Annotated in this window: 50 protein-coding genes, 7 tRNA genes and 1 pseudogene (2 of these 58 running past the window's edge); 19 read left to right on the top strand and 39 right to left on the bottom strand. The window is 71.0% G+C overall.

Annotated elements, in window-relative coordinates; translation table 11 throughout:
* Positions 1-582, top strand: partial view of a 3'-5' exonuclease gene (locus OG622_RS40220; protein WP_371581582.1) — the 3' portion only. Its footprint begins 144 nt before the window's first position; the window shows 582 of its 726 coding nt (coding positions 145-726); its start codon lies beyond the left edge, outside the window; it ends in the stop codon at positions 580-582.
* A gap of 39 nt (positions 583-621) precedes the next feature.
* Here OG622_RS40220 and OG622_RS40215 read toward each other — a convergent pair.
* Both OG622_RS40215 and OG622_RS40210 read right to left on the bottom strand, forming a co-directional pair.
* Positions 622-693, bottom strand: a tRNA-Val gene (locus OG622_RS40215).
* A gap of 39 nt (positions 694-732) precedes the next feature.
* Positions 733-1,191 (bottom strand): SRPBCC family protein, encoded by a 459-nt coding sequence (locus tag OG622_RS40210; protein ID WP_371581580.1) that lies wholly within the window; start codon positions 1,189-1,191, stop codon positions 733-735.
* Positions 1,192-1,258: 67 nt separating this feature from the next.
* Between OG622_RS40210 and OG622_RS40205 the strand changes: the two genes are divergently transcribed.
* A complete protein-coding gene (locus OG622_RS40205; RefSeq protein ID WP_371581579.1) occupies positions 1,259-3,736 on the top strand; it encodes an SCO7613 C-terminal domain-containing membrane protein in 2,478 nt (825 codons plus the stop codon).
* 106 nt (positions 3,737-3,842) lie between these two features.
* On the opposite strand, the gene OG622_RS40200 is transcribed toward OG622_RS40205, so the two are convergent.
* The 7 genes from OG622_RS40200 to OG622_RS40170 all read right to left on the bottom strand — a co-directional run bounded on the left by OG622_RS40200 (position 3,843) and on the right by OG622_RS40170 (position 11,670).
* Positions 3,843-6,587 carry a Tat pathway signal sequence domain protein gene (locus OG622_RS40200; RefSeq protein ID WP_371581578.1) on the bottom strand — a complete coding sequence of 915 codons (2,745 nt, stop codon included), beginning with the start codon at positions 6,585-6,587 and terminating at the stop codon, positions 3,843-3,845.
* Positions 6,588-6,699: 112 nt separating this feature from the next.
* Positions 6,700-7,308: a hypothetical protein gene (locus OG622_RS40195; protein ID WP_371581576.1), complete on the bottom strand. Its 609-nt coding sequence runs from the start codon at positions 7,306-7,308 to the stop codon at positions 6,700-6,702.
* Positions 7,309-7,320: 12 nt separating this feature from the next.
* Positions 7,321-8,220, bottom strand: a complete 900-nt coding sequence (locus OG622_RS40190) for a carbohydrate ABC transporter permease (RefSeq protein WP_371581575.1) — start codon at positions 8,218-8,220, stop codon at positions 7,321-7,323.
* Positions 8,217-9,218 (bottom strand): carbohydrate ABC transporter permease, encoded by a 1,002-nt coding sequence (locus OG622_RS40185; RefSeq protein WP_371581573.1) that lies wholly within the window; start codon positions 9,216-9,218, stop codon positions 8,217-8,219. The genes OG622_RS40190 and OG622_RS40185 overlap by 4 nt, the downstream gene beginning before the upstream one ends.
* On the bottom strand, positions 9,218-10,507 hold the full coding sequence (locus OG622_RS40180; RefSeq protein ID WP_371581571.1) for an ABC transporter substrate-binding protein: 1,290 nt from the start codon (positions 10,505-10,507) through the stop codon (positions 9,218-9,220). Before OG622_RS40180 ends, OG622_RS40185 begins: the two co-directional genes overlap by 1 nt.
* 533 nt (positions 10,508-11,040) lie before the next feature.
* Positions 11,041-11,112, bottom strand: a tRNA-Val gene (locus OG622_RS40175).
* Positions 11,113-11,190: 78 nt separating this feature from the next.
* The gene (locus tag OG622_RS40170) at positions 11,191-11,670 is read right to left on the bottom strand and encodes a TIGR02611 family protein (RefSeq protein ID WP_371581570.1); all 480 of its coding nucleotides are present in this window, start codon (positions 11,668-11,670) and stop codon (positions 11,191-11,193) included.
* 191 nt (positions 11,671-11,861) lie between these two features.
* Here OG622_RS40170 and OG622_RS40165 point away from each other — a divergent pair, with 191 nt between their 5' ends.
* Together OG622_RS40165 and OG622_RS40160 are read left to right on the top strand one after the other, a co-directional pair.
* Positions 11,862-12,275: an SsgA family sporulation/cell division regulator gene (locus tag OG622_RS40165; protein WP_004002642.1), complete on the top strand. Its 414-nt coding sequence runs from the start codon at positions 11,862-11,864 to the stop codon at positions 12,273-12,275.
* A gap of 298 nt (positions 12,276-12,573) precedes the next feature.
* Positions 12,574-13,134, top strand: a complete 561-nt coding sequence (locus OG622_RS40160; protein WP_371581569.1) for a CGNR zinc finger domain-containing protein — start codon at positions 12,574-12,576, stop codon at positions 13,132-13,134.
* A gap of 122 nt (positions 13,135-13,256) precedes the next feature.
* On the opposite strand, the gene OG622_RS40155 is transcribed toward OG622_RS40160, so the two are convergent.
* Positions 13,257-13,409: a hypothetical protein gene (locus tag OG622_RS40155; RefSeq protein ID WP_013004980.1), complete on the bottom strand. Its 153-nt coding sequence runs from the start codon at positions 13,407-13,409 to the stop codon at positions 13,257-13,259.
* Between the two features lie 179 nt (positions 13,410-13,588).
* The gene (locus tag OG622_RS40150; protein WP_371581567.1) at positions 13,589-14,044 is read right to left on the bottom strand and encodes a hypothetical protein; all 456 of its coding nucleotides are present in this window, start codon (positions 14,042-14,044) and stop codon (positions 13,589-13,591) included.
* 159 nt (positions 14,045-14,203) lie between these two features.
* Between OG622_RS40150 and OG622_RS40145 the strand changes: the two genes are divergently transcribed.
* The gene (locus OG622_RS40145; RefSeq protein WP_371581566.1) at positions 14,204-14,722 is read left to right on the top strand and encodes a DsbA family protein; all 519 of its coding nucleotides are present in this window, start codon (positions 14,204-14,206) and stop codon (positions 14,720-14,722) included.
* A gap of 50 nt (positions 14,723-14,772) precedes the next feature.
* On the opposite strand, the gene OG622_RS40140 is transcribed toward OG622_RS40145, so the two are convergent.
* The 3 genes from OG622_RS40140 to OG622_RS40130 all read right to left on the bottom strand — a co-directional run bounded on the left by OG622_RS40140 (position 14,773) and on the right by OG622_RS40130 (position 17,522).
* On the bottom strand, positions 14,773-15,597 hold the full coding sequence (locus OG622_RS40140) for a GNAT family N-acetyltransferase (RefSeq protein WP_371581564.1): 825 nt from the start codon (positions 15,595-15,597) through the stop codon (positions 14,773-14,775).
* Positions 15,598-15,660: 63 nt separating this feature from the next.
* Positions 15,661-16,482 (bottom strand): aminotransferase class IV, encoded by an 822-nt coding sequence (locus OG622_RS40135; protein ID WP_371581562.1) that lies wholly within the window; start codon positions 16,480-16,482, stop codon positions 15,661-15,663.
* Entirely contained in the window at positions 16,479-17,522 is a 1,044-nt protein-coding gene (locus OG622_RS40130; protein ID WP_371581560.1) for a chorismate-binding protein, read from the bottom strand. The genes OG622_RS40135 and OG622_RS40130 overlap by 4 nt, the downstream gene beginning before the upstream one ends.
* 157 nt (positions 17,523-17,679) lie before the next feature.
* Here OG622_RS40130 and OG622_RS40125 point away from each other — a divergent pair.
* The 5 genes from OG622_RS40125 (at position 17,680) to OG622_RS40105 (ending at position 18,158) form a co-directional block, all read left to right on the top strand.
* A tRNA-Gly gene (locus OG622_RS40125) sits at positions 17,680-17,752 on the top strand.
* A gap of 40 nt (positions 17,753-17,792) precedes the next feature.
* Positions 17,793-17,866, top strand: a tRNA-Cys gene (locus OG622_RS40120).
* 1 nt (position 17,867) lies between these two features.
* Positions 17,868-17,939 (top strand) — tRNA-Val (locus OG622_RS40115).
* Positions 17,940-17,980: 41 nt separating this feature from the next.
* Positions 17,981-18,052 (top strand) — tRNA-Val (locus tag OG622_RS40110).
* 34 nt (positions 18,053-18,086) lie between these two features.
* Positions 18,087-18,158, top strand: a tRNA-Val gene (locus OG622_RS40105).
* Positions 18,159-18,235: 77 nt separating this feature from the next.
* Here OG622_RS40105 and OG622_RS40100 read toward each other — a convergent pair.
* From OG622_RS40100 to OG622_RS40085, 4 genes are all read right to left on the bottom strand, one after another.
* Positions 18,236-18,541, bottom strand: a complete 306-nt coding sequence (locus OG622_RS40100) for a zf-TFIIB domain-containing protein (protein WP_371584369.1) — start codon at positions 18,539-18,541, stop codon at positions 18,236-18,238.
* A gap of 87 nt (positions 18,542-18,628) precedes the next feature.
* The gene (locus OG622_RS40095) at positions 18,629-19,576 is read right to left on the bottom strand and encodes a phosphotransferase family protein (RefSeq protein ID WP_371581559.1); all 948 of its coding nucleotides are present in this window, start codon (positions 19,574-19,576) and stop codon (positions 18,629-18,631) included.
* 351 nt (positions 19,577-19,927) lie between these two features.
* Entirely contained in the window at positions 19,928-20,128 is a 201-nt protein-coding gene (locus OG622_RS40090; protein WP_020114444.1) for a hypothetical protein, read from the bottom strand.
* Between the two features lie 254 nt (positions 20,129-20,382).
* The gene (locus tag OG622_RS40085; RefSeq protein WP_028796681.1) at positions 20,383-20,622 is read right to left on the bottom strand and encodes a hypothetical protein; all 240 of its coding nucleotides are present in this window, start codon (positions 20,620-20,622) and stop codon (positions 20,383-20,385) included.
* A gap of 196 nt (positions 20,623-20,818) precedes the next feature.
* Here OG622_RS40085 and OG622_RS40080 point away from each other — a divergent pair, with 196 nt between their 5' ends.
* Positions 20,819-22,138, top strand: coding sequence for a serine/threonine-protein kinase (locus OG622_RS40080; protein WP_371584368.1), 1,320 nt, complete (start codon positions 20,819-20,821; stop codon positions 22,136-22,138).
* 128 nt (positions 22,139-22,266) lie between these two features.
* On the opposite strand, the gene OG622_RS40075 is transcribed toward OG622_RS40080, so the two are convergent.
* The 8 genes from OG622_RS40075 to OG622_RS40040 form a co-directional block, all read right to left on the bottom strand.
* Entirely contained in the window at positions 22,267-23,088 is an 822-nt protein-coding gene (locus tag OG622_RS40075) for a TrmH family RNA methyltransferase (protein WP_371581556.1), read from the bottom strand.
* Between the two features lie 108 nt (positions 23,089-23,196).
* Positions 23,197-24,429 (bottom strand): uroporphyrinogen-III C-methyltransferase, encoded by a 1,233-nt coding sequence (gene cobA / locus OG622_RS40070; protein WP_371581555.1) that lies wholly within the window; start codon positions 24,427-24,429, stop codon positions 23,197-23,199.
* 289 nt (positions 24,430-24,718) lie between these two features.
* Entirely contained in the window at positions 24,719-29,116 is a 4,398-nt protein-coding gene (gene cobT, locus OG622_RS40065) for a nicotinate-nucleotide--dimethylbenzimidazole phosphoribosyltransferase (RefSeq protein ID WP_371581553.1), read from the bottom strand.
* Between the two features lie 347 nt (positions 29,117-29,463).
* Positions 29,464-30,675: a precorrin-6y C5,15-methyltransferase (decarboxylating) subunit CbiE gene (gene cbiE / locus OG622_RS40060; protein ID WP_371581551.1), complete on the bottom strand. Its 1,212-nt coding sequence runs from the start codon at positions 30,673-30,675 to the stop codon at positions 29,464-29,466.
* A 127-nt stretch (positions 30,676-30,802) separates the two neighbouring features.
* Positions 30,803-31,441 carry a GNAT family N-acetyltransferase gene (locus OG622_RS40055; RefSeq protein WP_371581550.1) on the bottom strand — a complete coding sequence of 213 codons (639 nt, stop codon included), beginning with the start codon at positions 31,439-31,441 and terminating at the stop codon, positions 30,803-30,805.
* A gap of 182 nt (positions 31,442-31,623) precedes the next feature.
* Positions 31,624-32,457 carry a MetQ/NlpA family ABC transporter substrate-binding protein gene (locus OG622_RS40050; RefSeq protein WP_371581548.1) on the bottom strand — a complete coding sequence of 278 codons (834 nt, stop codon included), beginning with the start codon at positions 32,455-32,457 and terminating at the stop codon, positions 31,624-31,626.
* Between the two features lie 78 nt (positions 32,458-32,535).
* On the bottom strand, positions 32,536-33,267 hold the full coding sequence (locus tag OG622_RS40045; protein WP_371581546.1) for a methionine ABC transporter permease: 732 nt from the start codon (positions 33,265-33,267) through the stop codon (positions 32,536-32,538).
* Positions 33,264-34,307, bottom strand: coding sequence for a methionine ABC transporter ATP-binding protein (locus tag OG622_RS40040; RefSeq protein ID WP_371581544.1), 1,044 nt, complete (start codon positions 34,305-34,307; stop codon positions 33,264-33,266). The genes OG622_RS40045 and OG622_RS40040 overlap by 4 nt, the downstream gene beginning before the upstream one ends.
* Positions 34,308-34,755: 448 nt before the next feature.
* Between OG622_RS40040 and OG622_RS40035 the strand changes: the two genes are divergently transcribed.
* Positions 34,756-35,115: a hypothetical protein gene (locus tag OG622_RS40035; RefSeq protein WP_371581543.1), complete on the top strand. Its 360-nt coding sequence runs from the start codon at positions 34,756-34,758 to the stop codon at positions 35,113-35,115.
* 1 nt (position 35,116) lies between these two features.
* Positions 35,117-35,548, top strand: a complete 432-nt coding sequence (locus tag OG622_RS40030) for a hypothetical protein (RefSeq protein WP_371581542.1) — start codon at positions 35,117-35,119, stop codon at positions 35,546-35,548.
* Between the two features lie 109 nt (positions 35,549-35,657).
* Here OG622_RS40030 and OG622_RS40025 read toward each other — a convergent pair whose 3' ends face one another.
* The 3 genes from OG622_RS40025 to OG622_RS40015 all read right to left on the bottom strand — a co-directional run bounded on the left by OG622_RS40025 (position 35,658) and on the right by OG622_RS40015 (position 37,998).
* Positions 35,658-36,155, bottom strand: coding sequence for a GNAT family N-acetyltransferase (locus OG622_RS40025; protein ID WP_371581541.1), 498 nt, complete (start codon positions 36,153-36,155; stop codon positions 35,658-35,660).
* 45 nt (positions 36,156-36,200) lie between these two features.
* Positions 36,201-36,707, bottom strand: coding sequence for an RNA polymerase sigma factor (locus tag OG622_RS40020; protein WP_371581539.1), 507 nt, complete (start codon positions 36,705-36,707; stop codon positions 36,201-36,203).
* A gap of 100 nt (positions 36,708-36,807) precedes the next feature.
* Positions 36,808-37,998, bottom strand: a complete 1,191-nt coding sequence (locus OG622_RS40015) for a glycerophosphodiester phosphodiesterase (protein WP_371581538.1) — start codon at positions 37,996-37,998, stop codon at positions 36,808-36,810.
* A gap of 331 nt (positions 37,999-38,329) precedes the next feature.
* On the opposite strand from OG622_RS40015, the gene OG622_RS40010 reads away from it, so the two are divergent.
* Positions 38,330-39,004 carry a lysophospholipid acyltransferase family protein gene (locus OG622_RS40010; protein ID WP_371581536.1) on the top strand — a complete coding sequence of 225 codons (675 nt, stop codon included), beginning with the start codon at positions 38,330-38,332 and terminating at the stop codon, positions 39,002-39,004.
* 92 nt (positions 39,005-39,096) lie between these two features.
* Here the strand turns inward: OG622_RS40010 and OG622_RS40005 are convergent, their stop codons facing one another.
* The 4 genes from OG622_RS40005 to argH form a co-directional block, all read right to left on the bottom strand.
* A complete protein-coding gene (locus OG622_RS40005) occupies positions 39,097-40,620 on the bottom strand; it encodes an MFS transporter (protein ID WP_371581535.1) in 1,524 nt (507 codons plus the stop codon).
* Positions 40,617-41,201 (bottom strand): TetR/AcrR family transcriptional regulator, encoded by a 585-nt coding sequence (locus OG622_RS40000; protein WP_371581534.1) that lies wholly within the window; start codon positions 41,199-41,201, stop codon positions 40,617-40,619. Before OG622_RS40000 ends, OG622_RS40005 begins: the two co-directional genes overlap by 4 nt.
* A gap of 125 nt (positions 41,202-41,326) precedes the next feature.
* Complete coding sequence (locus OG622_RS39995) at positions 41,327-42,298, bottom strand: aldo/keto reductase (RefSeq protein ID WP_371581532.1); 972 nt, start codon at positions 42,296-42,298, stop codon at positions 41,327-41,329.
* 209 nt (positions 42,299-42,507) lie between these two features.
* Positions 42,508-43,938: an argininosuccinate lyase gene (argH, locus tag OG622_RS39990; RefSeq protein WP_371581530.1), complete on the bottom strand. Its 1,431-nt coding sequence runs from the start codon at positions 43,936-43,938 to the stop codon at positions 42,508-42,510.
* Positions 43,939-44,222: 284 nt separating this feature from the next.
* Between argH and OG622_RS39985 the strand changes: the two are divergent.
* The 5 genes and pseudogenes from OG622_RS39985 to OG622_RS39965 all read left to right on the top strand — a co-directional run.
* Positions 44,223-45,056 (top strand): annotated as a pseudogene (locus OG622_RS39985) (hypothetical protein); the annotation flags it as partial.
* Between the two features lie 692 nt (positions 45,057-45,748).
* Complete coding sequence (locus OG622_RS39980; protein WP_371581528.1) at positions 45,749-46,336, top strand: pyridoxamine 5'-phosphate oxidase family protein; 588 nt, start codon at positions 45,749-45,751, stop codon at positions 46,334-46,336.
* A gap of 215 nt (positions 46,337-46,551) precedes the next feature.
* A complete protein-coding gene (locus OG622_RS39975; protein WP_371584367.1) occupies positions 46,552-47,889 on the top strand; it encodes a ferric reductase-like transmembrane domain-containing protein in 1,338 nt (445 codons plus the stop codon).
* Positions 47,890-48,043: 154 nt separating this feature from the next.
* The gene (locus tag OG622_RS39970) at positions 48,044-49,126 is read left to right on the top strand and encodes an FMN-binding protein (protein ID WP_371581526.1); all 1,083 of its coding nucleotides are present in this window, start codon (positions 48,044-48,046) and stop codon (positions 49,124-49,126) included.
* Positions 49,127-49,130: 4 nt separating this feature from the next.
* On the top strand, positions 49,131-49,925 hold the full coding sequence (locus OG622_RS39965; protein WP_371581524.1) for an FAD:protein FMN transferase: 795 nt from the start codon (positions 49,131-49,133) through the stop codon (positions 49,923-49,925).
* Between the two features lie 61 nt (positions 49,926-49,986).
* On the opposite strand, the gene OG622_RS39960 is transcribed toward OG622_RS39965, so the two are convergent.
* From OG622_RS39960 to OG622_RS39935, 6 genes are all read right to left on the bottom strand, one after another.
* Entirely contained in the window at positions 49,987-50,523 is a 537-nt protein-coding gene (locus OG622_RS39960) for an arginine repressor (protein ID WP_371581522.1), read from the bottom strand.
* Between the two features lie 7 nt (positions 50,524-50,530).
* The gene (locus OG622_RS39955; RefSeq protein WP_371581521.1) at positions 50,531-51,748 is read right to left on the bottom strand and encodes an acetylornithine transaminase; all 1,218 of its coding nucleotides are present in this window, start codon (positions 51,746-51,748) and stop codon (positions 50,531-50,533) included.
* Positions 51,745-52,653, bottom strand: a complete 909-nt coding sequence (gene argB, locus OG622_RS39950) for an acetylglutamate kinase (protein WP_371581519.1) — start codon at positions 52,651-52,653, stop codon at positions 51,745-51,747. Before argB ends, OG622_RS39955 begins: the two co-directional genes overlap by 4 nt.
* Positions 52,650-53,804, bottom strand: a complete 1,155-nt coding sequence (argJ, locus tag OG622_RS39945; protein ID WP_371581518.1) for a bifunctional glutamate N-acetyltransferase/amino-acid acetyltransferase ArgJ — start codon at positions 53,802-53,804, stop codon at positions 52,650-52,652. Before argJ ends, argB begins: the two co-directional genes overlap by 4 nt.
* Positions 53,801-54,829: an N-acetyl-gamma-glutamyl-phosphate reductase gene (argC, locus tag OG622_RS39940; protein WP_371581517.1), complete on the bottom strand. Its 1,029-nt coding sequence runs from the start codon at positions 54,827-54,829 to the stop codon at positions 53,801-53,803. Before argC ends, argJ begins: the two co-directional genes overlap by 4 nt.
* 148 nt (positions 54,830-54,977) lie before the next feature.
* Positions 54,978-55,653, bottom strand: partial view of a hypothetical protein gene (locus OG622_RS39935; protein WP_371581515.1) — the final stretch only. The gene runs 848 nt beyond the window's last position; only the last 676 of its 1,524 coding nucleotides appear in the window; the start codon falls outside the window, past its right edge; its stop codon occupies positions 54,978-54,980.

Genomic DNA, 55,653 nt, shown 5'->3' with positions numbered 1-55,653 from the left:
AACCCGGGCGTGCCGGTGCCCGCCGCGGCGACGGCGGTGCACGGGCTGACGGACGAGCAGTTGCAGCGCGACGGCCGCTGGCCGGCGCCGGTGATGGAGGAGATAGCCAGGGCGCTGGCCGAGCAGGCGGTGCGCGGCCGTCCGCTGGTGGTCATGAACGCGCCGTTCGATCTGACCATGCTCGACCGTGAGTTGCGGCGGCATCGCGCCTCGTCGCTGGACCACTGGTTCGAGGCGACACCCTTGCGGGTCCTCGATCCGCGCGTCCTGGACAAACATCTGGACCGCTACCGCAAGGGCCGGCGCACCCTCACCGATCTGTGCGCGCACTACGAGGTCGCGCTGGACGGCGCGCACGACGCGGGGGCCGACGCGCAGGCGGCGATGGACGTCGTCCGCGCGGTGGGGCGCCGTTTCGCGACCCGGCTGGCCCGCCTCTCCCCCGCCGAACTGCACACGCTGCAGGCCGTGTGGCACGCGGCACAGGCACGCGGTCTGCAGGCCTGGTTCGCGCGCAGCGGCACGGAGGAGGCGGTGGACCCGGCGTGGCCGCTGCGTCCGGAACTGTCGGCGGCGGCATGAAAAAAGCCGGTCCGCGTGTGCGGACCGGCTTTTACCCGGTGGGCGATACTGGGTTCGAACCAGTGACCTCTTCGGTGTGAACGAAGCGCTCTCCCACTGAGCTAATCGCCCGGGAACGGACTGAACAATACAGGTCCCGACGGGTCTGGTTCAAACCGCTTGCCCAGGGGCCGCGAGGTACGCGAGGAGTCCCCGTCGTCCTGCCCGCATCATCAGCGCGTGGTTGGCGCGGAACACGGGCCGTCCCGGTACGGCGAGCCGCCTCAGCAGGGGCTTGGTGACGTCGACTTCCTGGTCGTAGCGGGCCAGGGTGCCGGGCCCGTCAGCGGTGAGCGTCCAGCGGGCCCACCCGTCCAGGTCACCAGCCATCTCGATCTCCAGGATCCCGGCCGTCGCGTCGCGCCGTGTCTCCCGCGCGGTGAAGGCGAGGTCGTACGGCAGGACCGAACGGATCCGGATGGTGCCGGTGGTGTCGTCGATCCGGATCACCTCGCGGACCTGTGGCCACCAGTGCGGATAGTCGTCGGCCCGCTGGAGCACCTCGTACACGGCGGCGGGCGGCGCGGGCAGGATCCAGCGGCTGCGGAAGCGGTAGTGGCACCAGTCCATGGTCGGATTGTGCCTGTACAGGGGCCCTTCACGGGAGATCTGAGTACGTCCTTGAGTATCCGCACTCATGTCGTACGGCGTGACGCGGACCACACTCCGTGGCATGACGCATTTTCCGTCCCCGGCCGAGGAGTTGCGGGTCCTCGACTCCGAACTGCGGCAACTCGACGCCCGCCGCGCCTTCCTGCTGTCGCGCCGCGCCTGGCTGGTGAACATCCTGTCCGCGCCGGCGCCCTCGCTCGCCACACCCTCCGTGCCGCCCGCGCGTCGCCCCGAGACGACGGCGCCGAGTGTCCAGAACGTGCTGCTGGTTCTCGGCGGCGTCCTGCTGACCATCGCGGCGATCGCGTTCACGCTGGTCAGCTGGGGGGACATGGGAATCGCCGGCCGGGCGCTGGTCCTGGCCGCGGTGACCGTGGCCGCGCTGGGCACCCCGGTGCCGCTGCTCCGCCGCGGCCTGCGCTCGACCGCCGAGGCGGTGTCCGGCCTCGGCCTCGCCCTGACGGTCCTCGACGCGTACGCCCTGCATGAGGTCACGTTCACCGGCACGGACGGCATGAGCTACGCGGCGGCCGCGGCGGCGGTGCTGGCGGTGGTGTGGGCGGCGTACGGCCTGGGCCTCGGCGCGTCGGCGGCCTCGGCGCCGAAGGACGCGGAGAGCCGACCGGCGATCTCGCGCGCCCCGCTCCGCCTGTCCTTCCCCCTGGCGCTGGTGGCCGCTCAACTCCCGCTCCTGCTCTGGTCGTTCGCCGTGCAGGCGAGCGTGGAGACGGTCACGGCCGTGCTGCTGGTGACAGCGGCGGCCGACACCACGATCGCGCTCCTGGTGCCCCTCAAGCCGGTACGGATGGTCGCCGTGGTCGGCGCGTTCGGCTGGGGCGCCTGGGGTGTACTGGCGGCCGGGTGGCTCTCGTGGGCCGCCGCCGGCCCGAGCGCCGCCGCCCGTGCGGCGGCGCTCCTCGCCCTCGCCGCGGCGATCGCCCTGACGGCCGCCTGGCTCGTCCCGAAGCCGGCCCTGGCCCTCGGCACCGCACTCACCGGCGGGCTCCTCCTGGTCGTCGGCCTCGGCGGCATCGCCCGCGCGGGCCTGCCCGAGGTGTGGACGGTCCCGGCCCATCTCCTCTGCGGGATCGCCCTGTTGGCAGCCGTACGGACGCGGGCTCCCGAGCCCGTACGCCGGGGCCTCGCCCACGCGTCCGCCGTAGTCCAGGGCCTCGCCCTGGCCACCGCGCTGCCGACCGTGGCCATCGCACTGCTGGGCCCGGTCAGCCGGGTCGCGCGAGTCTGGTCCGGGGCGCCCGTGGACGCCCGCGCGGCGGTGACGCTCGACGCGCCCTGGCCCACGAACACGGCGACGGTGCCCCTGGTACTCGCCGTCGTCGCCGGGGTGCTGGCCGTGGCCGTGCGCACCGCCTCCTGGCGGACCCCGGCCCTGGTCGGCGCCTCCGTCCTCACCTGGGCAACGGCCCTGGTCCTCCCCGCAGTCCTCGAACTGCCGTACACGGCCGGGCTGGTGACGCAGGGCCTCCTGGTCGTGGCCACGCTGGGCCTCGCCGGATTCGTACGGTCCGCCGAGCCCAGGGGTCTGCAGGCACCACTGCCCCTCACCGGCGCCCTCCTGGCCGTCGTCACTTCCCTGAGCCTGGCCCTCCACTCCCTCGCCACCGAAGCGGCGACCCTCACCGTCCTCGCCACCTCGACCGCCCTGTTCGCGGCGGCGGCCCGGCGCGCAGGCCTCGGCCCCCTGACCGCGCCCGCGTCCCTCGCTCACGCCGCCGCCCTGACCTGCGCGATCGGCGCCTCGGCCGGCTGGGAGCCGCAGCACACGGCCCTGCTCGTCCTCATGGTCCCGGCCGCGGCGGCCCTGCTCGCGGCGCGCCTCGGCGGATCCCCCATGACGATCCCGGTCGAGGCGACCGGCGCCGCGGCCGGCCTCCTGGCCATCGCCCTGTCCGCCACGCACCCGCCCCTGCTGGCTCTGACCCTCGCGCTCTGCGGGGTCATCGCCGCGGGCACAGCCGTACGTCCGGACCGCCGGCACATCGGCTACGCCGCGACCGCACTCTTCGTACTGGCCTCCTGGGTACGGCTGGCGGCCTGGGAGGTCGGGTCCGCGGAGGCGTACACCCTGCCGGTGACCGTCCCGGCCCTGGTCGTCGGCCACCTGCGCCGGCGCCGGGACCTGACGGCCTCGTCCTGGACGGCGTACGGCCCGGGCCTCGCCGTCACACTCGTCCCGGGCCTCGTCGCGGCCTGGGGCGACGCACACTGGCTCCGCCCCCTGCTGCTGGGCGCCGCCGCCCTGCTGATCACCCTCCTGGGCGCCCGCCACCGCCTGCAGGCTCCCATCGTCCTCGGCGGCACGGCACTCACCCTGGTCGCCCTGCACGAACTCGCGCCGTACATCGCCCAGGTCGTGGACGCCCTCCCCCGTTGGGCGCCTCCCGCACTCGCGGGACTGGTACTGCTCGCCCTGGGCGCCACGTACGAGCAGCGGTTGCGCGACGCACGGCGTATGCGGGACATGCTCGGAAAGCTCGGCTGAGGCGCCCCTTCAGGGACGCGGGGAACTGCGCGACCAGCCACAACGGCCCCACAGTTCCCCACAACGCCAAGGCGCCCCCAGTCCCCCGGCGAACCTCAGCGGAGCGTCACGGCATCTTGTCGCCCACCAGCGCCAGGTTCTGGATCGCCGCCAACCCGTACAGCGCCGTCGCGTTGGTCGACACCCACGCCGCCTCGCTGCCCGGCACGAGCGCCGTCGGCCCCTCGATCTTCTTCGTGGACCAGTCGGTCGACTCCTTGTAGTCCCAGGTGTCGGCACTGTTGTAGAACTGCCGCCACGCACGGGCCGCCAGCTTGTCGTCGCCCAGCTGGACCGCCGCGTAGGCGTCCTGCCGCGAGTGGCCCTGGAAGAGCAGCAAGCTCCCGAAGTTGGAGCCGTAACGCGCCGCCTGTTCCGCCTTCGTCGCGTTGAAGTAGCGGCAGTAGTCGAGCCAGGCCTCCTTGAACTTGGGCATCTCGATCTGGTCGAGGAGTTCGGCGTTCAGCTCGACCAGGCCGAACATCGCCGACAGGTGCGAGACGCCGACCTTGGCCTCGGTGGCGACGGCGAACTTGCCGGTGTCCAGGTCGTAGAGCGCGTTGCCCTGGACGAAGCCGTTCGGCTGGGCCGCGATCGTCTCCATGGTCGACAGCACGCGGGCCTTGGCCTTCTCCCACTTGGGCCCGCGCCGCTCCCACTCGGTCAGCCACGCCGAGACGAGACCGGACCAGTCGGTGCCGAAGCCGATCGACAGCGCGTTCCGGTCGGGGGTGTAGGGCTCGGTGCGGATCTTGCGGATCGGGTCGAGGACGAGGAACGTCTCGTCGGAGTCGACGTTGGCGTGCATGAGGTCGCCGACGCGTTCGTCGGCGGTGAGGAAGTAGTAGTAGCGGCGGTAGGTGGTGTTGGCGATCCGCTGCTGCTTGGCGCTGTCGGCGTAGTGCTGGACGCCGTGGCGGGTGCCGAGTCCGGCCCATTTGCCGAGGTGGTAGACGTCCACCTCGCCGGTGTGGCGGGTCATGGCCTCGGCGAAGCGGAAGATGTCCGCGCGTCCGGAGCGCATGTACGCGAACCAGAGCCACAGGTCCGGCGAGAGTTCGGAGTTGTCCCAGGCGTAGCCGCCGACGTCGTAGCACCACTGGTGGCGGCTGGGGTCGTAGCTGTGCATGATGTCGCCGTAGTCCCAGAAGCCGTACCACCGGCGCATCTCCACCTGGTCCTTGTAATAGGTGAAGAGGAAGTCGAGGTGGTTCTCGATCTTCGCCTTGGCGGCGGTGGAGCGGTCCGGCTCGGCGAACAGCCGTCCGAAGACGCCCGCCTTGACCAGCTGCTTGGGCGGGGTGGCGAGCTGCGGGGGTGTGCGGACCGCCTCGACCTGCTCGGCCATGGCTTCGGCGCTCGGCGTGGAGTCGTGGGCCCAGAAGAGGAGTTCGCTGGTGCGGGCGATGCCGTAAGGGGTGCCGAACTCGGGCTCGTAGTCCTCGTAGGTGATGTTGAGGCCTTCGAGCTGCTCGGCGAAGGTGTCCTGGCCCATGCCGTCGTGGTAGAAGCGCAGGTCCATGGGCTGCGCCTCGGGTGACCAGAGCCAGAGCGTGACCTCGGCCGTGTCGGTGTTGGCCTCGCGGATGTCGAGCTGGGCGGGGAACTTCTCCCAGAAGTCCCGCAGGCCGAAGGCGAACCCGCCGGACGCGCCACCGACGTACCCGAAGCCGCTGGCCCGCCGGCCGCCACCGGCCGGGATCCAGCCGTGGCCCTTCTTGGTGCGCTTGCGGACCCCGAAGCCGTCGGCGGACAGCTGCGAGAGCGTGTAGTCGCCCCACTCGGGGATGTACTGCAGGCGGGTCGTGACGCGCTGGTCCCAGGTGGAGGGGTCGGGCAGCTTCTTCCCCTCGAACTGGGCGGTGCGCACCGCCGTCCCCGGGTCGCGCCGCAGCCCGGTGATGCCCTTGACCGCCTCGCGCAACAGCCCCGTGCCCTCGCCGCCGATGCGGATGTGGCGGTCGTACGCGGCATCGCGCATCGGCACCTCGAAGCGGACGCCGATGCCGCGAATGAAGTCGCCGCCGGCCTTTCCGGGCTCCTGGGTGCCGTCGAAGGTGATGGTGTGCACCATGCGGAACGACTCGGCGCCCGCGTAGAAGTACAGGCGGATCGAGAAGGGCAGCCAGCTGTGGCTTCCCTTGCGGTGCTTGCCGTCGATGCGGACCACGGCACGCACCGGGCCCTCCTGCTCGACCTTCACCTCGTCGATGGCGCTCTCGTAGCGCTGGGACTTCTCCGTGCCCTGGTCGCCGTTCTCGATCTCGGGCTGGCGCAGCAGCACCAGGCGTCCGGCTTTGGCGATCTCGGTGGAGCCGCGCAGCACGGACTTCACGAGCGTGGAGCCGGACGTGGGGATCTTGGCGGTGATGACACCGGTCGACACGTCGATGGTGGCGCCGCGCCGTTCGACGGTGACCTTCTTCTCCGGCGCGGTCGGCGTGCCCGCGGCGAGGGTGAGCTTGCCGGAGCCGGCGCCCGCGCCCACCGCGTGCGCGGTCCACTTGAGGGAGCCGTCGGGCCAGTAACCGATCGGCCAGGACTGCACGGCCACAGGCTTGCCGTCGGCGTCGGTCAGGGAGAACGACTGTTCTTTCTCGTACGCGCCCTTCGGCCAGGGCACACCCACGGTCGAACCGGGGGCGGCGCCGAGCCCGCCGTCCTCCAGCCAGTCCAGGGTCACCGGGTCCGCCTCCGCCGCGGCTCTGGGCGCGGCGGACGCGTTCGAATTCCCTAGCGCCCAGCTGAACTGCGTGGCGGCTCCTGCGACGGCGGCCGCCTTGAGAAGGGACCTGCGGTCGATGGGGGACATGGCCTTTCCTTTCCGTACGGGAAGTCTTGCGTGCGGGTAGTCAGGGGCATGACAGAGGGTGGTGCGGCGCCTCCGGGGCGCCGACCTGGGTGCGTGGCACCGGCCGCTCAGGTCAGCGGCGGCGCCGGTACCGCTCCTCCACGGCGACGGCGGCAGCCGCGACGGCCCCGAGGACCGGGATCGCCAGCGGCGCGACGAACCAGGCGGAACAGGCCACCACGGCCAGTCCGCCGACGAGCAGGAAGGATCCGGCGGGGTCGAGCACGGTCCGCCGCCCGGCCGTGCCGAGCAGCGCCCGCCAGGCGGCGTCGGGCCGCCAGACCGCCGCCGCGCGCAGTCCGGCGACGACGGCGCCGATCAACGCGAGGACGCCGATCGCGCCGACCAGCGGCCCGCCCGGAATCCCGGCGCGTACGGCCTGGACGTCCACCCACACCGCCGCGAGCGCCGCCCATCCGGCGAGCCCGACGAGCCAGCCGCCGCGCACCGCCGTCCGGAAGTCGGCGACGAACTCCCGCCAGCCGCCGGTCTCATGAGCCGTACGGCGTCTCAGGTGCCGGGAGCCGGCGGCGAACGCGGCGGGATACGTGACCAGCGGCAGTGAGGCCAGCGCGATCCACACCCCGGTGAGCAGACACTCGGCGAACAGCGCGAACCGTTCGGCGAGCACGGACTCCTCGCGCGGTGCGGCGGCTTTCGCACGGGCACGGGCCTGGGCCATGGTCAGCTCACCTCAGCCCTTCAGGCCCGAGGTGGCCATGCCGTCGATCAGATAGCGCTGGAAGGCGAGGAAGAAGGCGAGCACCGGCAGCAGGGCCACCAGCGACATCGCGATCATGCCGCCGTAGTTGGCGACGGCGTCCTGGTCCACGAACATCTTCAGACCGAGCGAGACCGTGTACTTCTCGGGCTCGTTCAGATAGATCAACGGGCCCATGAAGTCGTTCCAGGAGTTGATGAAGGTGAAGATCGCACTGGTGATCAGCGCGGGCCGGCACAGCGGCAGCACGATCGACCAGTAGATCCGGAAGTGCCCGCAGCCGTCGAGCCGCGCCGCCTCGTCGAGCTCCTTGGGCAGGTTCCGCATGAACTGCACCATCAGGAAGACGAAGAACGCCTCCGTGGCCAGGTACTTCGGGAGCAGCAGCGGGGTGTACGTGTTGATCATGTCCATGTTGCGGAACAGCACGTACTGAGGGATCAGCAGTACGTGGTACGGCAGCAGGAGGGTGCCGATCATCAACGTGAAGAGCAGATTGCGGCCCGCGAACCTGATCTTCGAGAAGGCGTACGCCGTCAGCGAGCAGGACACCAGGATCCCGATCACCGAACCGACGGCGAGGAAGAGCGAATTGAAGAAGAACGTGGAGATCGGGATGTCCGCGATGCCGTCGGCGAGGCTCGTGTAGTTCGAGATGATCGGGTCGCCCGGGAAGAGGTCCAGACTGCCGATGACCTCCTCGCTCTTCTTGAACGAGCCACCGATGACCCAGATCACCGGGTAGAGGATCACCGCGAGGATCGCGAGGGACCCGATGTGCCAGGCGAGGGAACCGGGCAGCCTGCGCCGCAGGGCACCCGCCTTCGTGGACGGGGCCGGGGCTGGGGTGATCTCGGTGGCCTGTGCGCTCATCGGGCGCCTTCCTCGTAGTGCACCCAGCGCTTCTGGGACCAGAACAGCACAGCCGTCACCAGGGCGACCGCGACCAGCAGCATCCAGGCCATGGCCGAGGCCAGACCCATCCGGCTGTTCTCGAAGCCCTGGACGTACAGATAACAGGTGTAGACCATCGAACCGTCCGCCGGACCACAGGCGTTGCCGCCGGCGCCGCCGCCCACGATGTAGGCCGAGCTGAAGATCTGGAAGGAGTGGATCGTCTCCAGCAGGACGTTGAAGAAGAGGACCGGGGAGATCATCGGCAGGGTGATGTTCCAGAACCGCCGGAACGTGCCCGCCCCGTCGACCTCGGCCGCTTCGTACAGCTCGCGCGGGACCTGCTTGAGGCCGGCGAGGAAGATGACCATGGGGGCGCCGAACTGCCAGACGGTGAGCGCCACCAGGCTGTAGATGATCATGTCCGGGTCGCCGGTCCAGCCGCCGACGTCGATCCCGAAGATCTTCTGCGTACGGTCCACGATCGCGTCGTCGGAGAAGATCGCCTTCCAGACGATCGCGATGGAGACACTGGCGCCGATCAGCGACGGCGCGTAGAAGGCGGCCCGGTAGAAGGCCTGCCCCCGCCGCTTCTGCGCCAGCAGCAACGCCACCCCGAGGGCCGCGGCCAGCTTGATCGGCGTACCGACGACGACGTACCAGAGCGTCACCCGCACCGAATGCTGCCAGCGCGGATCGGCGAGCATCTCGGAGAAGTTGTCGAGGCCGATCCACTGGGGCGCGTCGAACAGGTTGTAGTCGGTGAAGGCGAAGTAGAGCGAGGCGGCCATCGGGCCCGCTGTCAGCAGCAGGAACCCGGCGATCCACGGGGACATGAAGAGGTAGCCGGCCAGGGTCTCCCGGCGGCCCCGCCGCTTGAGCGCGGCGGGGCGGGGAGCCTTGGCCGGACGGTGCCGCGGCTCGGAGTCCTTGGTCAGGTCCTCCATCACAGGGGCGTGCGTCACGGCGGTTCCCATCAGCTGCCGAGAGCCGTCTTCGACTCGGTGAAGAACTGCTTGACGGCGTCGTCCACCGACCGCTTGCCCATGGCGAGTTCCTCGGCGATGCGCATGAACCCGGCCTCACAGATGTCCGCGCCGTTCGGATGCGGGGTGATGGGCTCCAGGACGCCGGCCGCGACGAGGGACTCCTCGTAGGCGGCGATCGCCTTGTTGACCGGGTCGGTCGGCTGGAACGCGTCGTACTGGGCCTGCGTCGCGGGCACTCCCCGGTCGTAACCCATGATCTTGGCGACCTCGGGCTCGTGCACCATGAAGTCGATGAACTGCGCGACTTCCTTGGGGTGCTGGGTGCGCTTGGACCCGCTGAGCATGAGGGAGCCGAGGTACTGGCCGGTCTTCTTGCCGTCCGTGGTCGGGATGGGCGCCAGGCCGTACTCGCTCTTGCCCTCGGAGGTGTAGCGGACGGTGAAGTTGTCCCAGGTGAACTCACCGGCGGCGAGTTCCGCGGCGACAGCCGACTTGGGCTTGATCTGGGCGACCTTCTTGGGGTCGGCGTAGAAACCCTCCTCGATGCCCTTCTCGGCCTTCGCCCACCATGCCTTCAGGTCCGCCTCGGTGAAGCCGAGCCCGTCCTCCGTGAAGAACGCCTTGCCGTTCTGGCGCAGATAGAGGTCGTAGAGGTACATCACGCCGTACATGCCGCTGTCGCCGGCGCGCCCCGCCTTGTCCCGGATCTTCTTCATCGCGGCGTCGAAGTCGTCCCAGGTCCAGCCCTGCTCCGGCTTCACACCCGACTTGGTGTAGACAGGCTTGTCGATCACCAGGGCCATCGAGTTGGAGCCGACCGGAACGCCGAGCAGCTTTCCGTCGACCTCGCCGAACTTCTCCAGGCCCGCCCTGAAGCCCTCCAGGGAGAGGTTGCCCGCCTCGACCTGCGCGTTGAGATCGAGCAGCACATTCTTCGCATCGTATTTCCGCAGGAATCCGATGGCATTCTGGAACACATCCGGCGGATTTCCACCGGAAGCCTGGGTGTTGAACTTCTTCCAGAAGTCCGGATACACCTGGAAGTCCGTCTTCACCTTGATCTTCGGGTACTTCTTCTCGAAAAGCGCGATGGTCTTCTTGATGCGCTCCGCGCGGTCCTCCGCACCCCACCAGGCGTAACGGATCGTCACCGTCCCGTCCCCCGCGTCACTGCCGCCGCCACAGGCCGTGGCGGTCGCCCCCAGACCCGCGACGGCCAGTGAGGCTCCGGCCACCTTGAGGACCGTTCGCCTCTCAACGTTCCTGTTCTGCTGCATGGTTGAGTCTCCCCGCGACGTTGCGTCCGCGCCATGAATCGTTTCAAGTAAGCGCTTGCTGCCACAAGGTACGGAGACCCTCAGGAGACGTCAATGATTCGGACAGGAATTGATGGAAAGCGGAGCCCTCCCCGCCCCGGCCGTGACCGGCCCGCAGGTGACGGCCGGTCAAGTGAAAGCGCAGGTCCGGAAGTTGTGATCGACGGGCCGAACGCGACGGGGGTCTTCGAGCCGCTAGCAGAAGAGGCTGAAAGGAGTCAGTGGGACGATGCCCCGCACTTGCCTCCGAACCGCCCCCGGAGCACGGCAGACCGACCGGGCGCGAGTCCCGGGCGAGGACGAGGAAGCACCGGATTCGGCCAAATCACGGCAGCCGGAGGCGCCGGCTCGACCATGCCCGACCGCCGGCCGGTCCCCATCGACTGTGGCCGCCCGGGAGTCGCACGACCGGGAGGGCGCCCCGAGGGCCTTGCGCGCCCACGACGAAAAACGACCCGGTCCACGTTTCCGTGGACCGGGTCGCCATCATCCGGTGGGCGATACTGGGTTCGAACCAGTGACCTCTTCGGTGTGAACGAAGCGCTCTCCCACTGAGCTAATCGCCCGGACGCAGGGAGAACATTACCCCATGTCAGGGGCTCCCTCCGACCACGTTCCGCATCCCCGCGCCAGCCCGTCCGGGATCACTGGTTCTTGATGTTCCAGGGCATCTCGAGGCCGAACTTCCAGACGTAGAAACCGACGAGAACGGCCACGATCACCAGGCCGATCGTCGTCAGAATGATGTTGCGGCGGCGGACCCTGGGGTCGAGGGCGCGCTGGGTGGCTTCGGAGACCTTCCGCTTGGTCCAGCGGAGCACCAGCTGGGCCCAGACGAACTCCGTCGCCCAGATCGCCATGCCACCGAAGATCACGAGCCAGCCGGGGCCGGGCAGCGGAAGCATGATCACGCCCGCACCGACCACCGCGAGCCCGATGACGAAGACAGCCACCTGCCAGCTCACGTGCAGCATCCGCCGCGCCTTGACGAATTCCGGCGCACGGGATCCGAGCGGCGCTTCGTTCTTGGCCACATCGGCCTCACTGTTCGCTACGTCCGTGTCACTCTTCGTTTCCTCGGCCGCCACGGCGACCTCCCCCGTCCCGTAACTCCCCGTGTCCATACGGCCAAACCCTACCGGAGAGAAACCAGTCACCGGAATGGTCGTACCCACAGAAGACGGTCTCGGCCGGATGAGCTACCAAAAGCGACGCAAAACTCCCAGAGGGGTTTACAACGGCACCGTAGGTGGCATGTCGATTTCGCCGACGTGCGAATCCCCGAGCGCACACTGAGCGAAAGGCCTTGGCGCTTATGAACACCACGGTCAGCTGCGAGCTGCACCTGCGCCTCGTTGTGTCGAGCGAGTCCTCACTGCCTGTTCCAGCGGGACTGCGGTATGACACGGCCGATCCCTACGCCGTGCACGCCACCTTCCACACCGGAGCAGAGGAAACGGTCGAATGGGTGTTCGCCCGCGACCTCCTCGCCGAGGGCCTGCACCGGCCCACCGGCACCGGCGACGTCCGTGTCTGGCCGTCGCGCAGCCACGGCCAGGGCGTCGTGTGCATCGCCCTGAGCTCCCCGGAGGGCGAAGCCCTCCTCGAAGCCCCGGCACGAGCCCTGGAGTCCTTCCTGAAGCGCACAGACGCCGCCGTGCCACCCGGCACGGAGCACCGGCACTTCGACCTCGACCAGGAACTCTCACACATCCTGGCCGAAAGCTAGGGCGAGACCCCCACAGAGCCGCCCGGCGCCGTCCACTCGGGGAGACGGCTCGGGCTCAGACAACCGAATACGGCTTCGGGCCGACCCAATGACGCCGCCGTCGCGGACCTCCGCGCGGCGGCGTCGCCATGCCGTCACCGAGCGCGACGGGCACGGGGCACCATTCGGGCCCCTGGCCCGTTCCGCTCGTACAGGGCGCTCCGGTCCGGCCAACACCGGTCCACCGCCTCACCGAGCGATTACCATCGGCCAGCATCGGCGGGCGCCCGCCCGACCCGCGCAGGCCAGGGAGCGAAACGTGCTGATCACCCACGACACCCGGTGTTCCCTCGATGCCGTGGTGGATCTGGTGAACACCGCGCCGGACAACGACACGGCGACCGACGGGCTCGCGACTGTCGAGGCGCTCGCCGACTTCGTACGGAACCATGAGGTCAGCGATGTCGGTGTGCTGTCGGAGTTCGACCTCGCGGCCGTGCGCAGGGTCCGCGGCCGGTTCGCGGAGGTCTTCGCGGCCCCCGAGGCTGCCTCGGCCGCCTCGGTCATCAACGATCTGATCGCCGCGGCGGGCACCACGCCCCGGCTCACCGATCACGACGGCTACGACTGGCATGTGCACTACTTCTCGCCGGGCGCGTCGCTCGCCGACCATCTCTCGGCCGACTGTGGCATGGCGCTCGCCTTCTTCGTCGTCGCCGGGGAGCAGGAGCGGCTGCGCCGCTGCGAGGCCCCTGACTGCCGACGCGCCTTCGTCGACCTCTCCCGCAACCGCTCGCGCCGCTACTGCGACAGCCGCACCTGCGGAAACCGCCTGCATGTGGCCGCCTACCGGGCACGTCGCAAGGAGGCGGCGGGCTGAGGCACCGCCAACCCGGCGCAGAGCGTCGAGGCAGAGGGCTGACGCAGAGGGTTGAGGCACAAACTTGAGTACGGGGACTGACGGAGCCCTCGACGGGTGACGTCAGGGGCTCCGTTTACAGCTCAGAGCATCAGCAGATCGTGCAGTGACGCCATGAGCAGCAGGCAGCCGATCACCGCTAGGAAGATCATCAGCGGTGGCTGGGAGAGCGCGAAGAGACAACCTCGCCGCTCCTCCGGTGGGGCGACAGTGTCGCTCTGTGTTGTGTCCAGCATCTCGCCGCGATGATGACGCAGCGGAGACCCTCCGCGCGATCAACCCACCCGGAATGACGGAGAGTTCGCCAATATCCACAACGTACGGAGCGAACCTGATCACTTCGGCGCCGCCGTCCGACCTTCTGTGTCGTTTCAGTCCGAAGCGCTTCGGCGGCCGGATGCCGTGCTCCTCCGGGTCAGATGCCGTGCTTCTTCAGGATCGCCTCGATGTCGCTGAAGTCGTCCGCGGCGGACTTGCCCGAACCGGGGGCCCGTGGTGCCGCCGCCGGGCGGGCCGCCGGCCGTGAACCCTGACCCAGCGAGGGCGCCGAGGCCGCCGGGGATATCGCCCCGGTGCGGGACGCCTTGGCCTCCTTGCGTTCCTTGCCGGGGGCTGTGCGGCGGCGCTCCACGGCGCGGGTGGTCATGAAGAGGAACCAGGCGGCGCCCAGCACTCCGAAGCCGGCCCACGCGGTCGGACTGAACGCGGTGTCGGCCACCCACTCGACGACCCCGGTCAACACCAGACCGAGGGGCACGAGGGAGTAGGCGGCGATACGGGTCGCCCTGAGGAAACGCTTCCGGTACGCCGTGATCGCGGCGATGCCCAGGCCTGCCGCGGAGACGGCGGCGCAGACGGTCTCGGCAATCATCCGGTCCTCCAGGCGGTGCTCGGTCGGTCGGTCTTGTTGCGTCCCTTCCATCCTGCACCGCCACGCGTCCGATATGCCATGGACGAGGGAGACCTCAGGGACATCTCCGGGTCGTCTCGGGGTCGGCCGCACTTCCGGGAAGCTGGGAGACTGATCTCCATGAGCGACTCCTCCCCCGTACCGTCCGCCGTCGTCCTGGACATCTGGTGCGAGCTCCAGTGTCCCGACTGCCGCAGCGCCCTCGACGACGTCCGCGCGCTGCGGGCCCGCTACGGCGACCGGCTCGACGTACGGCTGCGGCACTTCCCGCTGGAGAAGCACAAGCACGCCTTCGCCGCCGCGCAGGCCGCCGAGGAGGCGGCCGAGCAGGGGCAGGCATGGGCGTACGTCGAGGCCGTGCTCGGGCGGGTAGAGGAGCTGGACCGGACCGGAGAGCCGTTCCTGATCGAGGTGGCCCGTGAACTCGGTCTGGACGCCGAGGAGTTCGACACCGCGCTGATCGACGGCCGGCACATCCTGATCGTGGACGCCGACCAGGCCGAGGGCAAGGCGATCGGCGTGACGGGCACCCCCACCTATGTCATCGGCGGCGAGCACCTCGACGGCGGCAAGAGCCAGACGGGGCTGCGCGAGCGGATCGAGGAGATCACCGACCGGCTGCTCGCCGGGGGCGCCTGACCGCCGGGGCACGTCCCGGCAGACCGACAGACCGGCAGCGCGTCAGCCCGTCAGAGCAGCGGCTTGGACAGGTGGTGGGCCGTCGTGCGGTAGCCGAGCGACTCGTAGAGGCATTCGGCCCGGAGGTTGCCCGCGAAGACGTTGAGCGCGATGGTGGTCCTGCCGGCCGCCACCGCCTGCGCCTCGGCCAGCAGCATGAGCGTCCGGCCGTGCCCCCTGCCCCGGTGTGCGGCGTCCGCCTCCACGTCGTACACGAAAGCTGCGTCGTCGGTCAGCGACAGCCACAGCGTGCCGACTCTCGTGCCGTCGTGTTCCAGCACGCTGCACAGGTTGTTCGCGGAGGCCGGGCCCTGTGGCAGACAGCGCACGTAGTCGTCGGCGGCCCTGGCGTACGCCTCCTCCTCGGGCACCCCACGGGTGATCAGGTCCTGTGCGTAGCCCTCCAGCCCGGCCTCCTTCCACGGCCCGTACTCGGCCTCGGTCATGGGCCGGCCCCGGCTGCCCTCGGGCAGTTCGGGCGGGGTGCCGTCGAGAGGCTTGCGCATGCCCCGGTTGCGCAGGACGTAGCCGAGTGCCTGGGTCAGCCGCAGCGCGGGCTCGGCTCCCGCGGGGACGGACGCCTCGATCCGGCGGCAGCCCCAGCCCCGGGCCACCTCCTCGGCGGCGAGCGCGGCCACCGTGGCCCGGCCGCGCCGGCGGTCCGGTTCGTCGATCCGCAGATCCAGGATCCGGGCGGCCGAGGACCCTGGGTCGGGGCGCGTACCGAGGTGTATCGCGCCGGCGGGACGGCTGTTCACGCACACCTGGTAGCGGCGCGAACGGGAGCCGTCGGCGGCGTGCTGAAGCGGCTCGATGGGCCGCAGGGTGGTGGTCATCAGGGGTGTTCTACCCGCTCCGGACCGCCGGGGCAGCCCAATGTCCGAGGCTGTCCGAGGCTTTTACGGATCGAGGTCGTCGCCGGACCGCTCGTCGAAGACCCGCATCGCCTTGGCTGTCACCGGGCCCGGGGTGGCGGAGAGTTCGCGGGCGTCGACGCGGTGCACGGACTGCACGTCGCGCAGGCTCGACGTCAGGAAGACCTCGTCGGCGCGGTCCAGGACGTCCAGCGGCAGGTCGGTCTCGCGGGCGCCGGTCCACTCGACGACGAGGGCGCGGGTGATGCCCGCGAGGCAGCCGGAGGCGACCGGCGGGGTGTGTATCTCGCCGTCGAGGACGACGAAGACGTTGGAGCCCGTGCCCTCGCAGAGCCGGCCCACCGTGTTGGCGAACAGTGCCTCGGTGGCGCCCTGTTCGTGTGCGCGGGCGAGGGCGACGACGTTCTCGGCGTACGAGGTGGTCTTCAGGCCGGTGAGGGCGCCGCGCTCGTTGCGGGTCCACGGGACGGTGATCGCGGCGGTGGAGTCGGCGCGCCGACTGGTCTCGCCGAGGGCGACGACGAGCGTCGGGCCGTGGTCGCCCCGGTCGGAGCCGAGCGGGGAGACACCGCCGGTGTAGGTGATGCGGAGCCGGCCGAGCGCCACCGGGTTGGCCGCCAGGACGGCGGAGCAGCCGCAGCGCACCTCGTCGAGGTCGGGCTCGGGCAGGCCGAGTCCGCGTGCCGAGAGGGCCAGCCGGTCGAGGTGGCGGGTCAGCGCGAACGGCCGCCCGTCGACGGTCTTCGCGGTCTCGAAGACGCCGTCGCCCACGGTCAGCCCGTGATCGAGGACGGAGACACGTGCGGAGTCGATGTCCTGCAGTCCGCCGTCGAGCCAGATCTTCACGTAAGGGTCCTCCCACTCGCCTCGTACGTCCCCGACGCTACCGCGAGCAGCCTGGCGGCCTTCAGCTCGGTCTCCAGCCACTCGGCCTCGGGGTCCGACCCCCAGGTGATGCCCGCGCCCGTGCCGAAGCGAAGTTCGCCCGCCTCCCGGTCGATCCAGAAGGTACGGATCCCCACGGCCAGCTCCGCCGTGCCCCGGTCGGCGTCGACCCAGCCGATGCCGCCGGTGTACGGGCCGCGCGGGACGGTCTCCAGGGCGTCGATGATGCGCAGAGCACTCGACTTGGGCGCGCCGGTGACGGAGCCGGGCGGGAAGGCCGCGGCGAGCAGCTCCGGCCAGCCGGCGTCGTCGCGCAGGTCGCCGCGCACCATCGACACCAGGTGCACGAGCCCCGGATGCTTCTCGACGACGCACAGGTCGGGCACGGTCACGGTGCCGGAGGCGCAGACCTGCCCGATGTCGTTGCGGACCAGGTCGACGATCATGACGTTCTCGGCGTAGTCCTTCTCCAGGAGGTCCGCCTCGGTGCGGCCGGTGCCCTTGATCGGGCCCGACTCGACGACCCGGCCGTCGCGGCGCAGGAAGAGTTCCGGGGAGGCGGTGGCGATCTCGACCCCGTACCCCGGGAGGCGAATCGTTCCTGCGAAGGGTGCCGGGTTGCCACGGGCCAGCAGCGCGGACAGGGCGTCCACGTCGGCGTCCGGCGCCACGGGCGCGGACAGCACCCGGCACAGGTTCGCCTGGTACACCTCGCCGGCGGCGATGTGCTCACGGATCCGGCGGACACCCGCCGCGTACGCGGCGCGGTCGAGGGACGACGTCCAGTCACCGACACCCGGCCCGTGCCACGCCCCCGGCACCGGAGCGGGTGCGGGCTCGCGACGTACGTCACCGAAGCGCGCGCACACCAGACCGCCCTCGTAGTCCGCGCACACGGACCAGAAGCCGGAGGAGTCCAGGGCGGCGGCGTCGCTGGTCACATCGGTGAGACCGGTGGCCACGAGGTTGCCGAAGCGGGCGAGCGGAGGGAGGTCGGGCACGCAGTCGAGTCTAGGACGGGTGACCTGCGGGCGGGCCCGGCCGGGTCGCGGACCGGACGCACCGCAGCACGCTGCACAAACGCGTTTTTGTGCTGGCCCGGGAATCCGCTAGAGTTCAACTCGTCGCCGGGCCGCGCAAGCGGGCCGGAACCGACAAGCGGACGTAGCTCAGTTGGTAGAGCGCAACCTTGCCAAGGTTGAGGTCGCCAGTTCGAACCTGGTCGTCCGCTCGCTGGAAAGCGGGGGATCTTCCCGAATCCCCGCACTCCTGGTGGAGTGGCCGAGAGGCGAGGCAACGGCCTGCAAAGCCGTCTACACGGGTTCAAATCCCGTCTCCACCTCCAAGGACGATTAGCTCAGCGGGAGAGCGCTTCCCTGACACGGAAGAGGTCACTGGTTCAATCCCAGTATCGTCCACTGAGGCCTCAGGGCTTCTGGAGCCCGCGAGGCTTCGACCCGCGCGATTAGCTCAGCGGGAGAGCGCTTCCCTGACACGGAAGAGGTCACTGGTTCAATCCCAGTATCGCGCACGCAAGATCCACAGCCGTGGTGCTGTGATCCCGAGGACGATTAGCTCAGCGGGAGAGCGCTTCCCTGACACGGAAGAGGTCACTGGTTCAATCCCAGTATCGTCCACACACACCGAGCCCCCGGCCGTTCCTACGGCCGGGGGCTTCGTCGTGCTCAGGGCGCGAGTGCACCCTGCGCGCGGCTCAGCTGGAGAACAGCATGTGGCCGAAGCCGCGGTTGTGGCCCCCGTGGCCCCCGTGGTGGCCCCCCTGGTGACCACCGTGCGGGGCGCCCCAGGCCGGAGCGTTGTGACCGCCGCCCGACGGGTACTGCGGAGCGGCCGGCGGCGGGGGAACGGCCGGGCCGCCGCCCCACTGGCCCTCCATGCGGGTCAGCGCCTCCAGCTCGCCGTAGTCGAGGAAGATCCCGCGACAGCCGCTGCACTGTTCGATCTGGACGCCACTGCGGTTGTAGGTGTGCATCGGCGCATGGCACTTCGGACACTGCATGTGCATGGTTCGGCTCAACTCCTCGGCCTTCGGTCCTGCTTCGCGTTACGCCAGGACAGACACTGTCCGGCTGCGGTCGGTTGCACCCTACTTCGGGAAAGCGTCGGTCAACTCCGGCGGGATGCCTCCCATTCGGTCACATGCGTCCACAACGGACTGCTGCGCGTCGTCGAGGGGCCGGGCGGCCATCGTGGACTTCGCGATCGCGAGGGCCGCGGTCTGCACGGTGAGTGCGCGCGCCGGTACGTCCAGTACGGGCCAGGGGTCGTCGTGCGCGGGGACCGCCGGGCCGTCGGCCCGCTGGTAGGCGGTGAGGAAGCGGGTCCACTCGTCGGGCAGGAGGAGGCCGCAGGCGTACCAGGCGGCGGGGCGGGCGAGGTCCCAGGCGGGGACGCCCACGCCGAGGTCGTCGACGTCGATGAGTCGCCAGGGGCCCGTGGTCACCGGGTGACGGACGAGCTGGCCGAGGTGCAGGTCGCCGTGGCAGAGGGTGGCCGTGTCGGGCATGGGGGCCTCGGCCCTGGCCCAGGCGGGGAGGGTGTGCCAGGCGCGGAGTACCGAGGCCGTGGCGGGGTGGTGCGGTGCGGCGGCTTCGAGGCGGGCGACGGCCTGGGCCGCCTTGGCCGGGCCGCGCATGGCCGGCAGGCCCTGGGGCGGTGGCTGCCGGTGGAGACGGGCGAGGAGGGTGGCCGCCTCCTCCCAGGGGGCGGCTTCCGGGGTCTCGGGGTCGACCGGGGTGCCGTACGGCCAGAACGTGACGAGGCGGTCGTGGAGCTGGGCCGGGACGGGGTGGAGGGGAGCGAGGAGGGTGTCGGGGTGGGAGGTGGCGACGGTCAGGCGGAGCGTCAGGTGGGTGGGGTCGGTGCCGGGGGCGTGGGCCTTGGCGACGGTGTCGGCGTGGCGGACGACTGTGCCGTCGGCCCGTTCCGCGAGGACCGAGTCGGGGTGGGAGCAGGGGGTGGATTCGGGGTGGGCCGTGCTGCGTACCTTGGCCCTGAGGGCGGGGAGCACGTCGGCGTCGGCTGTGGTGGTCATGGGGTCCCCCTGCTTGGGCGTACGGCGCTGTCGGTGAGCCTACGTTTCGGGTGCGCCTTGCCAGGGGTGGGCCGGGGGAGGTTCCGCGGCTCGGGGATACGAGACGCCGCTGCGCCCTCCCTCCCCCATCGCCCCGGCGGCGCGATTGCCCGCAGGGCCTCAGGCGGGTCAGGGAGCGAGGTGGGTCAGGGAGACAGGCTGCCCGCGGCCAGGTGGGACCGGACATGGCAACGCCCGCGCAGCTCCCCAGCTGCGCGGGCGTTTATTGCCGTCCGCCGCACCCCCGTCCCCACGGGGTTTCATGGGTGGATGTCCCCGCCCGGACCGCTCTTCCGGGCCTGGGGTCGCCGCTCAGCGCCCCAGCATCACACCCACGGACGACGCTTGTGTGACCACTGCTTCCCAGCCGCCGAAGGCGTACACGAGCAGGGCCGCCAGAGGGAGGACCATCGCGGTCGCCACCAAGGGGTGACGACGACCCGGCCGGCGGTCGGCGGTGAACGTTCTGCGCTCCCGTGTGCGGATCGCGGTCCGCGGTGCCGTGTGGGCCATGGTCCCTCCTCTGATCTCTCGTCGGTGTTGCTTGTCTTTGGCAGCGGCGGGTGCCTGACCTCGGGGGACGAGTGCTGTCACCCGCCGCTTGACCTCAAATCTAGGCGCGCGGCGGGTGTGGGTCGTCATGCCCTCGTACCTATTGCCGGGCCTCCCGGAGGATGAGCGATGACCTGCGGCGTACTCCCCAGGGTGGAGACGAGGTCCTACGTCTCGGGGTCTTCCCGGAAGGGACGCCCGGTCTGCCCCATCTGTTACCCGTTCCGCTCCGAACCGTCCTCGCGGGGCACCGGCTGCTCGACCAGTGCGAGGACCCGGTTCGCCATGAACCTGGCCGTACGCACCACCGAGCCGTTCCGGGTGACTTCGCTCACTTCCACCACGCCTCGCCGTACCGCCGTCTCCACCCGGCGGCCTGCCCTGCTCGCGATCACCTCGTAGGTGCGCGTCGTGTCCCCTGCGTCCACGACTATCTCCACTCGGTCACCCTTCACGGGTTCAATCCCCCTTCTGTGGCGGCTGGTTGGGATCACGGTCAGCCCAACTCCGTCCCGAACTCCTGTTCCCTGACCACTCTTCAAGTTTCTCACCCGGCACTGACAATCCATCGGGTCGGGAGGGCGCGGCCTCTGCGCACGCCCGGCCGTGGAAACGTAAGCTGTGGCTCGTCAGACGGAACGGGCAGCGGGGATGAACATGGCGATGATGCGCCTGAGGCGCGAGGACCCGCGCGTCGTCGGCTCGTTCAGGATCCACAGACGGCTCGGCGCGGGCGGGATGGGCGTCGTCTACCTGGGCTCCGACCGGCGTGGACAGCGCGTCGCGCTCAAGGTCATCCGGCCGGACCTGGCGGAGGATCAGGAGTTCCGGTCACGGTTCGCGCGCGAGGTCTCGGCGGCGCGGCGGATCAGGGGCGGGTGCACCGCCCGGCTGGTCGCCGCCGATCTGGACGCGGACCGGCCGTGGTTCGCCACGCAGTACGTGCCGGGACCCTCGCTTCACGACAAGGTCGCCGACGAGGGCCCCATGTCGGCCGCCGACGTGGCCGCCGTCGGTGCCGCCCTCTCCGAGGGGCTCGTCGCCGTGCACGAGGCAGGTGTCGTTCACCGGGACCTGAAGCCGTCCAACATCCTGCTGTCCCCGAAGGGGCCGCGGATCATCGACTTCGGTATCGCGTGGGCGACCGGGGCCTCGACCCTGACCCATGTCGGTACGGCCGTGGGATCGCCCGGCTTCCTCGCGCCCGAACAGGTGCGCGGGGCCGCCGTCACGCCGGCCACGGACGTCTTCTCCCTCGGTGCCACGCTCGCCTACGCGGCGACCTCCGACTCGCCCTTCGGACACGGCAGTTCGGAGGTCATGCTCTACCGGGTGGTGCACGAGGAGGCGCAGCTGCGCGGGGTACCCGACGCGCTCGCCCCCTTGGTCCGCGCCTGTCTGGCGAAGGATCCGGAGGAGCGGCCCAGCACGCTGCAACTGTCGCTGCGGCTCAAGGAGATCGCCTCCCGTGAGGCACAGGGGATGTCCGACGTCCGGCCGCCCGCGCCGCGTACGGATCCGGACCGGCCTTCGGGGCGGCTCGCGGAGCAGTACGTCGAGCAGCGCACGTTGCGGCAGCCGCCGGACACGCGCCGGTCGCAGCCGGGGGCGTCGGGTACGCCACCGCCCCGGGCCGGGGGCTCCCGGACGGGCGGCGGCAGTAGTGGCGGTTCGCGGACCGGTGGTGGCTCACGGCCCGGTGCGCGCCCCGCGCCGTCTCGCAACTCGACCGGGTCCGGGAAGCGGCCCGCGCCGCGCAGTGGTGCGGGGCGGCCGGGGCCGCGGACCAACGGGACCGGGCGGCGGCCCGCCAATCCGCGCTTGCTGCGGCAGCGGCTCGTGGTGTTCGTCGTGGTGACGTTGCTGGCCGCGCTCGGGATCGCTACGGCGCAGGGGTGCCAGGGACCGTCGCGTGGGCTCGGCGGTGGCCTCCGGCAGGAGCAGTCATTCGTGGAGTCGGACGGCGGCTGACGGTCGGCCGGTGACAAGAGTGCCGAAGAAGACATGACTCGGACTGCGGCTCGGTCGCACACCGCGGGTCGTGGAGGAGGTGATCGCACAGTTCCCCGCGCCCTTGTCGGGGCCGGGATGCGGCCCTCTCAGGGTTGCGGCCTGCCTGTCGCCACCGCGTAGAAGGCGACTGCCGCCGCCGCGCCCACGTTGAGGGAGTCGACGCCGTGGGCCATGGGGATGCGGACCCATTCGTCGGCGGACATGAGGGCCTTGGTGGACAGGCCGTCTCCCTCGGCACCGAGCATGAGGGCGACGCGGTCCATACGGTGCGGGGCGGTCTCGTCGAGGGACTTCGCCTTCTCGTCCGGGGTGAGGGCGAGCAGGGTGAAGCCGGCGTCGCGGACCGCGTCGAGGCCCCTGGGCCAGGTGTCCAGACGGGCGTACGGCACGGAGAAGACCGCGCCCATGGAGACCTTGACACTGCGGCGGTAGAGCGGGTCGGCGCAGTCCGGGGAGAGCAGGACCGCGTCCATGCCGAGCGCGGCGGCCGAGCGGAAGATGGCGCCGATGTTGGTGTGGTCGTTGACCGACTCCATGATCACCACCCGGCGGGCGGCTCCCACCAGCAGCTCGTCCGCCATGGGCAGGGGCTTGCGCTGCATGGAGGCGAGGGCTCCCCGGTGGACGTGGTAGCCCGTGACCTGTTCGGCCAGTTCGGGGCTGACCGCGTAGACGGGGGCCGGGAGTTCGTCGATGACGTCGCGCATGACGTCGACCCACTTGGCGGAGAGCAGCATCGAGCGCATCTCGTAGCCGGCTTCCTTGGCCCGTCTGATGACCTTCTCGCCCTCGGCGATGAACAGGCCCTCGGCGGGTTCGCGCCTGCGGCGCAACTCCACGTCGGTCAGGCCGGTGTAGTCGCGCAGGCGCGGGTCGTCGGGGTCCTCAACGGTGATGAGATCGGCCACAGGGTGATACTGCCTTGTCCTGGGTGTGGTGCCAACGGCTTGGGACGGGTTGGGTTACCGGTGGTTACGGTTCCGCTCCCCCACGGTCCGGGATCGCCGCCCGGGGGATCACGTGTTCGACCGGGGCCCCACCTTCACGACCTCGCCGATCACGATGACCGCCGGCGGCCTGACCTCCTGCGCGCGCACGGTCTCGGCGACCGTGGCGAGGGTCGCGTCGACCCGGCGCTGGGCGGCCGTGGTGCCCTCCTGGATCAGGGCGACCGGGGTGTCCGGGGACTTGCCGTTCGCCACCAGGGTCTCGGCGATCCTGCCGATCTTGTCGACGCCCATGAGGATGACGAGGGTGCCGGTCAGCCGGGCGAGGGCGGGCCAGTCGACCAGGGAACGCTCGTCGTCGGGGGCCACATGGCCGCTGACCACGGTGAACTCGTGGGCGACGCCCCGGTGGGTGACGGGGATACCGGCCGCGCTCGGGACGGAGATCGAGCTGGAGATACCGGGGACGACCGTGCAGGGGATGCCGGCCTCGGCGAGCGCGTGCAGCTCCTCCATACCGCGGCCGAAGACGTACGGGTCGCCGCCCTTGAGGCGCACGACCGACTTGCCCTGCTTGGCGTGTTCGATCAGCGCGTTGTTGATGGCCTCCTGCGCCATGAAACGGCCGTACGGGATCTTCGCCGCGTCGATCACCTCGACGTGCGGCGGGAGTTCGGCGAGCAGGTCGCGCGGGCCGAGGCGGTCGGCGATGACGACGTCGGCCTCGGCGAGGAGGCGGCGGCCCCGCACGGTGATCAGGTCGGGGTCGCCGGGGCCGCCGCCGACGAGGGAGACGCCTGGGGTGCGGGTGCGGTGGTGGGGGGCGACGAGGGTGCCGTCGCGCAGGCCCTCGACGACCGCGTCGCGGATGGCGGCGGTGTGGCGGGGGTCGCGGCCCTGGGCGTTGGCGGTGAGCACGGCGACCGTGACGCCTTCGCTGTGGCCGGTCGCCGGGGTCCAGGCGGTGGCTTCCTCGGCGTTGTCCGAGCGGACGCACCAGATGCGGTGCCGCTCCGCCTCGGCGGACGCGCGCGCGTTCGCCTGCGGGTCGCCGGTGGCGATCAGGACGTACCAGGCCTCGGCGAGGTCGCCCTCCTCGTACCTGCGCTTCTCCCAGGTCAGCTCGCCCGCGTCCGCCATCGCCTCCACGGAGGGGGTCGCGCTCGGGGACACGAGGAGGATGTCGGCGCCGGCCGCGATCAGGGCGGGGAGGCGGCGCTGGGCGACCTGGCCGCCGCCGATGACGACCACTCGGCGGCCGGTGAGGCGGAGGCCTACGGGGTAGGCGGGATGTTCGGCCATGAGGGTGCGGCTCCTCGGGCTGGCGGGCGGCGGTGCGAGACGGAGCCCCTGCGGCTTTGGAGTGGGCCCTGACGTGCGGATTTTAAGATGCGGGTGAGTGGGTGGCGGGGGCGGGGTGGGGTTTTGCTCCCCCTACCCGGCCCTTCCCGGCTGCAACACTATGCGGCTCCGCCGCGTGGGGGCTCCGCACACGGCGGAGCCGGACGTGCGGCCCCATGGGCGGGCTGTGCCCACCCGTTCCGCCCTGGCGGAACGACTGCCCACAGCCCTGAAGGCGGTTCCGGTCCCCCTACTTCTCGGTTACCCCCGCCGAGTCGAACGTCGCCACCTCGTGCATCGCCCTGGCCGCGCTCTGGACGACCGGGAGGGCCAGGAGGGCGCCGGTGCCCTCGCCCAGGCGGAGGTCCAGGTCGACCAGGGGGCGCAGGCCCAGTTTCTGGAGGGCGGCCACGTGACCCGGCTCGGCGCTGCGGTGGCCTGCGATGCAGGCAGCGAGGACCTCGGGGGCGATGGCGCGGGCCACCAGCGCGGCGGCGCCGGCGCTGACGCCGTCGAGGATCACCGGCGTACGCAAGGAGGCGCCGCCCAGGAGGAGACCCACGATGGCGGCGTGTTCGAAGCCGCCGATCGCCGCCAGGACGCCGATGGGGTCGGCGGGGTCCGGCTGGTGCAGCTCGATGGCACGGCGTACGACATCGGTCTTGCGGGCGAGGGTCTCGTCGTTGATGCCGGTGCCCCGGCCGGTGACCTCGGCGGGGTCCGCGCCGGTGAAGACGGCGATCAGGGCGGCGGACGCCGTGGTGTTGGCGATGCCCATCTCGCCTGTGAGGAGCGCCTTGTTGCCGGCCGCGACAAGGTCGCGGGCCGTCTCGATGCCCACCTCGATGGCCTGCTTGGCCTCCTCGCGGGTCATCGCGGGACCGGTGGTCATGTCGGACGTACCGGCGCGGATCTTGCGCGGCAGCAACCCGGGGGTGGCCGGGAGGTCGCTCGCCACGCCCACGTCGATGACGCATACCTCGGCGCCCACCTGGTTGGCGAACGCGTTGCAGACCGCTCCCCCGCCGAGGAAGTTGGCGACCATCTGGGCCGTCACCTCCTGGGGCCAGGGGGTGACGCCCTGGGCGTGGACGCCGTGGTCGCCCGCGAAGATCGCGACGGCCGCGGGTTCCGGGATGGGCGGCGGGCACTGCCGGGACAGACCGGACAGCTGGGCGGAGATGATCTCCAGCATGCCGAGCGCGCCCGCCGGCTTGGTCATCCGCTTCTGGCGCTCCCACGCCTCGCCGAGCGCCTTGGCGTCCAGCGGGCGGATACCGGCGACGGTCTCGGCGAGCAGGTCGTGCGGCTCGGCGCCGGGCAGGGCGCGGCGGCCGTACGTCTCCTCGTGGACGACCCAGGACAGCGGGCGGCGCTTGGCCCAGCCCGCCTGCATCAGCTCGGGCTCCTCCGGGAACTCGTCGACGTACCCGACGCACAGGTAGGCCACGATTTCCAGGTGGTCGGGCAGGCCGAGGGCGCGGACCATCTCGCGCTCGTCGAAGAAGCTGACCCAGCCGACGCCGAGGCCCTCGGCGCGGGCCGCGAGCCACAGGTTCTCGACCGCGAGGGCGGAGGAGTACGGGGCCATCTGCGGCTGGGTGTGACGGCCCAGGGTGTGGCGGCCGCCGCGGGTCGGATCGGCGGTGACGACGATGTTCACCGGGGTGTCGAGGATCGCCTCGATCTTCAGTTCCTTGAACTGCTTCGCCCGGCCCTTCGGCAGCGACTTCGCGTACGCCTCGCGCTGGCGCTGGGCGAGTTCGTGCATCGTGCGGCGCGTCTCGGCCGAGCGGATGACGACGAAGTCCCAGGGCTGCGAGTGGCCGACGGAGGGTGCCGTGTGGGCTGCTTCCAGGACGCGGAGCAGCACGTCGTGCGGGATCGGGTCGTCGCGGAAGCCGTTGCGGATGTCCCGGCGCTCACGCATGACCTTGAGGACGGCCTCGCGTTCGGCGTCGTCGTAGGGGGGCGCGGCCGGGCCCGTGGGTTTCCGTACTTCTTCCCTTACGTCTTCCCGTACGCCTTCGGGTGCTTCTTCCACCGGTGCCGTGCTCTCTTCGGCCGCTGCTTCCACTGCTTCTGTCTCCGGCGTCACCGCTTCGCCGTCCTCCTGGTCGGCGGCCCTGGTGTCCAGGTCCTCGGCGTTCTGGACGACGTCCGGGTGCGCGTCGGCCGCCACGAGCGGCTGCGGTACGACGATCGTCTCGGCCTCGGAGTCCCGGGGGGCGGGAACCGTGGCCGCGGTCTCCGGGGCGGGTGTGGACTCGGCTGCCTCCGCCTGTCCCTCGGCCGGCGGGAACTCGGTGACCACGGGCGTCTGCCGGTCGTCCGCGGGCAGCGGCGGGACCACCATCCCGTGGGGCGGGGTCGGGGCCGGGTGCGGGGTGGTCGGCACGGAGCCGCCGACGGGCACGGACCGGCCCAGCCGCAGGTCGGCGTCGGCCTGGGGCGCGGGCTCCTGGAGGGCTCCCGCGAGCGCGGCGCCGGGGGCGGGCTCGGTCAGGGGCTGGACCACGGCGCCCTGGGGGGCGTCGATCTGGAAGGCCACGGGGATCGGGGCATCGGCGGCGAGGGGCTCGGCGGCTGAGAGGGCCACGGACGCGGGGTCCTCATGCGCGGGGTCCTCATGCGCGGGGTCTTCATGCGCGGGGTCTTCGGTCGCCTGGTCGGCTGCGGGCTCCGAAGGGGCGGACAGGTCGGACGAAGCCTCGCCGGTCAACAGGTCGGTGGGGGCGGCCTCCTGGGCCTCCGCGCCCTCGGCCGACCGGTCCGCCGTGTTCACATCCGTGACCTCGGGCTCGACTACGGCTTCGAGCATGGTCGGCTGAGCAGCCTCCGGCTGCGGAGCGGTCTCGGCGGACCGGGCCGTCGCGGACTCGTGCCGGTCCTCGTTCTGGTTCTCGTTCTCGTCGTGATCCTGGTCCTGGTCCGCGGCGGGTGTGACCGGCTCGGCGGCCTGAGGGCCCTGCACCGCGGGTGGTTCCGGCTGCGTGGGCGCCGACGGCTGGGGCTCCTCGGCCGGGTGCTGGGGCTGTGCGGCCTCCGTCAGGGCTTCCGACGTGCCGGCCTCGACTGCCCCGGCCTCCGTGAGCTGCGGCTCCTCGGGGACCGTGGCCTCCGTCGGCTGCTGCGGGTCCTGCGCGAGGGCGGCGTCCTGTGCGGTGTCCGGTACGGCGTCGGCGGCGCGCTCGTCCGGGGACGCGAGGGCGCTCTGCTCGTCCGGCGCGGCGGTCGCGAACTGCGGGTCCGGCACGCCGGAGTCTGCCTGCTCAACGGCAACGGCGGTCGGCGCCTGCTGCTCGGGGGCGACCGCCTGCTCGGTGTGCTCCGCCACGGCCGCGTCGGCCGGTGCGGGCGACACGGCCGCGGTGTCGGCCTGCGGCGGTGCGTCGGCCTCGGTGAGGCGGGCCGGAACGGACGCGTCGACGGGCTCGGTGATTTCCTCGGGCTCCTGGGGAACCTGAGAGATGTCCTGGGCCGCGACGACGGGCCCGGCCTGGACCGGCTCGGGGTTCTGGGCGGCCGGGGGGAAGGGCGTCGCGTCCGGTACCTGCGTGGCCGGGGCAACAGGCGCGGCCTCCTCGAAGGCCGGCGCCTCGGGTGCCGTCGCCACCGGCTCGGGGCCCTGCGGAGCCTCGGACGGCGAGGCCTCCACTACGGACGCGATCTCGGCGGCCTCGGGTGCCGAGGGCTCCACGGCTGTCTCCGGGGCCGGCTCGGGGGCTTCGACGCTCTCCGGGACCTGTGCCTGAGCGGCGGCCGGCGCTTCCGCGATCTCCGGGGCGTGGGCCTGTGCCTCGACCGCCTCCGGAACCTCGGTCTGCGCGGCGGTCGGCGCTTCAGCCGCCTCCGGAACCTGGAACTGCGCGGCGACCGGGGTCCCCACCGCCTCCGGGGTTCGGAACTGCGCGGCCGCGGCCTCCTGGGCCAGGGCGTAGGCGGCGTCCTGGGCCCGGTGGAGGGCCTCGGCGTCCTGGAACTCCTCCGACACGTCCGCGACCTGCGGTGACTCCACGGCCGGCGGTGTCTCCGCCACGGCCACGGAAAGCCGCGCCTCCTGCGGAACGACCGTTTCTGCGGCCGCTCCCCCGACAGCCACTTCCGGGGCGGCCGTGGCGGGGGCGCCGACCCACTGGGACACCGGCTGCTGGGGCACGTCGAGGTACTCGTGGCCGGTGGTGGGCGGGCCGGGCTGGCGTACGGCGCCGGGCGGGACGGGGGCACCCGCCGGGCCGCGGTCGGCGAGGGAGCGGACCGGGCTGGCGGAGGCGTCGGGGGTGAGCGGGCCGAGATGCAGCGGACGGCGGGCCACAGGCGGCTGCGGGACCGGGGTAGCGACGGTGGCGCGGACGGCGCCGAGGTCGAGCGAGCCGCTGTCCCGGCCGGACATCTCGTGCGGGCCCGGCTCGTGGACGACGGGCTCGTGGACGACGGGCTCGTGGACGACCTGGACGACGGGCTCGGGGGCCGGCGGCGGCATCTCGTTGCCCCACGCGCCCTGGGCACCCGGCAGCAGGAGGTCTTCGTCCTCGGCGGCGGTTTCGGAGAGGTAGGTGTACGCACCCGGCGCAGGGACGCCCGGCTGCTCCACCATGCCTGCGCTCTCCGGCAGTCCCTCGCCCGGGACCTGGCCGGTGTCGGTCATGCGTACCCCTCGCCCATCGGTTAGTGCCTCCATGCCAGCTGGCCCGGGAACGGCGCACCTACCGCCCCACTGTGAAGAACGAGCGTGCGTGCCCAGCGGCACGTGACGACCCGGCTGCATATCGACAAAGCCATTGAAGGGCCATTGTCCCGGTCGTCCCGCCGTCGCGACAGCTTGGTCCGCGACGGTCCGCTGTGGACTGCGCCACGTTGCGCATCCTCCCCGTTTCGCCGTACCACACACGCTCCCAAAACGGGCGCGTTTTTAGGACATTGACCGACGAAGTGCCGGGTGTCGAAGTGCGGTACAACAGTCGGCCAGCCTACCGCGCCGGTACGACAACCGAATCACAGGGAACGTTCGGGCAGCGTCCCGCTGAGCAGGAACGCGACACTCCGTTCCCGCTCCGTCCAGGCTCTTGTATCGAGTTCCACGGACTGGACGAAGTCGCAGCGGACCTCGTACCCGTGCTCGTTCAGGTCCCGTCCTACACGCTCGGCGGCGGGGCGGGTCAGGGCGTGGGTGACGATGCGCTGCGGGCGGCGGTCGGCGACGGCGGAGACCACCGCCGCTCCCCCGCCGCCGACGCGCACGACGTCGGGTTCGGGGAGATCTTCCAGGATGTGCGGGGCGGCGCCGTGGACCACCTGGAGCTGTACGCCGAAACGGCGGGCGGCGAGGGTCGTACGGGCGCAGGCCTCCCAGTCGCGGTCGACGGCGATGACGGCGGCGCCGCAGCGGGCCGCGTCGGTGGCGAAGGCGCCGCTGCCGGAGCCGATGTCCCACACGAGGTCGCCCACGCGCGGTCCCAGGCGGGCCAGTTGGGAGGAGCGCAGCAGTTCGGCCTCGCCCTCGCCCATGGTGTCGCCGTAGACGCCGGACGGCAGGGCCCAGCCGCGGGGTCCGGTGCCGGGGTCACGGCCGGCGAGCCAGCCGCCGTCCTCGGTCGCGCCGGCGTGACCGCCGATGACGATGACGAGGTTGGGGTCGCGCCAGGTGCGGTCGACAGCCTTGTCGGAGGTGACGACGGTGACCCGCTCGCGTTCCGTGCCGAGTTCCTCGCAGACCACGAAGGTGCGAAGAACTCCGTCGAGGAGCAGGCCCAGTTCGGCGGGTCCGGCGCCGGGTGAGGTGAGGACGGCGACCTTGGTGTGGGCACGGCACACGTTCACCGCGCGGCGCAGCGTACGGCGGTGGGCGACGACCACCTGCGCGTCGTCCCAGGGCATGCCCGCGCGGGCGAAGGCGGCGGCCACGGAGGAGACGCCGGGGACGACTTCCACCTCCAGGCCGAACTCGGGGGACCTGAGGGTGCGGACGACGCCGAAGAAGCCCGGGTCGCCGTCGGCGACGACCACGGCGGTGCCTCGGTGGCCGGCGATGCGGCGGGCGGCGAGAGCGACACTGCCGAGGCGGATGCGTTCGGCGGGCGGGGGCACTTCGGGCAGTGCGAGGTGGTGGGCCGCGCCGGCCACCAGCGTGGCGGCGGCGAGGGCGGAGCGCGCCGCGGCGGTCAGGGGGGAGCCGTCCCAGCCGATCACCGTGACCCGGTCGGCCATCGTCGTCAGTCTCCAGAGGGTCTTCGCAGGTCGTCGGGAATGCCCGCGCAGGGTCCCGTGAGAGTACCTGGTGACGCGGTGGGACCCGGTTTCCGGGCTTACGGCCTCAGGTGTACCCGTGGGTTGTTCAGTTCCAGTCCGAGTAGGAGCCGAAACCACCACTGTCGGCCAGTTCCTCGCCGACGCCCTCGATGTCCTCCGGGAGGAGGCTCCAGACGATGAAGTCCGTGCGGACCTCGGTCCAGCCGTCCTCGGCGGTTCGGGTGCGCGCTATACAGGCGTTGCGCAGCACACCCTCGCTGATACAGCCGATCTTCTGCGCGACCTGCTGGGAGGCGGTGTTGTCGGCGGCGGTGCGCAGCTCGATCCGTTCGAACTTCTGCTCACGGAACAGCCATTGGGCGGTCGCGAGGGCGGCCTCGGAGGCGTAGCCCTCACCGCGCGCCCAGGGGGCGACGACGTACGACAGTTCCGTTGACCGCACGTGCCAGTCGGTCTTGGTGAGCTGGATGAGGCCGACCAGTCGCTGGGTGAGGAACTCGGTGACCGCGAGGTCCAGGCCGCGTCCGGAGGTGCGTTCGGCGGGCGCGTACTCCGTGGTCCAGGTACGCGCCTCACGTTCGGTGAAGGGCTGCGGGACATCGGTCCAGGCCATCACCTGTTCGTCGTTCATCATCTCGATGAACGCCTGGATGTCGTCCTCGTCGAACGGGCGCAGAACCAACCGATCCGTGCTGATGGAGATGTCGGGAAAGGTCCTCATCATGCGCCGCTCCGTAACCTTCGAAAACTTTGAGAGCCTGCTGAACTGCCCAGCATGCAGCATGAAAGCACTCAATCGCACCATGGAGCCCACTCCCCGTGAGGGAGCGGACCCCATGCGTGGCGATACGCCGTATACGTGCCGCCGATTCGGAAGAGCGGCGAGAGGAACGGCCGGAGGGCCGATCAGAAGGAAGGGATGACGGAGCCGTTGCTCCACTTGTCCTCGATGAACTTCCTGACCTCGTCGGAGGTGAGGAGCCTGGCGAGCTTCTCGACGCGCGGGTCGTCCTCGTTGCCCTTCTTGACGGCGAGGAAGTTGCCGTTCGGGTTGTCCTTGGCGGGCTCGACGGCGAGGGCGTCGTCGGCGGGCGAGAGATCGGCTTCGAGAGCGTAGTTGCCGTTGATCACCGCGGCGTCGACGTCGTCCAGGGAGCGCGGGGTCTGGGCCGCCTCCAACTCCTTGAACTGGAGCTTCTTCGGGTTCTCGGTGATGTCGGCGGGGGTCGCGTCGATGCCGACGCCGTCCTTGAGCGTGATGATCCCGCTCGCGTCGAGCAGCCGCAGGGCACGCGCCTCGTTGACGGTGTCGTTCGGGATGGCGACGCTCGCACCGCTCTTGAGGGCGCCGACGCTCTCGACCTTGTTCGAGTACAGGCCGAGGGGTTCCAGGTGGACCGTGACGACGGGCACGATGTCGGTGCCGTTCTTCTTGTTGTAGTCGTCGAGGTACGGCTGGTTCTGGAAGTAGTTGGCGTCGACGGACCCGTCCTCCGTGGCCGGGTTCTGCAGGACGTAGTCGCTGAACTCCTTGACCTCCAGCTCCAGGCCCGCGTCCTTGGCCAGGTTGGCCTTCACGAAGTTGAGGATGTCGGCGTGCGGGGTGGGGCTGGCGGCGACGACCAGCGGACCGCTCGTGTCGGAGGCGTTGTCGGCCTTGTCCGCGCCGCAGGCGGTGAGTCCGAGGGTGAGGGCTCCGACGGTAAGTACGGCGGTTGCCAGTTTGGTGGTGTTACGCACGAAAAGTGCCTTTCCTTTTGGGCGGAGTGATCCCGTCTTGGGTGGGACGGGAAAATTTGCGGGTACCCGCGGTGCGGGCTAGACCTTGGTGGCCGTCGGTGCGGTGGGCTCGGTCTTCAGCAGCCGAAGCCTCGGTGCGGCGCCCGTGTGGCTGCCGCGCCGGTGGAGGGCGCGGGCGGCGTGGTCACCGGCGAACTGGATGACGGAGATGACGACCGCGAGGACCGCCACGGTGATCCACATCAGTTCGGTCTCGAAGCGCTGGTAGCCGTACCGGATGGCGATGTCGCCGAGGCCTCCCGCGCCGACGGTGCCGGCCATGGCCGAGTAGCCGATGAGGGCGACGACGGTCGTGGTGGCGGAGGAGATCAGCGAGGGCAGCGACTCGGGGACGAGGACCCTGCGGACGACGGTCCAGGTGTTGCCGCCCATGGCCTGAACGGCCTCGACGAGCCCGTGGTCCACTTCGCGGACGGCCGTCTCGACGAGGCGCGCGAAGAACGGGATCGCGCCGATGGCGAGCGGCACGATGGCGGCCTCGCGGCCGATCGTCGAGCCGGTGACCCAGCGGGTGAAGCCCATCAGCGCGACCATCAGGATGATGAAGGGCATCGAGCGGGCGATGTTCACGATCTGCCCGATGACCTTGTTGGCGAGGACGTTCTGCAGCAGGCCGCCCCGGTCCGTGAGAACGAGCAGGATGCCGAGCGGGAGACCGCCGACGATCGCGATGAGGGTGGACCAGCCGACCATGTAGAGCGTGTCCCAACACGCCTGCTCCAGCAGGGGCCACATCTCGGTCCAGGTCACTTGGCACCTTCCTTCGCGAGCGTGGACGCCTGGATGTCCCGGCCGACCACGTCGATCTGCAGGCCCTGCTCGCGCAGGAATCCGACGGGGACGACGTTGTCCTCGTAGCGGCCGGGGAGCTCGATGCGCATCCGGCCGATCTGGAGGCCGCCGACGGTGTCGATGGCGGCGCCGAGGATCGAGATGTCGATGTTGTACGTACGGGAGAGCTGCGAGATGACCGGCCGGGTCGCCGTCTCGCCCTGGAAGGTGACGTCGAGGACCGTCCGGTCGTCGCCGGTGGCCTCGCCGCCCACCGGGAAGAGGGCGGAGGCCAGTTCGGAGCCGGGGGTGGCGAGCAGTTCGCTGACCGTGCCGGACTCGACGATCCGGCCCTTCTCCATGAGGGCGGCCGAGTCGCAGATCGTCTTGACGACGTCCATCTCGTGCGTGATGAGCAGGACGGTCAGGCCCAGTTGCCGGTTCAGGTCGCGCAGCAGCGTCAGGATCGAGCGGGTGGTCTCCGGGTCGAGGGCGCTGGTGGCCTCGTCGGAGAGGAGCACCTTCGGGTCGCCGGCCAGCGCGCGGGCGATGCCGACGCGCTGCTTCTGGCCGCCGGAGAGCTGGGCCGGGTAGGCCTTCGCCTTGTCGGCGAGGCCGACGAGGTCGAGCAGTTCCAGGGCCCTGCGGGAGCGGTCCCTGCCGGACCTGCCGAGGATTTCGAGGGGCAGCTCGACGTTGTCCTGGACGGTGCGGGAGGACAGCAGGTTGAAGTGCTGGAAGACCATGCCGATACGGCTGCGCGCCCGGCGGAGTTCCCGGCCGGCGCGGGGGCCGCGGCCGGCCAGGGCGGTCAGGTCCTGGCCCGCGACGGTCACGGTTCCGGAGGTGGGGCGTTCGAGGAGGTTGACGCAGCGGATCAGCGAGGACTTGCCGGCGCCGGACTGGCCGATCACGCCGTACACCTCGCCCTCGCGTACATGCAGATCGACGCCGTCGAGAGCGGTCGTCTCGCGGCCGCGACCTCGGTAGACCTTGGTCAGGCCCGATGTGGTGATCACTGGATTTCCGTCACTGTCGAGTACGCGGGCGTGGGTGTGCCCGGGCACGGGTGCAGGCTGTCAGGGACGCGACACGGTTCTCGCGGTGGCGAGGGAACCGGGGGAGAACATGCGCGGGAGGCTCGGTCCGTCACGCGGAACGGCGTACGGGGCCTTCTAGAAGGCGCACATTCGACACATACAACGAGCACCGGGCGTCATCGTCGCCTCGGTCGCAAGGGTGCGGTAGCTCGTCGTGGTCATGAGATCAGTAAAGCAGATGTATGAAGCAGGTGTGAGAGGCCTGTCCGTATAGCGGACGGCCCTGAGAGGCATATCCGCAGGTGCGCGAGGTGACGTCCACCATGCGGGCACCTGCCGTTGTGGCCAAGGCCACGATGCGTGGCCCCCGGGTTTCAAGGCCCGGGGCCGGGCGCGGCGGGGTTTTGGGCCGTAATAGGGTCGCGGCATGCTTGTTGCCCTGACGGTGACGACCGCCGTCGCCGCGCTTCTGCTCGCCGCCTGGTGCGGCTGGGCCGCGTATCGCGATCAGTCGACCAAGGACCGGCACTTCATCGGCATGGCCGTGGTGTCGGTGTTGGCCCTGGCGCAACTGGTCGTCGGGATCGTGCAGTTGGCGCGCGGGGAGAAGCCGGAACAGGGGACCACGATCTTCGTCTCCTATCTCCTCGGGGCGTTCGTCTGCGTCCCGGTGACCGGGTTCATGTCACTGGCGGAGCGCACCCGCTGGGGCAGCGTGACCGTCGCGGCCGGCGGCGTGGTGCTCGCCGTGCTGCAGGTGCGGCTCTACGACATCTGGGGAGGCTGACGTGACCACCACGGACCACGAGCCGCGGGAGAACGAGCGGGCCCGGCTGATCAGTGGGCCGGGCATGCTGCTGGTGTGGCTGTACGGCGTGATGGTGGTCGGGGCGGTGTCGCGGTCCGCCGTGCAGATCTCGACCGAGTTCGAGCACGCGCCGCTCGCCTACTCGCTGTCCGCCGCGGCCGGGGTCGTGTACGGCTTCATCACGTACTCACTGGTGCGGGGCGGGGAGTTCGCCCGGAGGGCGGCCCGGATCTGTTGCGCGGTGGAACTGGCGGGCGTGCTGATCGTGGGCACGTGGACGCTGGTCGAGCCGTCGGCGTTTCCGGACAGGACGGTGTGGTCGGACTACGGGATCGGGTATCTGTTCATTCCCGTGATTCTTCCGGTCACGGCGATGTACTGGTTGCGAAAGGGTGCGCGGGCGCCCCGTTAGGGGCGCGGGGCTGTATCGACCGCGGCTCCGCCGCGTGGGCGCGACAAGCCACGGCGGACCGGTCGGCCGCCGGACGGACCTGACGCGGCGCCCTCTGCCGCGCGCCCCTTCACGCCGTAGCGGCGTACGCCTCCGCCGGCTTCTCCAGGATCACCATCGGTACGCCGTCCCGGCCCTGGCCGGTGCCCACGGTCTCGTAGCCGACCCGGCGGTACAACCGGAGGCTGCCCTCGCTGCGGTGACCGGCGCTGAGGCGGAACTTGGTGGCGCCGCGCTCCTCCGCGAGGGCCGACTCGGCGGCACGCAGGAGCCTCGCGCCGATGCCGTGGCCCTGGAGCCGCGGGTGGACGCAGAGTTTGCCGATGGCCGCGGTGCCGTCGGCGTCGAGGGCGCCGCGCACGGAGCCGACCACCTCGTCACCCAGCCGGGCCACGAACACACAGTCCGAGGCAACCTCCTCACGGACCGAGTCGAGGCTCTGGACGAGCGGATCGATGCGGTAGTTGCCGTACAGTGCCGCTTCGCTCTGGAAGCACAGGTACTGCAGCCTGAAGATCTGCTCGGCGTCCTGCCCGGTCGCCACCGAGATGGTCACGCTCATGCCCATGTGTGCACGCCTCCCGCTCACCTGCTCACCCGATGTCCTTCACTCCTATCCCCGTGGTTCGCGTGCCGCAACCTCCGCGGTCAGCAATCGTCGAAGACATCCCAGACATCTGGAGCGTTCCGGACCGAGGCTGCCCTGTGAGATACCCAACTCGCCCGCGATCTCACGGTAGGTGAGGTCCTTCGGGGACAGCAGGGCCGCGAGCAGCCGGGGGCAGCGGCCGGGGAGCCGGCGCACGGCCGCGTACAGCGCGCGGCGGCGGGCGGCCGTCATGGCCTCCTGCTCGGGGCCGGGCGCTTGCTCGTCGGCGGGCTCGGCGGCGTAGGGCTGTTCGAGCCGGGCCGTGCGGCGGCTGAGGCGGGCCTCGAAGCGGACGGCGCTGCGCAGCCAGCCCTCGGGGTCCGCGGGTGGGCCGTCGGCGTCGAGCCGTTCCAGCAGACGCAGCCAGACCGCCTGTTCCAGGTCCCCCGCCTCGGCGCCGGCCGCGTAGGCCTCGGCCGACACCTCCGCGACCAGCAGGGGGCGGAGGGTGGTGAGCATGTCTTGTGTCATATGCCCCGGGACGCGTCCGCCCCGGCAGGGGTTGCCGGGGCGGACGGGAGTCACCCCAACCGGGGCACGGGCGTCATCCGTTGACGTTCGATTCCACGGGTCAGTCGTTGACGAAGTCCGCGTGGGCCAGCAGGCCCGTGTCCGCGTTGTCGGTGAAGATGCCGTCGATACCGGTGTCGAAGTACACCTTGAACGCGCCGAAGGCGTCGCCGTAGGCGTTGGCGTCCGTGCCCCTGCGGAAGTTCGCCGGCAGGAAGGCGTTCTCGTTGCGCATGGTGTAGGGGTGCAGGATCAGGCCCTTGGCGTGCGCGTCCGCGACGAGGGTGGTCGGCGTGGTGAGGTTGCCGCCCGCGTCGCGCGGGATGATCAGGTCGAGCGTGGGGCCGATGCCGTTGGCGTACGAGGCGATCCAGCCGAGCCCGTCCGGCTTGACCAGGTCGGCGACGGTACGCGGGTCACCGGCCTCGACGAAGTCCCAGGGGCGGGTGGCGGCGCCGGAGAGCAGGACGACGAGGGGGCTGTCGACCAGGCGGTTCAGGCGCTGGATGCTGCTCGGCTCGAACGACTGGAGGAAGACCGGCGCGTTCTTCTTGTGACGGTCGTACTTACGCAGCAGCTTGGCGAGCGGCTCCTCCAGCCCGAGGCCCAGCTTGCGGAAGTAGGAGGGGTGCTTGGTCTCGACGTGCAGCCAGATCCGCTTGCCCCGCTTCCTGCCCTCCTTGTCCGCCCAGCGCAGCACCTCCTCGAAGGTGGGGATCTCCCAGCGGCCGTCGTAGAGGGTGTTCTCCTGGCGGTTGCCCGGGATGCGCTCCTTGGCACGCAGGGTCTTCAGTTCGGCGAGGGTGAAGTCCTCGGTGAACCAGCCGGTGTAGGAGACGCCGTCGACGGCCTTCGTGGTCTTCCGGGCGGCGAACTCGGGGTGCGCCGCGACATCGGTCGTGCCGGTGATGTCGTTCTCGTGCCGGCATACGAGATGGCCGTCCTTGGTGGGCACGAGGTCCTGCTCGATGACGTGCGCGCCCAGGTCGAGGGCGAGCTGGTACGAGCCGAGCGTGTGCTCCGGGCGGTAGCCGCTGGCGCCGCGGTGCGCGATGATCGTCGGCACCGGCAGGCCCCGGTAGCCGCCGCCCGACTGCGCACTCGGCTCGGCCCCGTCGGCTCTCGCCGTGGCCGGCAGCCCGAGGACCGCTCCGCCCGCGCCGAGCATCGCGGCGCCCAGCAGCGCCCGTCGGCCCGCTCCGCGTCCCTGCTCGTCCGAGTCCTGCGACTTCCGTGACTCCTGCGTCCCCATGACCGGCTCCTCCACCGTGATGCCCTGCACCTGTCAAAGCGGGACGATCGTAGGTGTCCTGAGGTGACCGTCGGGAGACCTGGGACAGAACACGCGGAAGACGCCTTGTGTCGCCCGAGAGGCGGAATTTGACAGAGTGTCGGTTCGGTGACGCGATGTCCGTCACATATTTCCTGGGAGTGACAGCCCGCCACCTGGACGGCAGCGCAGGTAAAGCCGTGTCAATTGTTGGTATCCACTCGGTGAACCCGATGTGCGCCGGCCCGTGAGCCGGGAGTATCGTCCTCACCTGCACAGACTTGTACCGGAACGCTAGACATGGGAGGGCCTGTTGTCCCGCTTCGTGCTCATCAAGGCAGTGCTCGGACCGATCATGCGCCTGATGTTCCGCCCCCGGGTGGAGGGCGTGGAGCACATTCCGGGAGACGGTCCGGTGATCCTCGCCGGTAACCATGTGACCTTCATCGACTCGATGATCCTGCCCCTGGTCTGCGACCGGCAGGTCTTCTTCATCGGCAAGGACGAGTACGTCACCGGCAAGGGGATCAAGGGCCGTCTGATGGCCTGGTTCTTCACCGGCGTCGGCATGATCCCCGTCGACCGCGACGGCGGCCGGGGCGGGGTGGCCGCGCTCATGACCGGGCGGCGGGTGCTGGACGAGGGCAGGTTGTTCGGCATCTACCCCGAGGGGACGCGGTCGCCCGACGGCCGGCTGTACCGGGGGCGCACGGGGATCGCCCGGCTGACGCTGATGACCGGGGCGCCGGTGGTCCCCTTCGCGATGATCGGGACGGACAAGATCCAGCCGGGGGGTGCGGGGTTGCCCCGGCCGCATCGGGTGACTGTGCGGTTCGGTGAGGCGATGGAGTTCTCCCGGTACGAGGGCATGGACCGGGACCGGTATGTGCTGCGGGCGGTGACCGATTCCGTGATGGCCGAGGTCATGCGGCTGTCGGGGCAGGAGTACGTGGACATGTATGCGTCGAAGGCGAAAGAGGCGGCGTAGCTCCGCGACGCCGCTCCGCTGGGGGTGCGGGGGTCTTCGGTCGTTCGTTGGCTGCGGGTGGGTGGGGGCTGGTCGCGCAGTTCCCCGCGCCCCTAAGCCCTGCTGTCCAACCGTTGGCCGCGAAGCAGGAACCAAGCTGCCGCTGCTGTTGCCAGGAGAACAGCCGCGCCTGCGCCGGCGGCGATGGCCAGGCCGTCGACGAAGGCCGCTTGAGCCGATGCCAGCATTTCCTGCGCCGCGTTCGACGGCATGCCCGCCGCCGCCTCCATCGCTCCGCCCAGTGACTCGCGGGCCTCGGCCGGGGTGCCCGCGGGTGCGGCGAAGTCGCGGTAGACGCCCGTGACGATCGAGCCCAGGACCGCGATGCCCAGGGCGGCCCCCAACTCGTACGCCGTCTCGGAGACCGCCGAAGCCGACCCCGCCTGTTCCTTCGGGACGCTGGAGAGGATGACGTCGGCGGTGACGGTGAAGGAGAAGCCCGCGCCGACGCCGACGATCAGCAGCGCAGCGCCGATCAGGGGATAGCCGGTGGACCGGTCGACCAGGGTGAGCAGGGCGAGGGCCACGCCGATGGCCGCCAGGCCGCCCGCGACCACGGAGCGGACCGAGAAGCGGCGGGCGGCGGCTCCGGCGAGCAGGCCCGCGACCACCGCGCCGACGGCCGCCGGCAGTTCGGCGAGGCCTGCCTCCAACGGGCGTCGCCCCTGGACGAGTTGCAGGAACTGCGAGAGGAAGAACACCAGGCCGGACAGGCCGAGAATGGTCAGCAGGTCGGCGAGGACGGCGCCGGAGAAACCCCGGTTGCGGAACAGGCGCATGTCCAGCAGTGGGTGCGGCAGGGTGAGCTGACGGCGTACGAAGAGGGACAGTCCAGCGATGCCGAAGAGGCCCGCGGCGAGCGCGTTGCCGTCGACGCCGTGGGTGGCGGTCTCCTTCACCGCGTACACGACACCGATCATGCCGACCAGCGACAGGCCGACGCTGAGCACGTCCCACGGGCCCGGGCTCGGGTGGCGGGACTCGGGCAGCAGCTTGACGCCGACGAGGACGAGGACGGCCATCACGGGCAGGTTGATCAGGAAGACCGAGCCCCACCAGAAGTGTTCCAGCAGGAACCCGCCGACGACCGGGCCGACCGCCGTGCCGGCGGAGGCCGTGGCGCCCCAGATGCCGATGGCGAGGCTGCGCTCGCGCGGGTCGTGGAAGAGGTTGCGGATCAGGGCGAGGGTGGCGGGCATCAGGGTCGCGCCCGCGACGCCCAGCAGCGCCCGCGCGACGATCATCATCTCGGGCGTCGTGGCGTAGGCGTTGAGCACGGATATCGCGCCGAACGCCGTGGCTCCCACGAGCAGCAGCTTCTTGCGGCCGATGCGGTCGCCGAGGCTGCCGGCCGAGACGAGCAGGCCCGCGATGACGAACGAGTAGACGTCACCGATCCACAGGAGCTGGGTGCCCGAGGGCTTGAGGTCCTCGCTGATGTAGGGGGTCGCGAGACCGAGGACGGTCGCGTCGACGGCCACCAGCAGCACGGCGAGCACGAGGACGGAGAGCGCGAGCCAACGGCCCGGCCTCTTCTCCGCCTCCGTCGTGCGGGCCGGCTGCAGGGTGCTGGTCATGATTCCTCTCTCGGTTTTTCGGCATGTCCCGGTTGTTCGGGATGACGCAGTGCGCCGCCGAGCAGCAGCTCGGCGATCATGAAGGTGAAGTCCTTGGAGGCCACGCGGCCTTCCGAGACCGCCCAGGCGCCGGAGGCCAGCAGGCCGTACAGCGCCTCGGTGAGCCAGGCCGGGGTGAGGTCGATACGGAACTCGCCGGCCGCCTGGCCGCGTTTGAAGAGGGCCGCGACACGGTCGTCGATCCGGGACCAGCCCTCGTGCTGCTGCTCCCCCTCGAACAGCTGGTTCTCGGTGTAGAGGAAGGCGAGAAGGCCCGCGGCCGGTTCGATCTCCCGCACGAGCCGTCGTACGGCCTCGGGTGCCGGTCCGTCGGTCGGGCGGGCCGCATCGAGCGCGGCCTCGCACTCCGCGATACCGAGCGCCTCCAGCGCCCGTACGAGCGCGTCGCGCCCGGCGAAATGGCGGTGCAGCGTGGCCCGGCTGATCCCGGCGGTCTTCGCGACCTCGTCCATCGTCGCTGTGGACTTGCGGGTCAGCAGGGCGGCTGCGCTGCGCAGCACGTGTTCACGATCGACGGCCATGAGACGACCATAGCCCATTTGAGACATCTATGTCTCATCGCGGGCATGGACGTCTCATGTTGACTGTCCCGGTGAGGCACTCAGCAGGGTTCAGCAGGGTCTTTCCGTGCTCGGGGCGGCGGTTCTCAGTGCCAGGGCAGCTGTCCGCGCTTCTCCCAGTACGTCCGCGGGTCCTCGACCAGGTCCGCGAGGCCGGTCAGCTGCTCGTCGTCGAGGTCCACGACCGCCGCGTGCAGGTTGGAGGCGAGTTGCGTGGTGGTGGCGGCGCCGGAGAGGACGACGCCGGCCCACGGCTGTCGCAGGACCACCGCCAGGGCGACCGCGTCGCAGCCGAGCCCGGTCTGCTCGGCGACGGACCTGAGCGCGGCCGGGGCGTGCGGGCCGGCCAGCCGGCCATTGGCCATGCCCTCCTTGACGATCACGGTGAGCCCGGCGTCGTGCGCCTCGGCGAGGGCGGGCGCCGCGGAGGTCTCCAGCGCGTTGTACGTCGACTGGACGGCACGGAAGAGGGGTTCGCCGTCCACGGTCACGGCGAGGGCGGTACGGATGGCCTCCGCCTGGGCCGGACCGCTGGTGGAGAAGCCGATGGTGACGCCCTGGGCGGCGGCCTCCGCCAGCCTGGCGTGGAGTTCCTTGTCGGTGAGGGCCGGGCTGTCCGGGGTCACCGAGTGGATCTGGTAGAGGTCGAGCCGGTCGCCGAGCAGTTCGGCGCTCTCGGCGCGCTGCCGCTCGTACGTCTGGAGACTGTGGTCCTTGACCTCGTGCTTCTCGGCGTCGGTGGTCCAGTCGGCCGTGTAGGTGTAGCCCCACTTGCTGCCAACGACGATGTCGCCGATGTCGGGGCGGGACCTCAGCCAGTCGGCGAGGAACTCCTCCGAAAGGCCGTACGAGCGGGCCACGTCGAAGTAGCGGACGCCCTGGGCGTGGGCGGCGTCGAGGAGTTCGTGGGTGCGGGTGCGGAGGGCCTCGACGGTGCGGGTCTCTCCGAGGTCGGCGTCGCGGCCGAGGTTGATGTAGCCGGGGCGGGCGACTGCGGCGAGGCCGAGTCCGAGGTGGCAGGTGGGGGTTGTCGCTGCGGCCAGTCGGGCGAAGGGCATCGCGGGCTCCGTTCGGTCGGCTCCTTGGGGCTCGACCAACGTAACCCGCGACGACCTTCGTTGAGTGGTGTGGTGGCTCCGGGGAGTTTTCGCCCCCGCCGCCCCTACCCGTCCCGTCCTTCAGGGGCTGCGCCCCTTCGACCCCCCAGGTGCGGGTTCGGTGGGGGCTGGTCGCGCAGTTCCCCGCGCCCCTTTCAGGGCGCTTACCCTCAGCTCTTCTTGGCAGTCGCCCACGCGTGCTGGGCCGCCACGTCCGTCTTGATCTCCGCCAGCTGGATCGCCACCGCGCTCGGGGCCGTACCGCCTCGGCCGTTGCGGGAGGCGAGGGCGCCGGGGACGTTGAGGACCGTGCGGACCTCGGGGGTCAGGTGGGAGGAGATCTTGGCGAACTGGTCGTCCGTCAGGTCGTTGAGCTCCTTGTTCTCGGCCTCGGCGGCCTTGACGCACTCGCCGGCCACCTCGTGTGCGACACGGAAGGGGACGCCCTGCTTGACGAGCCACTCGGCGATGTCGGTGGCGAGGGAGAAGCCGGCGGGGGCCAGTTCCTCCATGCGCTCGCGGTGGACGGTGAGGGTGGCCATCATGCCGGTGAAGGCGGGGAGGAGGATCTCCAGCTGGTCGATGGAGTCGAAGACCGGCTCCTTGTCCTCCTGGAGGTCGCGGTTGTAGGCCAGGGGCAGGGCCTTCAGGGTCGCCATCAGGCCCGTCAGGTTGCCGATCAGGCGGCCGCTCTTGCCGCGCGCCAGCTCCGCGATGTCCGGGTTCTTCTTCTGCGGCATGATCGACGAGCCCGTCGAGAACGCGTCGTGGAGGGTCACGAAGGAGAACTCCTTCGTGTTCCAGATGATGACCTCCTCGGCGATCCGGGAGAGGTTCACACCGATCATCGCGGTGATGAAGGCGAACTCGGCGACGAAGTCACGGGACGCCGTGCCGTCGATGGAGTTGGCCGAGCTGCCGTGCTCGAAGCCGAGATCCTTGGCGACCGCCTCCGGGTCCAGGCCCAGCGAGGAGCCCGCGAGGGCGCCCGAGCCGTACGGAGAGACGGCCGTGCGCTCGTCCCACTGGCGCAGCCGCTCGGCGTCCCGGGACAGGGACTGGGCGTGCGCGAGGACGTGGTGGGCGAAGAGCACGGGCTGGGCGTGCTGGAGGTGCGTGCGGCCGGGCATCGCCGTGTCCGGGTGGGCCTCCGCCAGGCCGATCAGCGCGTCCTGAAGGTCGGCGATCAGGCCGCCGATCGTCCGGGCGTGGTCCCGCAGACACATCCGGAAGAGGGTCGCGACCTGGTCGTTCCGGGACCGGCCGGCACGCAGCTTGCCGCCCAGGTCGGGGCCGAGGCGCTCCAGGAGACCGCGCTCCAGGGCGGTGTGCACGTCCTCGTCGGCGACGGTGCCGACGAACTCGCCCGACGCCACGTCCGCTGCGAGCTGGTTCAGGCCCGCGGTCATCCGGGTCAGCTCGTCCTCGGTGAGCAGGCCCGCCTTGTGCAGCACGCGCGCGTGGGCGCGGGAGCCCGCGATGTCGTACGGGGCCAGCCGCCAGTCGAAGTGCACGGACGCCGACAGCTTCGCCAGGGCCTCGGCGGGACCGTCGGCGAAACGGGCGCCCCAGAGCCGTACGTCACCGCTGTTGCTGCTCACTCGCGTCGCTCCTAGAGAGGGGGTGGATGTGACCGCGGACCTTTTATACGCCTCGGGTGAGTTACACGCCTCGGGCCAGGTCGCGCTCGGCACGGTCTCTCCGCACACTGCGTTCACCGTCATGCATGAGTATGCAGAACACTGCATGAATCGTCAATCTGGGAGAACTTTGAGAGATGCAGAGAAAGGTTTGAACAAACGAAACCGCTTACCCGTAACTCTCCCCGAACGCAGGCGCCGCGTTAGTTCACACAGACCACACCCGACCCGAGTGAGGCATCCGCATGTCCAGGGCTCTTCCGAAGTACAACAAGCGTCGCGTAGGGATCATCGGCGGCGCCGCCGCGGTCGTGCTCTCCGGAGCGGTCATCGCGGGTTCCGCCCTCGCCGGTGAGGGTGCCAACAACAACGGGCAGGACGCCGCGTCCCCCGGCACCATCTCCTGCCCGGCCGTCGAGGGAAGCCTCCCGGCGATCCCCGCCTCCGCGCAGGCCGAGGTCACCAACAACCTCGCCCAGCTGCAGACCCAGATCCAGGAGGCCAACCAGCGCCTCATCGACACGGTCGGCCAGGGCGGCGCCAACTTCGTCCAGAACGCCATCCTCGGCCCGCTGGAGGACAAGCGCGTCGCCGTGCTCAACCGCATCGAGACCGCGATCGGCCGCGCCGCCGCCAAGCCCGAGGGCCTCGAAGCCCTCGCCCCCTGTGAGCTCGTCCAGGGCGGCGCCGCGGGCGCCGGCGAGGCCGCCGAGGCCGGTGCCGGCGCCGAGGCCGGTGCCGAAGCGGGCAACGCCGGTGCCGAGGGCGACGCGGGTGCCGCGGGTGCCGCGGGCACCATCACCTGCCCGGCCGTCGAGGGAAGCCTCCCGGCCATCCCCGCCTCCGCGCAGGCCGAGGTCGACCGCAACCTGGCCCTCCTCGACACGCAGATCGCAGAGGCCAACCAGCGCCTCATCGACACCGTCGGCCAGGGCGGCGCCAACTTCGTCGACAACGCCATCCTCGGCCCGCTGGAGGACAAGCGCGTCGCCACGCTGAACCGCATCGAGACCGCGATCGGCCGCGCCGCCGCCAAGCCCGAGGGCCTCGAAGCCCTCGCCCCCTGCCAGCTCAACGAGGGCGGCGCCGCAGGCGCCGGTGAAGAGGCGGACGCCGGTGCGGCGGCCGGAGCCGGCGAGGAAGCGGGCGCGGGCGAGGCCGGCGCCGAAGCGGGCAACGCCGGTGCCGAGGGCGACGCGGGTGCCGCGGGTGCCGCGGGCACCATCACCTGCCCGGCCGTCGAGGGAAGCCTCCCGGCCATCCCCGCCTCCGCGCAGGCCGAGGTCGACCGCAACCTGGCCCTCCTCGACACGCAGATCGCAGAGGCCAACCAGCGCCTCATCGACACCGTCGGCCAGGGCGGCGCCAACTTCGTCGACAACGCCATCCTCGGCCCGCTGGAGGACAAGCGCGTCGCCACGCTGAACCGCATCGAGACCGCGATCGGCCGCGCCGCCGCCAAGCCCGAGGGCCTCGAAGCCCTCGCCCCCTGCCAGCTCAACCAGTAGTCCGGCAGCTCGAACCGTAGTCCGGCAGCTCAACCATCGATCGTCGGCTCGCCCAGTAGGTGACCGCCCCGATCGATGGTCGACCGGCTCGGTCACCGGTCCGGTGCCACGGTCGGCGGGCCCGGGACGGCCATGGAAGACCTGATTCCGGGTGGATCCCAGCGATGGGGTCCACCCGGAATTCGCGTTTTCGGGCCCAGCTCTTTCAGATCAGAGCCCAATCCCTTAGACAGGCGAAGCGTTACCGTCGATAATCGTTAGACATGGGAAAGACTTACGAGAGCATCGACGGCCGCCTGCGTACGTTCATCGAGGCCCAGCCCCTCTTCTTCACCGCGACCGCGCCGCTGTCCGCCGACGGCACGGTCAACCTCTCCCCCAAGGGCCTGCGGGGTTCCTTCGTGATCCTCGACGAACTGACCGTCGCCTACCTGGACTTCGCGGGGTCCAACGCGGAGACGATCGCGCACCTGCGTGAGAACGGCCGGATCACCCTCATGTGGTGCGCCTTCCAGGGCCCGCCCAACATCGTGCGGGTGCACGGCACGGGTGAGGCCGTCTTCCGCGACGACCCGCGCTTCACCGGACTCCTCGCCCGCTTCCCCGACATCGACCCCACCCCGCACGGCCTGCGCGCCGTCATCGTGGTCCGGGCGGAGCGCATCCGCGACAGCTGCGGGTACGCCGTGCCGTTCATGGCGTACGAGGACGACCGCGACCTGCACGGCAGACGCTTCGCGCGCGAGGACGACGACTCGCTCAGCGCCTACTTCGACTCCAAGGACCACATCGCGACCAGTCTGGACGGACTGCCCGGACTGCCGTTGCCGCTGCCGCCCTCCGGCGCCTGAGCGCCCGTTCGCGTAGCGGGACGAAAGCCGCGCCTCGCGATCGGGGCGGCTGTCGGGCCCGCGGCCGTCACCCGGGACCGCGCGTTCCGCGAGGCAGTTGTTCACTCGGTTGAACACGCGGCACTCCCTGCACGTACGTGTGGGCCAAGGGTCCAGCCCACCACGGAGGAACCGTGTCCACGATCGCCGGAGGTCGCGCAGCGCGCCGCCAGACGATGCGCCGCATCCGACCTCGTCGTTCCCCCGCAGTCCCGTTGCTGATCGCCTTCTGGGCGGGCGCGGCCGCGGTGGTGTGGCTGTGGTGGGACAACACCCCGTCCATCGCGGACCAGGGCAGCAAGATGGTCAACGCCGGGCGGATCACAGGCCTGCTCGGCGGGTACCTGATGGCCCTGGTGGTGCTCCAGATGGCCCGGGTGCCCGCGCTGGAGCGCCGGGTCGGCTCCGACCGGGTGGCCCGCTGGCACGCGATGACCGGCCGCTACACGCTCTGCCTGGTCGTCGCGCACGTCGTCCTCACGATGTACGGGTACGCCCTCCAGGCCGGCCTCACCCACACCGCGATCCTCCAGCAGACGATCGACTCGATCAACCAGCTGCCGGACATGGGCAAGGCCGCCATCGGCACCGGTCTGCTGGTGTTCATCGGGCTCATCTCGATCGGCCCGGTGCGCAAGCGCATCCCGTACGACCTCTGGTACCACACGCACCTGCTGACGTACGCGGCCACGTTCCTGACGTTCTGGCACCAGATCACCACCGGCAACGAGTTCGCCGCCACACCCGCCGCGAAGACCGGCTGGTACGCGCTGTACGGCTCGGTGACCGCGCTGGTGGTCTGGTACCGGATCATGGTCCCGATCAAGCTGAACGTGAAGCACCGGCTGCGGGTCGAGGCGGTCATCGAGGAGTCGCCCGGCATCGTCTCGGTGCTGATGAGCGGACGCAAGCTGCACCGGATGGGCGCGGAGGCCGGGCAGTTCTTCCGCTGGCGGTTCCTCGCGCCGGGCATGCGGTTCAGCTCGCACCCGTACTCGCTGTCGGCGGCGCCCCGGCCCAACATGCTGCGCATCACGGTCAAGGCGATCGGCGACCACAGCTCGGCCCTGCGCGACCTGGAGCCCGGCACCCGCGTGTGGGCCGAGGGCCCGTACGGGGCGCTCACGGCCGGCAAGCGCAGCCGGGGCAAGGTGCTGCTGGTGGCCGGCGGTGTGGGCATCACGCCGATGCGGGCCCTGTTCGAGACGCTGCCCGGCGCGGCCGGTGACCTGACCCTGCTCTACCGGGCCAACACCACCCAGGACCTGGCCCTGTGGGACGAGTTGGCGCAGATCGCGGAGGAGCGCGGGGCGCGCCTGATGTACGCGGTGAACAGCCCGGAGGGCGAACGCCCCGACATCTCGCCGGACTCCCTGCGCCGCAAGATCCCGGACATCGAGAGCCACGACGTCTTCCTGTGCGGGCCGCCCGGCTTCGCCCAGGGCGTCTACGAGGCGCTGCGCGGCGCGGGCGTCCCGACCCGCCGTATCCACCACGAGTCGTTCGAGATGTGAGCGACGGGACCGCTCGCCGCCGGTCCCACCCGCCCGACCGTCCCAGCCGTAGGTCTCCACGACCGCCCCACCCCGACTTCTGCCATGGGTTTCCCACGGGTTCGCCCCACGGGTCTCCCCCGCGAGACTTCACACCTCAGGAGCTGAAGGAGCGATGAAGAAGAGCCACCCCATCCGGCGGACCCTGCTCGCCACCGCCGCCACCGTGTCCGGCATCGTGCTGTTGCTGTCGCTGAAGCCGGCGTCGGACGCCGGATCGGTGCAGGCGGCAGGGGGCGCGCCTTCGGCACAGGGCGGGGTGGCGGCCGGTGCGCAGACCCTGACGGGTACCGCCGTCACGACCGAGTACGGCCCGGTCCAGGTCCGGATCACCGTCAACGGTGGCAAGATCACCAACGCCGAGACCGTGCAGCAGCCCAGTGGCGGCCGTTCCACCCAGATCAGCGGCGACGCCATCCCCAAGCTCAACCAGGCGGCCGTGGCGGCGGGCAGCGCCGACATCGACGCCGTCTCCGGCGCCACCTACACCAGCGCGGGCTACAAGGAGTCCCTCCAGTCCGCCCTGGACCAGGCCGGCAAGGCGCAGGACTCGGGCACCCAGGTACTCACGGGTACCGCCGTCACGACCGACTACGGGCCGGTCCAGGTCCGGATCACGGTCAGCGGCGGCAAGATCACCAAGGCCGAGGCCGTGCAGGCGCCGAGCGGTGGTCGCTCCACCCAGATCACCGGTGACTCGGTGCCGAAGCTCAACCAGGCGGCCGTGGCCGCGGGCAGCGCCGACATCGACGCCGTCTCCGGCGCCACCTACACCAGCGCGGGCTACAAGGAGTCCCTCCAGTCCGCCCTGGACCAGGCCGGCAAGGCGCAGGACTCGGGCACCGAGGTCGAGGCGGGCGGCGACGCGCAGGACACGGGCGGCGACGCCGAGGGTGCCGAGAAGTCCGGGGCCGGGCAGTCGACGGGCACCCAGGTGCTCACCGGCTCCGCCATCAAGACGGACTACGGACCGGTCCAGGTCCGTGTCACGGTCATCGACGGCAAGATCACCAACGCCGAGGCGCTGCAGCAGCCCACCGGCGGTCGCTCCACCCAGATCAGCGGTACCGCCATCCCCAAGCTCAACCAGAACGCCGTCTCGGCAGGGAGCGCTGACATCGATGCTGTCTCGGGCGCCACATACACCAGCGGCGGTTACAAGCAGTCCCTCCAGTCCGCGCTGGACCAGGCCGGCTGATCCGGTGGCCGAACCCGCCGGGGCCGCCGCGCTCTCCCAGCTGCGGCACGCCGAGGAGGTCATGGGCACCGTCTTCTCCTTCGACGTCCGAGGAGGCGAGCCCGCGGCGGTCAGGGCCGCGCTCGACGAGGCGGTGGCCGGACTCCACGCCGTGGACGAGGTGTTCAGCACCTACCGCGAGCACAGTCAGATCTCCCGGCTGGCCCGGGGCGAGGTGACGATCGAGGAGTGCCGTCCCGAGGTCGGCGAGGTGCTCGAACTGTGCGCCGAGGCCGAGCGGTTGAGCGGCGGCTGGTTCAGCGCCACGTACGAGGGCCGCTTCGATCCGACCGGGCTCGTGAAGGGGTGGGCCACCGAACGGGCCGCCCGGCGTCTGGTCGAGGCCGGGGCGACCGGGGTGAGCGTGAACGGGGGCGGTGACGTCCAGTTGTGCGGTGTCCCCGGACCCGAGCGGCCGTGGCGCGTCGGCGTGGCCGATCCCCTCCGCCCCGGGGGCCTCGCCGCCGTCGTCACCGCAGCCGGTGCCGACCGCCTCGCCGTGGCCACCTCCGGCACGGCCGAGCGCGGCGCCCACATCGTCGACCCGCGCACCGGTAGGTCCGCCGTGACGGACCTGGTCTCGGTGACGGTCGTCGCCCCCCGTCTGACCTGGGCGGACTGCTGGGCGACCGCGGCCTTCGCGATGGGGTCCCGTGAGGGCCTGGCCTGGCTGGAGTCCCTGGACGACACGGAGGCACTGCTCATCACGGCGGGCGACGAGGTCCGCTGCACGGGAGGGTTGGCCCGGCGGCTGGGCTGACCGGGGGCGTTCCCCTCACGCCTGCGGTCGTCGTCCTCGCGAAGCACCCCCTCAGTGCCCCTCAGTGCCCGTTCTGTGCCAACCGCAGCAGGTGATCGGCCAACGCCTGCCCGCCCAGGGGATCCCGGCTGATCAACAGCAACGTGTCGTCACCGGCGATGGTCCCCAGGATGTCGTGCAGCTCCGCCTGGTCGATGGCCGAGGCCAGGAACTGGGCCGCCCCCGGCGGCGTACGCAGAACCACCAGGTTCGCCGAAACCTCCGCGGAGATCAGCAGCTCCGCGGAGAGCCGCCGCATCCGCTCCTCCTTCGCCGACTCCCCCAGCGGCGCCCGAGGGGTGCGGAAGCCCCCCTCGCTCGGCACCGCGTAGATCAGGTCGCCGTCGGTGTTGCGGATCTTCACCGCGTTCAGCTCGTCCAGGTCCCGGCTGAGCGTCGCCTGCGTGACACTCAGCCCGTCGTCGGACAGCAGCTTCGCCAACTGGCTCTGCGACCGCACAGGTTGCCGGTTGAGGATGTCCACGATCCGCCGGTGGCGTGCGGTGCGGGTCTGTGGCACGGCGGGCCCCGCCTGGTCGTGCTCCTGCGCCTGGCTCATCGTCGTCTCATTCCCCGGCTCGTCCGTCCCCACTGGCTTCGTGCGCCGCCCGCGCCGCGTCGAGGATGCCGGGCAGCGCCTGGAGGAGGGCATCCACGTCCGCGTCCCCGATGGTGAGCGCGGGCATCAGCCGTACGACCTCGGGGGCGGGCGCGTTCACCAGGAAACCGGCGTCCTGCGCGGCCTGTTGCGCCAGGGGCGCGAGCGGCTCGGTGAGCACGATACCCAGCAGGAGGCCCGCACCACGGACATGGTCGATCATCGGGTCGCCGAGGGACTCGATTCCGTCGCGCAGCTTCTCGCTCTGCCGCTTGACGTTCTCCAGCAGGCCCTCGGCCCGGATGGTCTCCAGGACGGCGAGTCCGGCGGCGCAGGCGACCGGGTTGCCGCCGAACGTGGTGCCGTGCTGGCCGGGCTGGAGCAGGTCGGCGGCCCGGCCGAAGGCGACGGTCGCCCCGAGCGGCAGTCCGCCGCCGAGCCCCTTGGCGAGGGTGACGACGTCCGGCAGGACGCCCTCGTGCGCCTGGTACTCGAACCAGTGCCCGGTCCGGCCGACGCCGGTCTGCACCTCGTCGAGGACCAGCAGCGAGCCGGTCGCGGCCGTGATGGCCCGCGCGGCCTTCAGATAGCCGGCCGGCGGGACCACGACGCCCTTCTCGCCCTGGACGGGCTCGATGATGACGAGGGCCGTCTCCTCGGTGACCGCGGCGGCCAGGGCCTGCGCGTCGCCGTACGGGACGTGGGTGACGTCGCCGGGCAGCGGGTGGAAGCCGGTCTGCTTGCCGGGCTGGCCGGTGAGGGCGAGGGCGCCCATGGTCCGGCCGTGGAAGCCGCCCTCGGTGGCGACCATGTGGGTCCGCCCGGTCAGCCGGCCGATCTTGAAGGCGCCCTCGTTGGCCTCGGCACCCGAGTTGCAGAAGAAGACCTTGCCGTCGCGGCCGAAGTGCTCGAGAAGCCGTTCGGCGAGGGCGATGGGCGGTTCGGCGATGAACAGGTTGGAGACATGGCCGAGGGAGGCGATCTGGGTGCTGACGGCCTCGACGATCGCCGGGTGGGCGTGGCCGAGCGCGTTGACCGCGATACCGCCGACGTAGTCGACGTACTCCTTGCCGTCGGCGTCCCACACCCTGGTGCCCGCGCCGCGGACGAGCGACAGCTTCGGGGTGCCGTAGTTGTTCATGAGCGAGCCCTGCCACCGCTGGGTCAGCTCGTCGTTGGCGGTCATACAGCGTCCCCCTCTTCCGCATCTGGCACGACCATCGTGCCGATGCCCTCGTCGGTGAAGATCTCCAGCAGGATCGAGTGCTGGACCCGGCCGTCGATGACGCGGGCGTTCTGGACGCCGTTGCGTACGGCGTGCAGGCAGCCCTGCATCTTCGGCACCATGCCGGAGGACAGCTCCGGCAGCAGCTTCTCCAGCTGGGAAGCGGTGAGGCGGCTGATCACCTCGTCGCTGTTGGGCCAGTCCTCGTAGAGGCCCTCGACGTCCGTGAGGACCATGAGGGTCTCGGCGTCCAGAGCAGCAGCGAGTGCCGCAGCCGCCGTATCAGCATTGACGTTGTAGACATGGTGGTCGTCCTGGCTACGGGCGATCGACGAGACGACCGGGATGCGGCCGTCGGCGAGCAGTGCCTCGATCGCGCCCGTGTCGATCGCGGTGATCTCGCCCACCCGCCCGATGTCGACCAGTTCGCCGTCGATCTCGGGCTGGTGCTTGGTGGCGGTGATGGTGTGCGCGTCCTCACCGGTCAGTCCGACGGCGAGCGGCCCGTGCTGGTTGAGCAGCCCGACCAGCTCGCGCTGCACCTGTCCGGCGAGCACCATGCGTACGACGTCCATGGCGTCCTCGGTGGTGACGCGCAGACCGGCCTTGAACTCGCTGACGATGCCGTGTCTGTCGAGGGCGGCGCTGATCTGCGGGCCGCCGCCGTGCACGACGACCACGTTGAGGCCGGCCTGCCGCAGGAAGACGACGTCCTGGGCGAAGGCGGCCTTCAGGTCCTCGTCGATCATGGCGTTCCCGCCGAATTTGATGACGACCGTCTTGCCGCTGTGGCGGGTCAGCCAGGGCAGCGCTTCGATGAGGATGCGGGCTTTCGGGAGGGCGGTGTGCTTCCGCGTGGCACTCATGAGGAGTACGCGCTGTTCTCGTGGACGTAGTCGGCGGTGAGGTCGTTGGTCCAGATGGTGGCGGTCTCGGACCCGGCGGCGAGGTCGGCGACGATGTGCACCTCGCGGTAGCGCATGTCGACGTTGTCGCGGTCCTCGCCGACGCCGCCGTTCTTGCACACCCAGACGCCGTTGATGGCGACGTTGAGCCGGTCGGGCTCGAAGGCGGCCTGCGTGGTGCCGATGGCGGACAGCACCCGTCCCCAGTTGGGGTCCTCGCCGTGGATGGCGCACTTGAGGAGGTTGTTGCGGGCGATGGAGCGGCCCACCTCGACGGCGTCGTCCTCGGTCGCGGCGTTGACGACCTCGACCTTGATGTCCTTGCCGGCGCCCTCGGCGTCCCGGATCAGCTGCTGTCCGAGGTCGTCGCACACCGCGCGCACGGCTTCCGCGAACTCGTCGTAGTCCGGGGCCACTCGGGAGGCCCCGGAGGCGAGCAGCAGCACGGTGTCGTTGGTGGACATGCAGCCGTCGGAGTCGACGCGGTCGAAGGTGACCCTGGTGGCGGCCCGCAGGGCCCTGTCCAGGGTCTCGCTGTCGAGGTCGGCGTCGGTGGTGAGGACGACGAGCATGGTGGCGAGGCCGGGAGCGAGCATGCCCGCGCCCTTGGCCATGCCGCCGACGGTCCAGCCGTTCTTGGAGACGACGGACGTCTTGTGCACGGTGTCGGTGGTCTTGATGGCGATGGCGGCCTTCTCACCACCGTGCTCGGAGAGCTGCGCGGCGGCCGTCCCGACACCCGGCAGCAGCTTGTCCATCGGCAGGTGTACGCCGATGAGGCCGGTGGAGGCGACGGCGATCTCGCCCGCGTTGTGCCCGTCGAGGACCTCCGCGACCTTCTCGGCGGTCGCGTGCGTGTCCTGGAAGCCCTTGGGGCCCGTGCAGGCGTTGGCGCCACCGGAGTTGAGGATGACGGCGGAGACCTGGCCGCCCTTCAGCACCTGCTCGGACCAGAGGACCGGAGCGGCCTTCACACGGTTGGAGGTGAAGACGCCCGCGGCGGCGAGGCGGGGCCCGTTGTTGACCACGAGGGCCAGGTCCGGGTTGCCGTTCCCTTTGATTCCGGCGGCGATGCCCGCCGCCGTGAATCCCTTGGCTGCCGTCACGCTCACGGTGCGACTCCGATCGTGGAAAGCCCCGTCGTCTCGTGGAGTCCGAGGGCGATGTTCATGCTCTGGAGGGCGCCACCGGCGGTGCCCTTGGTGAGGTTGTCGATGGCGCTGATCGCGATGATGCGGCCCGCGGCCTCGTCGTACGCGACCTGCACCTGAACGGCGTTGGAACCGTAGACGGACGCCGTGGCGGGCCACTGTCCCTCGGGGAGCAGATGGACGAACGGCTCGTCGGCGAAGGCCTTCTCGTACGCGGCGCGCACGGAGTCGGCGGTGACGCCGGGCCTCGCCTTCGCGCTGCACGTGGCGAGGATGCCGCGGGGCATCGGGGCGAGGGTCGGGGTGAAGGACACGGAGACCGGCCCGTCGGCGACCCCGCCGAGGTTCTGCATCATCTCGGGGGTGTGCCGGTGGCCGCCGCCGACGCCGTACGGGGTCATCGACCCCATGACCTCGCTGCCCAGCAGGTTCGCCCGGGGCGCCTTGCCCGCGCCGGAGGTGCCGGAGGCGGCGACGATCACGGCCTCGCTCTCGGCGAGGCCCGCCGCGTACGCCGGGAACAGGGCCAGCGTCACGGCCGTGGGGTAGCAACCGGGTACCGCGATGCGCCTGGACCCCTCCAGCGTGGCGCGGGCACCCGGCAGTTCGGGGAGGCCGTAGGGCCAGGTACCGGCGTGGGGCGAGCCGTAGAACCGCTCCCAGTCCGCCGGGTCCTTGAGCCGGAAGTCGGCACCCATGTCGACGACGAGCACGTCCGGGCCGAGCTGCTCGGCCACGGCGGCGGACTGCCCGTGCGGCAGCGCGAGGAACACCACCTCGTGCCCGGCGAGGACCTCGGCGGTCGTCTCCTGGAGCACCCGGTCGGCCAGGGGCAGCAGATGCGGCTGGAGCCCGCCCAGGCGCTGGCCCGCGTTGGAGTTGCCGGTCAGTGCACCGATCTCGACCTCGGGGTGCGCGAGCAGCAGGCGCAGCACTTCGCCGCCCGCATAACCACTCGCTCCTGCCACCGCCACGCGTACCGCCATGGAACCCTCCTCTTGGATGGCATGACTATACGTTTCCATGCACGTTTATGCAATCCGAGAAGATCCGACAAGAGGGGGTCGCCCGCCGCACACCGGTCGGCGGGCGCTCGGCACCGGTGACGCCGACTGGAGCACGGCCGGAGCACCGCTAGGACAGCAATCCCCTCGTCAGCCTCTCCATGAGGGCGGATGGGAGCGACGGGTTGGCGGCCGCGGCTTCCGCCACCTGTGGGTCGGTGTCGGTGAGCAGGTCCGTGATGACCTCGGGCGGGAGTGCGGGGTGACCGGCGGCGATCGGTTTCGCCCGTTCGTCCGCCAGGCAGGCGAGAAGCGCCGGGGCCGTCGCGTGGGGGTGCCGGGCGATCTCGCGGAAAGCCCTTCGCGCGGGGGGCCTGTGCCGGGACAGGTGCTCCAGCAGTGCGGGGGTGGCGTCCGGGTTGGCCGCCACCCCGGCGATGACCTGGACCCCGTGCCGATCGATCATGGCCCGCGACCGCGCTTCGGAGAGGCCGGGGTGCGGGGCTATGGACTTGGCCACCTTGGCGTCGGGGTCGTCGGCCAGCGCGTCACGGATCGCGGCCGGCAGATCACGCCGTCGCGCCAGGAGCATCCGTACGACCGCGTGCGGTGACCGCGCCAGTTCCTCGACCTCGGCGGCCGTGGCGGAGGCGATCCGCGGCAGGAGGGTGCCGCCGATCCTGGTGGTGGCGGCCAGGCGGGTGAGCGCGTCGAGCGGCACCCGCGGGTTGTGCGCGAGCCCGCGCCGAACGTCGGGGGAGGCGTCGTCGGCCAGCGCGCGGATCAGGGTGTCGTCGATCGCGGGG

It is taken from the genome of Streptomyces sp. NBC_01314 (assembly GCF_041435215.1).
Lineage (GTDB): Bacteria > Actinomycetota > Actinomycetes > Streptomycetales > Streptomycetaceae > Streptomyces.
The sequence above is the reverse complement of the archived record's forward strand: the minus strand, read 5'-3'. Positions and strand labels throughout refer to the sequence as shown.

What these genes read in the sequence shown, in the direction of transcription:
- OG622_RS40210 (WP_371581580.1), bottom strand. Translation starts at nt 1,191, where the DNA reads ATGGACTGGTGCCACTACCGCTTCCGCAGCCGCTGGATCCTGCCCGCG.
- OG622_RS40205 (WP_371581579.1), top strand. Translation starts at nt 1,259, where the DNA reads ATGTCGTACGGCGTGACGCGGACCACACTCCGTGGCATGACGCATTTT.
- OG622_RS40200 (WP_371581578.1), bottom strand. Translation starts at nt 6,587, where the DNA reads ATGTCCCCCATCGACCGCAGGTCCCTTCTCAAGGCGGCCGCCGTCGCA.
- OG622_RS40195 (WP_371581576.1), bottom strand. Translation starts at nt 7,308, where the DNA reads ATGGCCCAGGCCCGTGCCCGTGCGAAAGCCGCCGCACCGCGCGAGGAG.
- OG622_RS40190 (WP_371581575.1), bottom strand. Translation starts at nt 8,220, where the DNA reads ATGAGCGCACAGGCCACCGAGATCACCCCAGCCCCGGCCCCGTCCACG.
- OG622_RS40185 (WP_371581573.1), bottom strand. Translation starts at nt 9,218, where the DNA reads ATGGGAACCGCCGTGACGCACGCCCCTGTGATGGAGGACCTGACCAAG.
- OG622_RS40180 (WP_371581571.1), bottom strand. Translation starts at nt 10,507, where the DNA reads ATGCAGCAGAACAGGAACGTTGAGAGGCGAACGGTCCTCAAGGTGGCC.
- OG622_RS40170 (WP_371581570.1), bottom strand. Translation starts at nt 11,670, where the DNA reads ATGGACACGGGGAGTTACGGGACGGGGGAGGTCGCCGTGGCGGCCGAG.
- OG622_RS40165 (WP_004002642.1), top strand. Translation starts at nt 11,862, where the DNA reads ATGAACACCACGGTCAGCTGCGAGCTGCACCTGCGCCTCGTTGTGTCG.
- OG622_RS40155 (WP_013004980.1), bottom strand. Translation starts at nt 13,409, where the DNA reads ATGCTGGACACAACACAGAGCGACACTGTCGCCCCACCGGAGGAGCGG.
- OG622_RS40150 (WP_371581567.1), bottom strand. Translation starts at nt 14,044, where the DNA reads ATGATTGCCGAGACCGTCTGCGCCGCCGTCTCCGCGGCAGGCCTGGGC.
- OG622_RS40145 (WP_371581566.1), top strand. Translation starts at nt 14,204, where the DNA reads ATGAGCGACTCCTCCCCCGTACCGTCCGCCGTCGTCCTGGACATCTGG.
- OG622_RS40140 (WP_371581564.1), bottom strand. Translation starts at nt 15,597, where the DNA reads ATGACCACCACCCTGCGGCCCATCGAGCCGCTTCAGCACGCCGCCGAC.
- OG622_RS40100 (WP_371584369.1), bottom strand. Translation starts at nt 18,541, where the DNA reads ATGCAGTGTCCGAAGTGCCATGCGCCGATGCACACCTACAACCGCAGT.
- OG622_RS40095 (WP_371581559.1), bottom strand. Translation starts at nt 19,576, where the DNA reads ATGACCACCACAGCCGACGCCGACGTGCTCCCCGCCCTCAGGGCCAAG.
- OG622_RS40090 (WP_020114444.1), bottom strand. Translation starts at nt 20,128, where the DNA reads ATGGCCCACACGGCACCGCGGACCGCGATCCGCACACGGGAGCGCAGA.
- OG622_RS40080 (WP_371584368.1), top strand. Translation starts at nt 20,819, where the DNA reads ATGAACATGGCGATGATGCGCCTGAGGCGCGAGGACCCGCGCGTCGTC.
- cobA (WP_371581555.1), bottom strand. Translation starts at nt 24,429, where the DNA reads ATGGCCGAACATCCCGCCTACCCCGTAGGCCTCCGCCTCACCGGCCGC.
- cobT (WP_371581553.1), bottom strand. Translation starts at nt 29,116, where the DNA reads ATGACCGACACCGGCCAGGTCCCGGGCGAGGGACTGCCGGAGAGCGCA.
- cbiE (WP_371581551.1), bottom strand. Translation starts at nt 30,675, where the DNA reads ATGGCCGACCGGGTCACGGTGATCGGCTGGGACGGCTCCCCCCTGACC.
- OG622_RS40055 (WP_371581550.1), bottom strand. Translation starts at nt 31,441, where the DNA reads ATGATGAGGACCTTTCCCGACATCTCCATCAGCACGGATCGGTTGGTT.
- OG622_RS40035 (WP_371581543.1), top strand. Translation starts at nt 34,756, where the DNA reads ATGCTTGTTGCCCTGACGGTGACGACCGCCGTCGCCGCGCTTCTGCTC.
- OG622_RS40025 (WP_371581541.1), bottom strand. Translation starts at nt 36,155, where the DNA reads ATGGGCATGAGCGTGACCATCTCGGTGGCGACCGGGCAGGACGCCGAG.
- OG622_RS40020 (WP_371581539.1), bottom strand. Translation starts at nt 36,707, where the DNA reads ATGACACAAGACATGCTCACCACCCTCCGCCCCCTGCTGGTCGCGGAG.
- OG622_RS40015 (WP_371581538.1), bottom strand. Translation starts at nt 37,998, where the DNA reads ATGGGGACGCAGGAGTCACGGAAGTCGCAGGACTCGGACGAGCAGGGA.
- OG622_RS40005 (WP_371581535.1), bottom strand. Translation starts at nt 40,620, where the DNA reads ATGACCAGCACCCTGCAGCCGGCCCGCACGACGGAGGCGGAGAAGAGG.
- OG622_RS40000 (WP_371581534.1), bottom strand. Translation starts at nt 41,201, where the DNA reads ATGGCCGTCGATCGTGAACACGTGCTGCGCAGCGCAGCCGCCCTGCTG.
- OG622_RS39995 (WP_371581532.1), bottom strand. Translation starts at nt 42,298, where the DNA reads ATGCCCTTCGCCCGACTGGCCGCAGCGACAACCCCCACCTGCCACCTC.
- OG622_RS39980 (WP_371581528.1), top strand. Translation starts at nt 45,749, where the DNA reads ATGGGAAAGACTTACGAGAGCATCGACGGCCGCCTGCGTACGTTCATC.
- OG622_RS39975 (WP_371584367.1), top strand. Translation starts at nt 46,552, where the DNA reads ATGCGCCGCATCCGACCTCGTCGTTCCCCCGCAGTCCCGTTGCTGATC.
- OG622_RS39970 (WP_371581526.1), top strand. Translation starts at nt 48,044, where the DNA reads ATGAAGAAGAGCCACCCCATCCGGCGGACCCTGCTCGCCACCGCCGCC.
- OG622_RS39960 (WP_371581522.1), bottom strand. Translation starts at nt 50,523, where the DNA reads ATGAGCCAGGCGCAGGAGCACGACCAGGCGGGGCCCGCCGTGCCACAG.
- OG622_RS39955 (WP_371581521.1), bottom strand. Translation starts at nt 51,748, where the DNA reads ATGACCGCCAACGACGAGCTGACCCAGCGGTGGCAGGGCTCGCTCATG.
- argB (WP_371581519.1), bottom strand. Translation starts at nt 52,653, where the DNA reads ATGAGTGCCACGCGGAAGCACACCGCCCTCCCGAAAGCCCGCATCCTC.
- argC (WP_371581517.1), bottom strand. Translation starts at nt 54,829, where the DNA reads ATGGCGGTACGCGTGGCGGTGGCAGGAGCGAGTGGTTATGCGGGCGGC.